Origin of the sequence: Streptomyces sp. NPDC008317 (genome assembly GCF_042955955.1) — a bacterium.
In the GTDB taxonomy this organism is placed as follows: Bacteria; Actinomycetota; Actinomycetes; order Streptomycetales; family Streptomycetaceae; genus Actinacidiphila.
In genome coordinates this window covers 345,431-403,101 of sequence record NZ_JBIBFQ010000007.1, presented here as the reverse complement: position 1 = coordinate 403,101, position 57,671 = coordinate 345,431, and the positions used below count along the sequence as shown (strand labels likewise).

Here is a 57,671-nt window from a genome sequence, read left to right as displayed (position 1 = left end):
ACGCCTCGAAGATCAGCCGCATGGAGACGGCGCACGTCTCCCTCAAGTTAAGGGACGTCGACGATCTCCTCGCGCTCTACGGCGTCGCGGAGCAGGAACGGGCGGAGATCGCCTTCCTGGTCCAGCGCTCGGCCAAGCCCGAATGGTGGCAGCCGTACGGCGAGGTCGTTCCCGACTGGCTCCAGGGCCTGATCGGTCTGGAGCGCGACGCCCACGTGATCCGTACCTACGAGACGCAGTTCGTGCCCGGCCTGCTCCAGACGCCCTCGTACGCGCAGGCGGTCGTGCGCAGCGGCCACCGGCTCGCCTCGCCCGAAGAGGTCGAGCGGCGCGTGGAGTTGCGGCTGGAACGCCAGCGCAGGATGGCGGAGCCCGGCGCTCCCGTGCTGTGGGCCCTGATCGACGAGGGCGTGCTGCACCGCCCGGTCGGCGGTCCCGCGGTGATGCGCGAGCAGTTGGAGTATCTGCTGGTGGTGCTGCGCCAGCCCGGTGTGCGGCTCCAGATCGCCTCCTGGTCGGCGAGCGCGGCGGCGACGCCCGGCTCCGCGGTCACGTATCTGCGGTTCGCCCAGGGCTTCCTGCCCGACGTGGTCTATCTGGAGCACATGACGAGCGCGATGTACCTGGACCGGCTGGAAGAGCTGGACAAGTACCGTGCCGCGCTCGATGAGTTGAGCGCGCTGGCGGCGACGCCGGTGGAGAGCCGCGTGCTGCTGGAAGAGGCGCTGAAGCGCTACAAGTAGAGCGGCCCCCGAGAACGACGCCGGCCCGCATCCCCCCTCGCCGGGGGTGCGGGCCGAAGCTCTGCCGTGGGCGTTGCTACACGCGGGCCACGCCGCCGTACTCGATCCATTCCTTGCTGGGCTGCTTGAGGCCGAGGTCGCTGTCGGGGCGCCAGGTGGAGACCTCCACCAGGCCCGGCTCGATGATCTCGTAGCCTTCGAGGAAACCGGCGAGGTCGCTGGGCTTGCGCACCTCACCCCAGTGGCCGCCGGTGGACTGGTCCATGAACTCGGTGACGAACCGGCGGGTCTCGGGGTCGTCGCTGACGAGCTGACAGACCACCAGGAAGCTTCCCTTGGGCAGCTTTTCGGCGACGCGCCGGACGACGCCCGCAGGGTCGTCGGTGTCGCGGATGCAGTGCAGCACCGACACGAAGAGCGCGGCGACCGGCTCGTTGAGGTCTATCAGCCGCGTCAGTTCTTCGTGCTGCCAGATGCTCTCGGTGTCGCGGAAGTCCGCCTGGATCACCGAGGTGTTCTCGTTCTGCTGGAGCAGCGCGCGGCCGTGGGCGAGCACGATCGGGTCGTTGTCGACGTACACCACGCGGGCGTCGGGGTTGATGCGCTGCACGATCTCGTGCACATTGTCCTGCGTCGGCAGACCGGAGCCGTGGTCCACGAACTGCTTGATGCCGTAGTCCTCCGCGAGCCTGCGCACCACCCGGCGCAGGAACTGACGGTTGTTCAGGGCCAGGATCTTCATGCTGGGGACCTGGAGGAGTAATTGCTCCGTGGCCTCGCGGTCGGCCGGGTAGTTGTCCTTCCCGTCCAGCAAGTAGTCGTACATGCGTGCCACAGCGGGCACCGTCACATCTATCTTGTCGGAAAGCGGTGCGTCCCGGTGCTCCATCGGGCCCCTCACGGTGGTTCGTTGATCGAAAGCTGCGGTGACGACTTCCATCCTAGGGAGACGTGATCGTCCGGTCGAGAGCGCAGACCAGGAGGTTGTGCCGGACGCGCGGCCCGGCTCCGGTCCGGCCGTCTTCGGGCCCGGCCCGGTTCCGTGGCCGGCCGGTCCTAGCCCGCGGTCTCGGTGTCCTCGGCGTCCACGGTGTTCCCGGTGGGCAGCGGCGGCTCGGCCTCCATCCGCTCGACCTCCTCGTCCGTCATCAGCCGGGAGCGCAGGAGGAAGCGGACGCCCTCGGGGGCCTCAAGTGAGAAGCCGCTGCCGCGGCCGGGCACGACGTCCACGGTGAGGTGGGTGTGGCTCCAGTACGCGTACTGGCTCGCGCTCATCCAGAACGGGGTGTCCCCGGCGACCCGGCCGAGCAGGACGTCCGCGCCGCCCACCCGGAACTCACCGCGCGGGTAGCACATCGGTGAGCTGCCGTCGCAGCAGCCGCCGGACTGATGGAACATCAGGGGGCCGTGCCGCCGGGCCAGTTGGTCGACCATCGCTTCGGCGGCCGGGGTCATTTCGACGCGCCCCACGGGACGTCCGGGCGAGGCGGGGCCGGGCAAGGCCGTGTCAGACCGTGCGGTATCGGACCTGGTGGCGTCCATCACGGGGCTCCCATCCGCCGATCGCCGGATGCGTCGGCGTTCTCGTACCAGCCTCCCGCCCGCGACGGCTTTCGTCCAGGGACGGGACCGCGCCCGGCGCCGGGCGTCAGACGGGCTGGTGGTGGGCGAGGAGCGCGTGCGGGTCCCCGGCGCCGTGGACGTGGGCACCGGCCGGGGCGTGGTCGATGTGGACGGTCGCGGCCCGCAGCCGCGGCACGGCGTGCAGCAGCGCGTGCTCGGCCCGCACGGCGACGGCGTGCGCCGCGACGACGCTGATGCCGGGGTCGACCACGACCGCGGCCTCGGCCCGCAGCGCGTGCCCGATCCACCGCATCCTGACCGGCCCGACCCCCTCCACCCCCGGCACCGCGCCGAGCGCCCGCTCGGCCCGGTCGACCAGCTCGGGGTCGACGGCGTCCATCAGCCGCCGGAACACCCCGCGCGCCGCGTCCCGCAGCACCGCCAGGATCGCCACGGTGATCAGCAGCCCCGCGACCGGGTCCGCGAGGCGCCACCCCAGGGCCGTACCGGCGGCGCCCAGCAGGACCGCGAGGGAGGCGAAGCCGTCGGTACGGGCGTGCAGGCCGTCGGCGACCAGGGCCGCGGAGCCGATGTCGCGCCCGACGCGGATCCGGTATCCGGCCACCCACTCGTTGCCCACGCATCCGGCCAGCGCCGCACCGGACACCGCCCACAGGTGGGTGACCGTACGCGGATCGAGCAGCCGGTCCACCGCCGTCCAGGCCGCGAAGGCGCTCGACGCGGCGATGGCCAGCAGGACGGCGACCCCGGCCAGATCCTCGGCCCGCCCGTAGCCGTACGTATAGCGGCGGTTGGCGGCCCGGCGCCCGAGGACGAAGGCGATGCCCAGCGGCGCCGCCGTCAGCGCGTCCGCCGCATTGTGCACGGTGTCGCCCAGCAGCGCCACCGACCCGGACACCGCGACGATCAGCGCCTGGACGAGCGCGGTCGCGCCCAGCACCGCGAGCGACACCCACAGCGCCCGCATCCCGCGCGCCGACGACTCCAGTGCCGCGTCCACGCTGTCCGCCGCCGCGTGCGAATGGGGCCGCAGGAGATGTCCGAGCCGGTGCCGCAGCCGCGATCCGGGGTGCGTACGACCGCCCGTCACGTGTGCGTGGCCGTGCGCCCGGTCAGGGCCGTGGCCGTGGTCGTCGGCATGGTCGTGGTCGTGTGGGTGACCGGCGCCGTGCGCCTCGCCGTGGGTGTGCTCAGTCCCCGCCATGTCGGACACCGTGGCACACGGAACCCCTTGCGGCCACTCCCGAAATACCACCTGTGACCAGCTGCGACGCCCTCGCAACAGCCCCGGCTGGGCGACAGGGGCCGCTCACAGGCTCAGCCGGTACGGAATCGTGCACACCACGACGTCGGTACGGGCTCTGAGCGCGGAGGCCAGCAGCAGGCCCCGCTGATTCTGGAGGATCTGGTAGCGCCGGTGGCGCGGCACCACCTCGGGGATGAGGACGGAGACGTGCTGCCCCTTGGCCACCTCGCGCTCGACGTAGGAGACGATCGGCTGCACCAGCGAACGGTGCGGGCTCTCCACGATGTCCAGCCGTACGCCCGGATTCCAGCGGTCCCAACTCTCCCGCAGGGCGCGGGCCTTGTCGGGGTCGCCCTGCACGGCGACGGCGACGACGGCGGTGCCGAGGTTGAGGGCCGCCGTCAGCGCCTGCTGGGTGAGCCTGCTGACCTCGCCGACCGGCACGATCACCAGGGACACGGTGCGCCGGACCGGCGGCGGGACCTCACCGAGCCCCAACTCCTTCCCGACCTCGGTGTAGTAGCGCTGGATACGGGCGAACAGCAGCATCAGCAGCGGCACGGTGACCACCACCACCCAGGCCCCGGCGAGGAATTTGTCGGCGAGCAGGACGGCGGCGGCGATCGCCGTCAGCACCGCGCCGAAGCCGTTGAGCGTCGCGCGCTGGCGCCAGCCGCGGGGACGCTCCCCGCGCCAGTGCCGTACGAGGCCGATCTGGCTGATGGTGAAGCCGATGAACACGCCGATCGCGAACAGCGGCAGCATGCGGTGGGTGTCGGCGTCCACGGCGATCAGCAGCAGCGCGGCGAGCAGCGCGAGGGCGCCCACGCCCCAGCGGTACACCGGGCGCTCCGTGCGCAGACCGAACAGGTGGGGCAGCCGGTGGTCGCGGGCCAGCAGGCTCATCAGGACCGGCAGCCCGCCGAAGCTGGTGTTGGCGGCCAGCGCCAGTGCCAGGGTGACGACGAGATTCGTCGCGTCGTACGGCCAGCCGGTCCCGAAGGAGCCCGCGGTGAGCTGCGCCAGGACGGTCACGTCGCCGCGCGGCGCCACATGGTCGCGGCGGATCAGCACCGCGAGCCCGACCAGCATCAGCGCGAGCAGGCCGCCCAGCATCAGCTCGGTGCGCTGCGCCCGCCTGACCCGCGGGTCGCGGAAGGCGGGCACCCCGTTGGCGATGGCCTCCACGCCGGTCAGCGAGGAGCAGCCGGCCGAGAACGCCTTCAGGAGCAGCAGCAGCCCCAACGACTCGGTGATGTGCACGGGTTGGGGAGTGCCGACGACGGCCACGGGGTGCGAGCGCACCAGGCCGAAGACGATGATCCCGAGGACGCTCGCGATGAACAGCGCCGTCGGCAGCATCAGCACCCGGGCGCTCTCGGCCACGCCCCGCAGATTCACGGCCGTGAGCACGGCGAGCCCGAGCAGACACACCGGCAGCAGATGCGGCGCGAGGGAGGGGTAGGAGGAGGCGAGGCTCGCGGCGCCCGCGGCGAGGCTGACGGCGACGGTGAGCACGTAGTCGACGACGAGGCTCGCGGCGGCGAGCAGACTGATGCCCTGCCCCAGGTCCTTCTTCGCCACCGCGTACGCGCCACCGCCGTCCGGGTGCACGGCGATGACCTGCCCGTACGAGACCACCAGCACCGCGAGCAGCCCGGCGATCACCAGCGTCACCGGCAGTGTCGCGCTGAGCGCCCCGGAACCGGCGGCGATCAGGACCAGCACGATCGCCTCGGGGCCGTACGCGACCGAGCTGAGCGCGTCCAGCGACAGTGCCGCCAGCCCTTCGATGCTGGTCAGGTGCTGCTTGTCCCCCTCGCCCGGCCGCAGGGGGACTCTCGGCCGCAGTTCGCGGCGGGCCAGACCGAAGGTCATCGGTACCTCGGGGTGCAGGGGACGACACGCGGGGACGCGTCATGCCCAGTCTGACGGACCGTCACCGGAGGACGGCTGAGGCGCGGCCGTGGACCCCCGAGCGGCCGTGGACCCCCGAGCGGCCGTCGCACCACGGCCGGGCGTCGCCTCCCCGGCGGGGTGTCGCTCGCTCCCGTGCGGCCCGTCAGTCGTGCGGCGGCGGGGGTCAGCGCTCCATCATGCGCATCTGGGCCTCGTTGTGGGTGTCTCCCGCGGCCGGGGGGAGGCTGCTGAGCCTGTCGAGCTGTTCCGCGCTGAGCCGGACGGCGTCGGCGGCGGAATTCTCCTCGACGCGGGTGACACGCCGGGTGCCGGGGATGGGCGCGATGTCGTCGCCCTGGGCCAGCAGCCAGGCAAGCGCGACCTGCGCCGGGGTGGCGTCGATCTCGGCGCCGACGGCGGCGACCTCGTCGGCCAGCCGCAGATTGTGCTGGAAGTTCTCCTTCGTGAACCGGGGGTTGTCAGCCCGGAAGTCGTCGGCGTCGAACTGGTCGGTGGAGCGGATCGCGCCGGTCAGGAAGCCGCGCCCGAGGGGTGAGAAGGGCACGAAGCCGATGTTCAGCTCGCGCAGCACCGGCAGCACGCGCGCCTCGGGGTCGCGGGTGAACAGGGAGTACTCCGACTGGACGGCCGTGACCGGGTGGACGGCGTGGGCGCGGCGGATGGTCTCCGGGCCGGCCTCGGACAGGCCGATGTGCCGGATCTTGCCCTCGGCGACCAGTTCGGCGAGCGCCCCGACGGTGTCCTCGATCGGGGTGCCGGGGTCGACCCGGTGCTGGTAGTACAGGTCGATGCGGTCGGTGCCCAGCCGGGTCAGCGAGCCCTCGACGGCGGCGCGGATGTTCGCGGGAGTGCTGTCCGCGCCCTGGCGGCCGGTGTGCGAGATCAGCCCGAACTTCGTGGCCAGCACGACCTCGTCGCGGCGGCCCCTCAGCGCGCGGCCGACAAGCGTTTCGTTGGTGTAGGGGCCGTAGACCTCGGCGGTGTCGATGAACGTGACGCCCAGTTCCAGGGCGCGGTGCAGCGTACGGACCGACTCCGTGTCGTCGGTTCCCGCGCCGGTGTAGGCGTGGGACATGCCCATCGCGCCCAGGCCGATCCGGGCAACGTCCAGGTCACGCAGGGTGATGTGCTTCATCGCTTCTTCTCTCCTGGCGGACGGCGGCGATCTTGTCCTGTCCGGCCAAGCCTGCCTCTTCCCGCCCGCCGACGACAGGCCGGGACAGGCGGAGGGCCGACAGCGGGGGTGTGACAGGGCCCCTGTCCGCCGCCCGGCCATCGCGGCGGCCGGGCGGCGGAGAGGGGCCGAGGTTCGGGTCAGGGCCGTTTGAAGGCTTCGGGGCCGCCCGCGCCGCAGGGGGCCAGACGGACGCCGGTGCCGTTGTCGACCTCGCTCAGGCACAGGGCCGCGTGAGCGGAGTAGACGGTGCTGCCGCGCAGCGAGAACTTCTGCGCGACGTTGCCGCTGCAATTCGCGACCTGGACGACCGTGCCGGGGGCGGTCCCGCCCCAGGCGGCGTCCATGCACAGGTCGTTGGCGCGGATGGTCCCGTCGGGGCTGATGTGCCACCGCTGGACGAGGCTGTCGTCGCACGCCGCGAGCGCCAGCGGGGTGCCGTCCGTACCCGCGCCCGCGGTGAGGCACTTGCCGGTCGCCGCGTTCTTCAGCGGAGCCCCCGGCGGCTTCGGCGCGTTGGCCGCCGACGCCGGTCCCGAGGCCGGCGCGGACCCGGGCGGTACGGACGCGGGCGGCGCCGAGCCCGGCGCGGCACCGGACGGCGAGGCCGCCGACGGCGACGGACCGGCCGTGGTCGGCGCGGGCGCCGTCGTGGTGTCGGAGGCGTGCGCGACGGTGGTCGAGGGCGAGGAGGAGCCGTGCAGCGCGAGCCCGAGCCCGACCCCCGCGAGGCAGAGCACGGCGACCGACGCGACGACGACCCGGCCCCGGGTGACGACGGGTTTGGTCCGCGGGCCGGGCTCGGCGGGCCTCCCGGCCGTGCGGCCGACGGGAATGTCGTCGCCTTCCTGGGGCGGGGGCAACTCCGCGTCCGGGTCGAGCCGGTGCGCGACCCGCTCGTCCAGCAGGCCGGTGTCCACGACGCCGGCCGAGTCGATGGTGAAGCGCCAGCGGGGCTGATCGGTGCGGCCGACGACGACGACCGTCCACCGGCCGTCCGGGTCGTCGGCCAGCCGCTGGAAGCGTTCGCGGTCCCGGCCGCCGGGCGAGCCGCCCAGCAGCAGCACCCCGCCCGCCTCGTCCTCCAGCGCCGCGTCGGTGTCGGCCGGGTCCTGCGGCTCGGCCGGCGCCCCCGCGCCGGGGACCGGTTTGAAGCCGACGCGGACCACGCGCACCTCGCGGGACCAGGGGCTGGCGGCCAGTTCGCGGGCCCAGTCGTGGGCCAGGGCCCGCGCCTGCCGGGCGTCGCCCTCCAGACCGATGAGCCCGCCGACCTCGCCGAGGTTGAGCAGCACGAAGCCCTTGCCGGTGTTGCCGAGCGGGACCAGCCGCGGATACGGCTCCGACAGCGACTCCGCCACGCTCGCGCTCTGGAGCCAGCGCAACTGGGCGTGCCAGGTCCGCCCGTCCTGGTCCGCGGTCCACCCGGCCGGTGGCCGCTGATCGGGCGTCCTGAGGTGGAACCAGACGGTCTCGGGCCCGACGACCACCACATGGGCCACCGGAACGGCACGGTTCTCGCGGTCGCAAGCGGTGGCCAGGACGCGGATGACCCGGTCCACGGTCCACAGACCGTGATCGGCACGCGGCGCCGAACCCGGTCGCTGCCCGGACCTTCGCGACCGGCGCAGCCGGGCGCTCCAGTCGGTGCGGCGAGGAAGGCGATCGGCGGATCGGGACGGGGGTGTCACCTGTGTCTCCTTCACTCACGTCTTCACTCGCGTCCGCCCACGCCGTCAGCACGTTCACTCACGTCGTCACAGAAACGGTCGCGCCGCGCCCGCGGTGTGCCGCGCACGCTGTGTCCTGTGAACGGTGGTAGCCCGCCACGGGGGTGTCAACGCCGGGCGCGGGGCGGCGGCGCCCCCTTGGGCCCAGGGGCCCAAGGTCGCCCGCGAGCCCTGGACCAGGCGTCGGAGCCGTTCCTAGCATCGACCGCGTCCGGGCCCGGCGTGCCGCCGCGTACCGGCAAGCCCGGCAACGTCAGAAGGGACGCACGATGACGAATCTGAACATCACGTATCAGGAGATGTCGGACAGCGCGAGCAAGATGCGCAACAACAAGGCCGACATCGACCAGAAGCTCACCGAGTGCAAGAACATCGTCGACAACCTCACCGGCTCGGGGTTCGTCACCGACCAGGCGTCCGGCAGGTTCGACGAGGTGCACACCGAATTCGTCACGTCGGCCAACCAGGCCATGGAGACGCTGGACCAGTTGTCGCAGTGGCTCGACAAGGCCGTGGACGCGATGCAGGACATGGACACCCAGCTCGCCAGCTCGCTCAACCAGAAGTAGCGGGCCGCGGCCGGTCCACCGGCGCCGCCCGCACCCCGCGCCGGGCGTGCGGGCGTCCGATCCACGAGGGGGGAACCATGCCCATGATGATCACCATCGCCCGATCCCCCGACTGGTCGGCCGACGTCGCGGTGGACGCCGATCCCACCACCCCGCTCCGCGATGTCGTCAAGAATCTGCTGGACAGTCTCGACGGGTCGCGGCCTCCGGCGCTCGGTGGCCCGGCGGAGGCGGCGGTCTACCTCGCCGACCAGCCGCTCGACCTCTCGCTGCCCCTGGCCGGCAGCGGCATCCACGACGGCACCGTGCTCTGGCTCGACCGGCCCGGACCCGCGGAGACCCCGCCCGTCGGCCTGGTGACCGTCCGGGCCGTCGCGGGCGCGGGCGCGGGACGGATCTGGTTCCTCGGCGCGGGCGAGTACCGCGTCGGATCGGGCGCCGACTGCCAGGTCGACGTGGGCGGCGGGCCGCCGGTGGCCGCCGTCGTCCGGATCTCCCTCGACGCCTCGGTACGGGTGCGCGCCGTCGGGCACTCCGCGCTGCTCGACCGCGTCGCCCTGCCCGACCACGACGTGGCCTGGCCGGAGACGGTCCAACTCCTGGTCGGGGAGACCTTCCTGGAGGCGCACCCCCTGCTGCGCCCCGACGCCGTCGTCGAGCCCTCGCCCGACGGCGAGTACCTCGACTACAACCGCCCTCCCCGGCTGCTTCCCCCCGTGCAGCACACCGTGTTCCGGCTGCCGTCCCAGCCCAGGCCGCCCTCCCTGAACGCGCTTCCGTGGCTGACCGCGGCCCTGCCCGCCGTCCTCGGCAGCCTCATCGCGGTGATGTTCCACAACCCCATGTTCCTGATGATGGCGGCGATGTCGCCGGTCATGATGCTCGGGAGCTGGTTCACCGGACGGCGGCAGGGCCGGATCAGCCACCGCCGCCAAGTGGCCGAGTACGGAGCCCAGTTGGAGGCGACCGAGGCCGAGATCGCGACGGCGCTCGAACAGGAGCGCCGCGACCGCCGCGCCGCGAGCCCCGACCCCGCCGAACTGCTCGTCATCGCCACCGGCCCGCGGTCCCGGCTCTGGGAACGCCGCCGCACCGACCCCGACCACCTGCTGGTCAGGGTCGGCATCGCCGACCTGCCCACGGCCATCGCCGTCGAACAGGGCGACGGCACGCGGCGCGGCCGGGACCTGCGCGCGGCCCCCGACGTACCGGCCGCCTTCTCCATCGCGGAGGCCGGAGTCGTCGGCGTCGTGGGACCCGAGGGCTGGCCGCGGCACATGGCGCGCTGGCTGACCGGACAGCTCGCCGTCCTCCAGAGCCCCCGCGACGTGCAGTTGTACATCCTGACCGACCCGGCGGGCGAGTCCCTGTGGGAGTGGGCCGCCTGGCTGCCGCACTCCCGGCCGCTGCTGGGCCAGCAGGCCCTGTCCCTGATGGGCGCCGACGCCGAGACCCTCGGCCGCCGGGTCGCGGAACTGAGCGAACTCATCCACGTACGCCAGCAGGCCCGGCTCAACGCCGGGGTCGGCGCCGCGTTCGCGGATCCCGACGTCGTCGTGCTGATGGACGGCGCCCGGCGGCTGCGGGCGCTGCCCGGAGTGGTGGCGATCCTCCAGGAAGGCCCCGCGGTCGGCGTCTACAGCATCTGCGTGGACGCCGACGAGCGGACACTGCCCGAGGAGTGCGCGACCGTCGTCATCGGCGGCGGCTCGCGGCCGGCCACCCTGCGCAGACAGCGCGCCGCGCAGGTCGACGGCATCGTCTCCGACGAGGTCCCGGAGAGCTGGTACGCCTCGGCCGGACGCAGACTGGCGCCGCTGCGCGACGTCAGCGAGAACCAGGGCGACGCCGCCCTGCCCGCCTCCGCGCGGCTGCTGGAGATCCTGGGCCTCGAAGAGCCGACCCCCGCGGCGATCGCCGCCCGCTGGCGTTCCTCCGGCCGTGGCACCAAGGCCGTCGTCGGCTACTCGCTCAACGGGCCGTTCGCCCTGGACCTGGTCAACCACGGCCCGCACGGACTCGTGGCGGGCACCACGGGCTCGGGCAAGTCCGAGTTCCTGCAGAGCCTGGTGGCCTCGCTGGCCGTCGCCAACCGCCCGGACGCCATGACCTTCGTCCTGGTCGACTACAAGGGCGGCGCCGCGTTCAAGGACTGCGTCGACCTGCCCCACACCGTCGGCCTGGTGACCGACCTCGACCCGCACCTCGTCGAGCGGGCCCTGACCTCGCTGAGCGCCGAACTCACCCACCGCGAGCACCAGTTGGCGGCGGCGGGCGCCAAGGACCTGGAGGACTACCTCGATTACGCGGGCCGCAGGCCGGAACTGCCCCCCATTCCCCGACTGGTCATCGTCATCGACGAGTTCGCCTCGATGGCGCGTGAACTGCCCGACTTCGTCACCGGCCTGGTCAACATCGCCCAGCGCGGGCGCTCTCTCGGCATCCACCTGATCCTGGCGACGCAGCGCCCGTCCGGCGTGGTGTCGGCGGAGATCCGCGCCAACACCAACCTGCGGGTCGCCCTGCGGGTGACCGACGCGGGGGAGAGCACCGACGTCATCGACGCCCGGGAGGCCGCGGCCATCACGACGGCCACGCCCGGACGGGCGTACGCGCGGCTCGGGCACAGCTCGCTGATCCCGTTCCAGACCGGCCGGGTCGGGGGCCGCCGTCCCATGGCCGACAGGACCGCCGCGACGGCCGCGCCCTTCCTGCGCCCGGTCTCCTGGCTCGACCTCGGCCTGCCCGCGCCCCAGCGTCCGCGCACCGTCGCCGAGACCGACGAGGTGACCGACCTGTCGGTCCTGGTGTCGGCCATCGGCCAGGCCAACGCCATGCTGGGCATCGCCGCGCAGCGCCGCCCGTGGCTGCCGCCGCTGCCGCTGTCCGCGGTGGTCGACCTGACGGCCGACCCGGTCCGCGGCTCCCGGCAGGACCCGTCCTTCTCATGGGCCATCCAGGACCTGCCGATGCGGCAGCGCCAGGAGACGGTGACGGTGGACCTGGCCACCTTCGGCCACCTGCACATCGTCGGCGCGCCCCGCTCGGGCCGCTCCATGGCGCTGCGCACCTTCGCCGCCGCGGCGGCCAGCCAGTCCACCGTCGCCGACCTGCACCTGTACGGGCTCGACTGCGGCAACGGCGCCCTGCTGCCGCTCACCCGGCTGCCGCACTGCGGCGCGGTGGTGCAGCGCTCGGAGACCGACCGCGCCGCCCGGCTGCTCAGGCGGCTGCACGCCGAGGTGCAGAACCGTCAACGACTGCTCGGCGAGGGCGGGTTCGCCGATGTGACCGAGCAGCGGGCGGCCCGGCCCGAGGTCGAACGGCTGCCGCACATCGTGCTGCTGCTCGACCGCTGGGAGGGGTTCATGGGCACCCTCAGCGAGTACGACAGCGGGTCGCTGACCAATCTGATCCAGACCCTGCACCGGGAAGGCGCGAGCGCCGGGGTGCACCTGGTCATCGCGGGCGACCACATGCTGCTGAGCGGCCGGATGAGTTCGCTGTGCGACGACAAGCTGGTGCTGCGGCTCTCCGACCGCAGCGACATGGGCCTGGCGGGGCTGAACTCGCGGAAGATCCCGGAGAATCTGCCGCCGGGCCGCGGCTACCGCGCGCCCAGCGCGATCGAGACCCAGGTCGGGCTGGTGGCGGACGACCCGGCGGGCCCCGCGCAGGCCGCCGCCGTGCACGCGCTGGCGGCCCGGCTCACCGAGCGCGAGGCGGGAGTCCCCAAATCGGCCCGCCCCAACCGGATCGCGGTGCTGCCCACCCAGCTCTCCTTCGACCAGGCGTGGGAGATGGTGGAGGAGACGCCGAAGCCCATGTGGGCCCTGGTGGGCGTCGCGGGCGACGACCTCGAACCCGTCGGCGCCGACCTGATGGGCGATCAGCCGACCTTCCTGGTCGCGGGACCGTCCAGGTCGGGGCGGAGCACCGCGCTGACCGTCATGACCGAGTCGCTGCTGCGCGGCGGCGTCGAGATCGTCATCGGCGCACCCATGAACTCACCGCTGCGGGCCTTCGAGGGCAGGACCGGGGTGCGCGGTGTCATCACCGCGGACGCCCCCACCGAGCAGCAGTTCTCCGATCTGCTGAACCCCGGTGACGGGCCCGTCGTCCTCGTGGTCGACGACGCCGAGACCTGGCGCGACCTGCCGTGCCGCGACTGGCTGAAGGCGTTCGTGAAGAAGGCGTCGGGAAGCAGGCGGGGCGTGGTCCTCGGCGGGGACGTCGCCTCGGTGGCGATGGGCTTCTCCGGCTGGCAGTCCGAGGTCAAGCGCAACCGGCGCGGCGTCCTGCTGTCGCCGCCCACCTTGAACGACGGCGACCTGGTGGGGGTGCGGCTGTCCCGCTCCCAGCTCGCCGCCAGGGTCGTACCGGGCTCCGCCCTGGTGCACCTGGGCAGCGGCAGCCTGCTGCCCGCCCAGATCCCGCTGCCGCCGACCGTCGGCGAGCCCGCACGCGACAACTCCGCACACGACAACAGGGAGCAGTGATGGCGGACCTTGTGGTGAAGGACCTCCAGAGCCTCGCGAGCGACCTCAGCGAGCTGATCGGTCAGTTCGAGGGAGCGCTGGACTTCCAGAACGACGACAAGGGCCTGTGGGGTCAGCTCAACGCCAACCTGTCGATGGGCGACTTCGCCGACAACTGGACCGTGCACCGTGACGCGATGGTCAAGTCCATGAAGAGCCTGCGCGACAAGGTCAACAAGGTCGACGAGGCGTGGGCGCAGGCGGACCAGCAGTTGCTGGACTCGTTCGAGGACGGCTGAGCCGATGACTGGGTCCAGGGCTGGGTTTACGGCTGAGCGCCAGGACGGCTGACGAGCGTCACAAGGAGAACCGCATGTCCATCAGAAACCTCGACTGGTCGCCACTGGACCGGCACTCGGACCCGATCCACACCGACCTCGACGTGGTGAGCGGCGCGCAGACGCGCTACCAGCACATCGCCGACACCATCGACGACGCGATCACCAAGCTCCAGCGGATCGTCGACACCGACAGCGACAGCCTGGCGGGCCAGTACGTGGAGGGCCTGAGGTCCGAGGCGACCAGCGTCAAGGACAGTCTCACCAAGGCCGCGGTGCGCTACCACGACGTCGCCGCGGAGATCAAGAAGTACGAGCCCGACCTCGAACAGGGGCTGAACGAGACGGCCGCCGCGCGCACCGACGCCGAAGAGGCCAAGAACGACCAGACCAAGGCGCACGCCATGCCCGACCCGCAGAAGCAGTCGGACGGCACTACCACCCCCGAGGAGCAGCAGAAGGGCTCCGACAAGGACAAGGCGAACGCCGACGCGGACGGGAAGCTGGCGGCGGCCAAGACGCGGCTGACCAACGCGATGGACGCGCTGAACGTCGCGGGCAAGCGCTTCGGCGACGCGGTCAACTGCAAGAAGTACGACGACGGCCTGACCGACTCCTGGAAGGACAAGCTCGACGCCGTCATGGCCAAGATCAGCCAGATCTTCGCCATCATCGGCATGATCCTCGGAGTCCTCGCGATCCTCATCCCCGGTGTGAACGCGCTGATCATCGCGGGAGTGGTGGCAGGCGCGATCACCCTGGTCGCCAACATCGTGCTGTACGCCCACGGCAAGGGCAGCCTGGTCGACGTGATCCTCGGGGCGGTCGGTCTCGGCCTCGCGGGCATCGGCGCCATCGCCTCGCTGGCCGCCAAGGGCCTGGCCAACGCGGCCAAGACGCTCGGCCAGCTGGCCGGTCGGCCCCGCCCGGTGACGACCAACCCCCCGCAACTGCACTGGGGTCCGGGCGCGCCGATCGAGCTGACCCCGATGGGGCCCGCGGCGGGCGCGGGCACCCGCACCGGGCCGAGCGTGATCGGCGGGGTGAACACCGTGCCCGGCGACTTCGTCATGCCGATCAACCCGGCCACCGGCTGGACGAACATGTCGGACTGGTTCAACAACCCCGCCACCAACTGGCTGTTGGGCAAATTCGGGGCCATCACCCCCGAACTGGGCTTCTGGGAGTCGGCGGGACTGCAGTTCAAGGGCGCCGGCGCGATGTGGGGAAAGCTGTTCACCGATCCGCTGAACTTCGCCAAGGACTGGGCGGGCGTCATCGGCGGTCTGAGCGGCTTCCGCGACCTGTCGGCCGTCATGGCGGCCATCGGCGGCAAGATCTCCCCGCTCTGGTACGTCTGGGGCGGCCTCAACGGCGCCTTCGGCATGGGCGGTCTGATCTACACCGGCGGACGCCTGGTCGGCTGGATTCCCGCGGTCAACCCGCCCGGTGTGGCCGCCTCATGACCAGGGGAGACGACATGAGCGACGACCTGGCCGCGCCGGACGGACTGCCCTGGCACTGGGAATGGGTGCCCGACATCCGGCCGGACGACGAGGAGTACGCGGCCTGGACCGCGCACATCGTGGCGCTCTTCGCCGACTGGACGTCCGAGGGCCTGGACGCGGCGCGGCTGGCCTGGCCCGCCGAGGCGGGCGTCGAATTCCCCTTCACGTCCGACATGGTGGGGCAGGGCGCCGCCGCATGGCTGCTGCACCGGGCGGGCCAACTGCCCGCCTGGTCCCGGCTCGCCTGGGGCGCGGCGTTCGTTCAGGGCAGCGCGCGCTGGGCGCCGGTCCCGGTGGTGGTGGAATTCCGCCGCCCCCGGGAGGAGGACCCCAACTACCTGATGGAGGTCGTCGGCGCCTCCGGCCGCGACGGCGACGCCCGGCAGCCGACGATCGACTACGTGACGACCCCGATCGGCGACGGAGTGCAGGTCTTCGCCCTCGGACGGACCCCGGAGGGCGCGGCGTTCGGACGCGCCGAAGCCGCGATGCGCCTGGACGTGCCGCCGGTCGGCGGCGCCGCGAGCGTCAGCTCCGACGTCGTCCTGACCACGGTCGTCTTCGAGATGGGGCTGATGGCGCTGATCAGCGCGGGCGTGGAGCAGTTGATGCAGCAGATCGCCCACGACTGCGCGCCCCCGGCCGACGGGGGCCCGGCCAGGCTCGGGTTCGCCACCACCACCGAGGGGAGCCAGCGGTGATCGACTTCGAACTCGTCCTGCCCGACGGCTGGGTGCAGATTCCCACCACGCCCGACACGACCGCGCTGCGCCGCAGGACCGTCGACGCGGTGATCCGCCACCATGTGCCGGACTCGCTGCCGCGCGACTCGGCGGGCCCGTGGCGGCGGATGCTGCGCAAGGAGCTGACGGAGGCGACGGAGGAGGCCGCGCGGCAGAACGCCCGCTCGGTGCTGCTCCCGCTCCAGGAGTTCAGCGGCGTCCGGCTGCCCGGATCGATGCTGGTCACGGTCCTGGAGAGCCAGGACGAGACCGAGGACCCGGAGAAGCTGCTGGCCTCCCTCCTCGCCGACGCCGGGGCCGACGGCACCTATCTGGAGATCGGCGGAGCCCCGGCGGTACGGGTCGCCTCGGTGGTGGACAGCAGCCGGGTAGGCCGCAAGGCGCCGTCCTGGCGGGTCTCGTACTACGTCTCGAACCCCGACGCGCCCGGCACCTGGGGGCTGCTGACCTTCACCGTGCTGACCGACGGCGACATCGACGCGGAACCCGTGCAGGCCGTCGTGCTGCTCTTCGACATGATCGTCACGACTCTGCGCTGGGCGAACCGCGTCGACGTCCCCACCCAGGACGAGGTGCTGGCCCAACTGGCCGAGATGGACCGGCCCGCGCCGGATCGGCAGCCGAACGGCTCGTCGGCCTCCGCGCGGAGCGAGCCGTCGGCCGACGCCTCCGGCGCGTGAACCGAACGCGAAGAAAGTATGAAGCGGCCCCGGCCACGCTGGTCGTATGACAGTCGTCGCCACTTCCGCGCCGATCAGCCCGACCCGGGTGCGGATCGCCATCGTGAGCCCGGACATCCTCGCCCAGATCCGCCAGGTCTTCGCCCGTAAGAACCTCGACGTGGAATTCCTGCGGATGCCCTACGTCGAGGTCGCCGTCGCCCCCGCCGCCGCGCCCGCCGTCCCGCAGGTTGGGCAGGACCCGCGCCGGCTGTGCGCGGAGTACCGGCTGAGCGCGGTCGCGGTGGAGAGCCTGCCGCCTGCGGGGCAACCGGCCCTGGAGGTAGGGCCGCACGCGCCCGCGGCCCCCGAGGACACCGCCCCCGAGGACACGGCCCCGGCCCTGTCCCGCCGTCAGCACGAAGTGATGGCCCTGGTCTCCCGAGGCGCGCGCAACGCCGAGATCGCCGCGCGCCTGCACGTGAGCGAGAAGACTGTGAAGAACCACATCAACCGGATCTTCAGGTCGCTGGGTGCCGAGAGCCGGGTCGAGGCGGTGCTGATCTGGCAGCGGGGACAGCGCGGACCGTGGGACGGTACCGATCGGCGCGCGGTCCTGGCTGCTCGGCCGGAGCTTCCTGCGGTCCCGCGTCCAGAGCGCGCAGGAACTCCGTGACGTCGCCGACCTCCTCCGCGCCCAGCTCCCTCAGGCGCGACAGCGCCCGGTCCGCGAGGGCGCGGGCGGAGTCCGGTTCCGCCCGGGCCCGCTTCACCTTGGCGAGACCGAACAGCGTCAGCGCCTCGTGGTAGTGGTCGCCGCTCGACTCGCACAGCGTCAACGCCTCCTGGAAGTACCGCAGCGCCTTCTCGTCGTGGGCGAGCCCGTACTCGGCGCCGCCCAGATTGATCAGGATGTTGGCCTCCAGCAGGACGTTCCCGCAGCGCCGTGACACCGCGAGGCCGAAGGTGCCGTACCAGAGCGAGTCCTCGAACTCGCCCAGCTCGGCGTGGAGTTCGCACAGCACGTCCAGGCAGCCCGCCTCGTAGTACTCGTGGCCGCTGTGGCGCGCCAGGTCCAGGGCCTGGCTGGCGTAGGACAGCGCGGCCCGGTACTCCTTGGCCTCACGGAGCGTGGACGCCAGATTCCCCAGCAGGCTGGTGCGCAGGACGTCGTCGCCCAGGTCCTCCAACAGCCGCAGACCGCGCCGCTGTTCGTGCACCGCGGCCTCGTTGTCCCCCAACCGGGAGTAGGCCACGCCCAGATGGTTGAGCAGCACCGCCTGGGCCCGCCGGTCCCCGACCATCTCGGTGCTGCGCACCCCGAGCCGCAGCACCTCGACCCAGTCCTTGGTCTGCCCGGCCGCGTAGAAGTAGTCGAAGAGCAGATAGGCCAACTGCCACGCCTCGTCGTGGCAGCCGATGCGCTGCGCGGTGCGCAGGAGCGGGGAGATGTTGTCCCACTCCTGCACGCACCAGGTCACCAACTCCTTCTGGTCGGCGAAGCGCAGCGGCGCGTGCGGGGCCACCGGGTCGAGGGTGAAGGGGAGTTTGACCGCGTTGGACTTGTAGTCCTGCGTGAGGGTCCGCACATACCAGTGCAGCACCCTGCGCAGCGCCCCCTTGCGGGACTCGGCGCTCTCGCCGTCGCCGGAGACCTCCTCGGCGTAGATACGGGTCAGGTCGTGCATCCAGTAGCCGTTGCCGGTGGTCTCCATCAGGTGCTGCGCGGCGAGATTGCGCAGCGCGGCGGCGGCCACCGGCGCCGGGACGTCCAGCAGCGCGGTGGCCGCCTCCGCGCGGATGCTCACGCCGGGGAACAGCCCCAGCGTGCGGAAGGCGTGCGCCGCCCGCGCGTCCAGCCGGGCGTAGGACCAGGAGAGCACGCCGCGCACCGAGTACAGCTCGTCGTCCGGGATCTGGAGCGCGTCGAGCCGGTACCGCACGTCCTCCAACTCGGCCGCCAGGTCGGCGATCCGCACCTGGGACGACCCGGAGGTCACCTGCTCCGAGGCGATCCGCAGGGCCAGCGGCAGGCGGTCGCACAGCTCGGCCAGCCGCCGGGCCGCGGGCAGTTCGGCGCCGACCCGCGCGTCCCCGATCGAGGTGCGCAGCATGCTCAGCGACTCGTCGGCGGTGAGCGGGGAGAGCGTCTCGCGGTGCGCCGAGTACCGCACCGCGAGGCCGCTGAGCCGGTTGCGGCTGGTCACGATGACGAAGGAGGGGCCGTCGCCCGGCAGCAGGTCCTCGACCTGGTCGGCCGACTCGGCGTTGTCCAGCACGATGAGCATGCGCTTGTCCCGGACGATGCTGCGCCACAGCGCGACCCGCTCCTCCTGGTCGGTCGGGACCGTCCCCGCGTGCGAGGAGGCGAGCAGGTGGTGCAGGGCGTCGGCGGGGGAGCGGGCCGGGCGCTTGGGGTCGAAGCCGCGCAGGTTCACATACAACTGGCCGTCCGGGTACGCGTCGGCCAGCAGGTGGGCGCACCGCACCGCCAGCGCGGTCTTGCCCACGCCCCCGACCCCGACGACCATCACGATCCGCGGCGGCGCGGCCGCGCCCCCGCCGTCGGGCGCGGCGTCCCGCGCCGCGTCCAGCACCCGGCGCACCGCGTCCTCCCGGCCGATGAAGTCGGCGACCTCGCGCGGCAGTTGCGCGGGGCGCACCGGGGCCGCGGCGGGAGCGGGGGCGGCGGGCGCGGTGTCCGCACCGGCGCTGTCGGCCAGCAACGACGCGTACAGCGCCCGCAGTTCGGCCGACGGGTCGATGCCCAGATCCTCGGCGAGGAGCTTGCGCAGATCGTGATAGCGGGCGAGCGCGTCGGCGGTCCTGCCGCTGCGGCTCAGGGCCGTGATCAGCAGGGCGCGCAGCCGCTCGTCGTAGGGATGGTCGGCCACGTGGAGCGCCAACCGGTCGGCCGCGGCGGCGGGTTGGGCCAGTTCCAGGAGCAGTTCGGCGTGCTCCACCACCAGCCGTAACCGAAGGTCGGCCGCCCAGGCGCGGTGCTCCGCGCCGAACGGTCCCGGCAGACCGCCGAGCGCCGTGCCCGAGCGCCACAGGGCCAGCGCCTCCTCGAAGACGGTGACCGCGGCGGCCGGTTCCCGCCCGGCGGCCAGGGACCTGGCCCGCGCCGCCAGCCGCCCGGCCACCGTGACGTCGAGGCCGTCGGGGTCGAGCAGCAGCGAGTAGCCCGCCGCCGAACTCGTCAGCGGCTCACCGAGACCGTCCAGCGCCCGGCGCAGACCGGACACGTAGGTGTGCAGGCTGCCGACGGCCGTGGTCGGGGGCGACTCGCCCCACACCCCGTCGATCAGACGGTCGCGCGAGACGACCGCGTTGCCGCTCAGCGCGAGGACGGCGAAGACCGCGCGCTGCTTCGGTGGGCCGAGAGCGAGTTCCCGTCCCGCCGCGTACGCGCGCAGCGGCCCGAGCGTCTCAACCCTCAGACGACCGTTGTCCATCACGGAACTCCCAGGAGGCGGTGCCCCGGCCCCGCACGGCACGCGCGCGGTTCCACGACTGCGATTCACGTCGTGGTTTCCTCCGCGTCGCATCGTCGCAACCGCACTATAGGCCGCGCCAACACCGTCCGACAGCCCGCACTCCGGCAGCACTGACGCCCCAGGCGTCCCACCGGGCGCGCCGGTGCGCGGGCCGCGGCGGACGCGCGCCCGGCGGTGGCCGAAACGTCATGGAAACCGGGGGTTGACGTGGTCGTGAGCCCGCTCTAACGTTCAGGCAGTTTATTTATCCAGTAAAGAAAGAGTGCGAATGAACGGGTCGTCGGGCGAGGATCTCACCAGCACCGCCGTGCTGGCACTGCTGGGCAGGGCAGGGCCGATGTCGCGGGCCGCGCTCGCGCGGGACCTCGGGATGAGTCCGGCGACGCTGACCCAGGTGACGCGGCGGCTGCTGACGCAAGGAGTGATCGAAGAGCTCGACCGGCAGGAGCCCTCCCGGGGCGGCCGTCGCGGTCGGCTGATCGGTCTGGTCGGCAGCGCCGGCCGGGCGCTGGGCGTCAAGGTGGCCGTCGACCACGTCGCGCTGGTCGACATGCGGCTGGACGGACGGGTCACGGAGACCATGACGGTCCCCTTCGATGCCACGGCGCTGGAGGCGGTGCCCGCGATCGCCGAACTCCTGCGTCCGTTCACCGAGTCCGCGCAGGGGGTGCCCCCGCTGCTGGGGATAGGAGTGGGCGTGCCCGGCACCGTCGACCGCCCGGACAGCGGGGTCGTGGACGCGGCGATGCTGAACTGGGAGAACGTGCCGCTCGGCACCATGCTCGGCGCCTCCTTGGGGCTCGCCGTCCTGGTGGAGAACGACGTCAACGCCCTGGGCAGCGGTGAGCGCCTGTACGGGCGGGGACGCAGCCTCAACGACTTCCTGGTGGTCACCATCGGCCGCGGCATCGGCCTGGCCGTCGTCGCGGGCGGCCATGTCTACCGGGGCGCCCACGGGGGCGCCGGAGACTTCGGCCACGTCCCGGTCGATCCGGACGGGCCGCCGTGCACCTGCGGGAATCGCGGCTGCCTGGAAGCCCTGATCAGCGACGACGCCCTGCTCCGTACGGCGCGCTCGGCCGGCATCCTCGGCGAGGGCGCCACGCCCGCCGACCTCGCGGACCTCGCGAACGGCTCGGACGGCGCCAACGGTGCGGACGGCGCCAACGGTGCGGACGGCTCGGACGGTGCGGACGGCGCCAACGACTCGGGCGGCGCCGATGACCGTACGGCGACGGCACGTCGCATCCTGCGCGAGGCCGGACAGCTCCTGGGCCGCCAACTGGCGGGACTCGCCACGCTCCTGGACCCGCAGGAGATCGTGGTCATGGGGGAGGGGACCCGCTCTTGGCCCTGGTGGGAACCGGGTGTCCGGGAGGCGTTCGAACGCCACGCCCCCCGCCGCGCCCGGGAACTGGCGATCACCGTCGAGCCGTACACGGACACCATCTGGGCGCAGGGCGCCGCCGCCCTGGTGCTCGCCGCGTCCCTGGACGGCGGCGTCGGCAGCGTCGATCCGCGCCGACGGATCCACGGGCTCGGCGGCGCGGCGGTCGAACGGAGCGCCAGATGACCATCGGCCCCCTTTCCGTACGCCCTGGCCGGGGACCGGTGTCCGCCCCGGCGTCCGTCCCGGCAGCCGCCGCCGCCCGACGGCGGAAGTGGCGCAACCGCGGCGCGGTGCTGTTCTTCCTGGCACCGAGCGCCGTCCCGCTGCTGCTGTTCACCTTCGCGCCGATGGTCTCCTCGCTGTGGATCAGCCTCCACTCCTGGGACCTGATCTCCCCGATGCGCTGGGTCGGATTCGCCAACTACCGCCACCTGCTGGGCGACGGCGACACCCGGGTCGCGTTCCTGCACACCGTGTACTTCATCGCCGGCTACCTCCCGCTGGTGTACGTGGGCGGCCTGGTCCTGGCGCTCGCCCTCAACCGCCGCATGCGGGGCCGCGGCGTCCTGCGGTCGGTCTACTTCCTGCCGGTCATCACCAGTTGGGTGATGGTCTCGCTGACCTGGAAGTGGATCCTCAGCCCCGACGGGGGACTGCTCAACCGGGTCCTGGGCGGCGTGGGCCTGCCCACCCCCGACTGGTGGGCCTCACCGACCTGGGCGCTGCCTTCGGTGATCCTCGCCTCGGCGTGGAAGGACCTCGGCTTCGTCATGGTCATCCTGCTGGCAGGGCTCCAGGCGATCCCGCGGGAGCTGTACGAAGCGGCCACCATCGACGGAGCGAACGCCTGGCAGCGGTTCCGGCGCATCACGCTTCCGCTGCTCTCGCCCTCCACCTACTTCGTCGTCCTCATCTCCCTGATCAACGGCTTCCAGGTGTTCGACCAGGTCTTCGTGATGACCGGCGGCGGCCCCGCCGGGTCCTCGCGCACCGTCGTCGAGGAGGTCTACGACCTGTCCTTCCGGTACGGGCAGGTCGGCGGCGGCTCGGCGCTGTCCTGGCTGCTCTTCGCCGTGATGATGGCCGTCACCGCGGTCATGACCCGAGTCCAGCGGCGGTGGGTGACCCATGCCTGAACTGACCACGACCCCCGCCCGACAGCCCGCGCCCGCGGCGGACCTCCCTCGCGTCCCGCCGTCCCGTACCGCGGACCGCGGCCCGCGCACGAGCACCCGCCGACGGCTGCGGGCCGCCGGCGTCACCGCCCTGGTCGTCCTCGGGGCGGCCGGAATGCTCTTCCCGTTCCTGTGGGTGCTGATCACCTCGCTGCAACCGCACGGCAGCGGGATCTCCGCCCCCTCCCTGATACCCGACACCGTCAGCGCGGACGGCTACCGCAGCCTCTTCCGCGCGATGCCCTTCACCCGGGTCGCCGTCAACAGCCTCTGCCTGGCCCTGGTCTCGACGGTCGTGCAGCTGATCACCAGCTCCATGGCCGCGTACGCCTTCTCCCGGCTGCGCTTCCGCGGCAGGGGCCTGGTCTTCGCCCTCTACCTCGCCACCATGATGATCCCGCTCCAGGTCCTGATCGTCCCGCTCTTCGCGGAGATGAAGGCCCTGAATCTGGTCGACACCTACTTCGCCCTGCTCGCCCCGACCCTCGCCTCGGGCTTCGGAGTCTTCCTGCTGCGCCAGGCCATGGACGCCGTACCCCGCGAACTGGACGAGGCGGCCCGGCTGGACGGCGCGGGACACCTGCGGATCTTCGGCTCTGTGGTGCTGCCGCTGGTACGCCCGTCGCTCGCGACCTTCTCCGTCTTCGCCTTCATGGCCAGCTGGAACAGCCTCCTGTGGCCGCTGGTCATCATCCGCTCGCCGGAGTTCAAGACCCTCCCGCTGGCACTGGCCGACCTCCAGGGCCAGTTCGGCACCCAGTGGAACGTGGTGATGGCCGGATCGGTCCTCAGCACCCTCCCGATCATGGCCATCTACCTCTTCGCCCAGAAGCACGTGGTCCAGAGCGTCGCCCAGTCGGGCCTGAAGTAGCCGGCCGCCCGAGCGGCCCCGCCCCCCGGCGCACCTCCCGAACACCCTCCCACTCGCCACAACCCCGAGGAATCCGCCATGCGCACCCGCCACATCACCCTCGCCACCGGTCTCGCGGCACTGGCCCTGACCAGCGCCTGCTCCCAGGGCTCCGCCACCAGAACGACCTCGGACAACGGTGTGACCACCGTCCGCTACATGACGTTCTCCTCCGCCCCCGACCACACCAAGGACCTCGACACGATCGTCGCCGCGTTCGAGAAGCAGAACCCCACCGTCAAGATCCAGGTCCAGGCCGTCCCCTACGCCAACTACGCCACGACGCTCCAGACCTCGATCGCCGGCGGCACCGCGCCCGACACCTTCGAACTCGACCAGCAGAGCCTGGTCACCTACGCCTCCTCCGGCGCCCTGCTCGACCTGACGGACCCCGCCGCCGAGGAACCGGCCTACAAGGCATCGGCGTACGCCCCGGCCAACCTCGAAGCGGCACAGTACAAGGGCAAGCAGTACGCGCTGCCGGAGTCCTTCTCCACCGTGGTCCTCATCTACAACAAGGACCTCTTCGCCAAGGCCGGCGTCCCCGTCCCCACCGCTGACTGGACCTGGAAGGACGAGCAGGCCGCCGCGCTCAAGCTCACCGACCGCGCCAAGGGCGTATGGGGCGACTACCAGCCCATCAGCTTCAACGAGTTCACCAAGGCCCTCGACCAGGCGGGCGGCTCCTTCTTCTCCGCCGACGGCGCGAGAGCGACCTTCGACAGCCCACAGGGCGTCGCCGCCGCGAGATGGCTGATCGGCAAGAACAACCGGACGATGCCCGACGCCGCGAAGAGCGCGAGCACCCCCGACTTCGACACCAACCTCTTCAAGGCCGGCAAGCTCGCCATGTGGCACAACGGCAACTGGCAGTTCAGCGCCCTGAAGGACGTCCCCTTCGGCTGGGACGTGGCCGTCGAACCCGGTGACACCCACAAGGCCAGCGCGGTCTTCCAGAACTCCGTCGCCGTCTCCAAGGCCACCGCGCACTCCGGCGCGGCCTTCAAGTGGCTGAACTACCTGACCACGTCCGACATCACCGCGAAGACCCGCGTCGACTCCTCCTGGGAGCTCCCGCCGCTGTCCGACACCGGCAAGGTCGCCGGATACCTCACCGCGGGCAAGCCGGCCAACCGCCAGGCCGTCTTCGACTCCCTGAAGAACCAGGCCGCCTCGCCCGTCATCGCCAAGCAGCAGCAGATGCAGGACATCATCAACAACGCCCTCACCAACGCCGCCGCCGGCCGGACCGACGTCGCCAAGGCGCTGTCGCAGGCGACTGCGCAGGTCACCGCCCTGCTGAAGTGAGACTTCGGGCGCCCACGGGAGACCTGACACTCGCGCGGGCGCCCGAACCCCCCGCTCCCCGCACCCCTCCGCCACACCCGGCGACACCCGTATCGCCCGCTTAGGAGACACCAGCCTTGTCCACCTCCACGACGCAGTCACCCGGCCACGCGCGCCTCGCCCGCCGCAGCCTGGAGGTGATCACCGCCCACCAGGCCGCCTCCGGGGCGTACCCGGCCTGCCCCGGCTACGAGGTCTACCGCTACTCCTGGTTCCGCGACGGCTCGTTCGTCGCGGAGGCCGCCTCACGGTACGGCGCGACCGGTTCCGCCGACGCCTTCCACCGGTGGTGCGCCAAGGTGATCACGGACCGCGCCTCCCGTATCGAGCGGATCATCGCCGTACGGGCGGCGGGAGGACAGCCCGCCGAGGCCGATCTGCTGCCCACCCGGTACACCCTGGACGGCGCGGACACCGGGGACGTCGGCTGGTGGGACTTCCAGACCGACGGCTACGGCACCTGGCTGTGGGCGCTCACCGAGCACCTGCGCCGGCACGGCGGCGACCCCGCCCCCTACCGCGAGGCGATCCGCCTCACCGTCGGCTACCTCGCCGCGACCTGGGACCTGCCCTGCTACGACTGGTGGGAGGAGTCCAAGGAGCACCGGCACGGGGCCACGCTCGGCGCCATCCGCGGCGGCCTCGCGGCAGTCGGCGCGGCAGGGCTCGACACGGCGGGGCGCTGCGGACCCACGGTCACCCGGATCGACACCCTCGTCCGCGAACAGGGCCTGTACGGCGGCGGCCTGGCGAAGTGGCTGGGCGGGGCGGCGGTGGACGCGAGCCTGCTGGCCTGCCTGACCCCGTTCGGCTCCGTGGACCCGGCGGGACCAGTCGCGCGCGCGACGCTCGCCGCGATCGAGCGCGACCTGGTGGAGCCCGAAGGCGGCGTGCACCGCTACCTCCAGGACGTCTTCTACGGCGGCGGCCAGTGGCCCGTGCTCGCCGGGCTGCTCGGGTGGCACTACGCACGCGTCGGCCGTACCGGCGACGCCCTGCGCGAGCTGGAGTGGATCGCCTCGCGGTCCACCGCCGACGGACTGCTGCCGGAACAGGCCCCGGGCGTACGCCTGCTGGCGCCGGAACACCTCGCGGAGTGGGAGGAGCGGTGGGGGCCGAACGCCACCCCGCTGCTCTGGTCCCACGCCATGTACCTCATCCTCGCCCATGAACTCGGAGTCTCCGTATGATCCGCCACCGTCCGCACGGCTCGGGCCACCCCTACGAGCCGACCGACGACCAGCGCGTGCCCGTGATCCCGTCGGCGGGTGAGCCGTTCGAGGTACGCGCCTCCACCGGAGCCGATGTCGAGGCCGTGGTGTGCGAGTGGGACGCCGGTGACGGCGTCACCGCGCTGACCGCCGCCGTCGAAGGCGGCACCGACCCGGCCGGTGACAACGGCGGAGACTCGGACAGTCACCTCGCGGCGGCCGCGAGCGGGCGCGGCGACCGTACCCGCTGGGTCGTCCGCCCCGCCCCGCTCGCCGAGGGCACGGCCGCCCGCTACCGCTTCGTGGCCAGGCACCGCGACGGCCGCACCCGTGCCACGTCCTGGCACACCGTCGCCCCCGCGGTGTGGCGCGAGGGGGCCGCGCTGCTGCGGGTCACCGCGGACACCGGCCGACTGGTCGAGGGGTCCGCCTCCCGCCTGGTGGCCGCCGACGGCACGGTGCTGCGGGTCCGCTTCGCGCTGCGGCTGGCGCCCGACGCGCATGTGGTCGGCTTCGGCGAGCGCTACAACGCCGTCGACCAACGCGGACACACCCTGGACGCCCAGGTCTTCGAGCAGTACAAGGGGCAGGGCTTCACCACCCGTACGTACCTGCCCATGCCGTTCGCGATGGTGCTCGGCGGGGACGGCGCGGACAACTGGGCCTTCCACGTCCGCACTTCGCGGCGCACCTGGTACGACATCGCGGCGAGCGACCCGGACCTGCTGTGGATCGAGGCGCAGACCCCGCCGGACGGCGCGGTCGAGACGGTCTGCTTCGGCGGCGCGCCCCACGAGTTGCTGTCCGCCTTCCTCGACGAGGCCGGACGCCCCGAGGAACTGCCCGACTGGGTCTTCCGCCTGTGGGCCAGCGGCAACGAATGGAACACCCAGCAAAGGGTGATGGCCGAGATGGACCGCCACCGCGACGAGGACATCCCGGTCGGAGCGCTGGTCATCGAGGCGTGGAGCGACGAGGCGACCTTCACCGCCTTCCGGGACGCGCGGTACCCGGTCACGGAGGACGGCGCTCCGCACCGCCTGGCCGACTTCACCTTCCCGCCGGACGGCGCCTGGCCCGACCCCAAGGGCATGGTCGACGAGCTGCACAGCCGCGACATCAAGGTGCTGCTCTGGCAGATCCCGCTGATGAAGACGCGCCCGGCGCCGCGCGGCCAGGCCGCCGCCGACGCCCGCGCGATGATCGAGCACGGGTACACCGTCATGGAGGAGGGCGGCACGCGGCCCTACCGCAACAGGGGCTGGTGGTTCCCCCAGGCGCTGATGCCGGACCTGACCCACCCCAAGGCACGCCAGTGGTGGCTCGCCAAGCGACGTTATCTGGTGGAGGAGGTCGGCGTCGACGGCTTCAAGACCGACGGCGGCGAACACGCCTGGGGCGACGACCTGCGGTACGACGACGGCACGACGGGCGCGCTGACCAACAATCTGTTCACCGTCGAATACCCGCGCGCGTACGGCGAGTTGCTGCGGGAGTGCGGCAAGGCGCCGGTCACCTTCAGCCGTGCCGGGTTCACCGGCTCGCAGAACGCGAGCGTCTTCTGGGCGGGCGACGAGGACTCCACCTGGGACGCCTACCGGCACTCCCTCACCGCCGGCATCACCGCCTCGGCCTGCGGCATCGTCTACTGGGGCTGGGACATCGCCGGGTTCTCCGGGGACGTCCCGGACGCCGAGCTGTACGTCAGGGCCCTCGCGGCGTCCTGCTTTATGCCGATCATGCAGTACCACTCGGAGTACAACCACCACCGGCTGCCGCTGCGCGACCGTACGCCGTGGAACATCGCGGACCGCTCTGGCGACCCGCGCGTGCTGGAGATCTCCCGGACCTACACCCACCTGCGCGAGCGGCTGGTGCCGTACCTGGCGCAGGAGACCCGCACCGGTCTGGCACAGGGGAAGCCGCTGATGCGCGGGATGTTCTTCGACGATCCCCGGGACCGGCGCATCTGGGACTTCCCCGACCAGTTCCGGCTCGGCTCCGCGCTCCTGGTCGCTCCGGTCACCGAGCCGGGCGCCACCGGCCGTGAGGTCTATCTGCCGCACGGCGACTGGGTCGACGTCTGGACCGGGCGGACCCACGCCGGCGGCCGGGTCGTCGAACGGGCCGCGCCGCTGGACCTCATCCCCGTGTACGCGACCGCCGACCGATGGGCCGATCTGGAACCGGTCTTCACGACTGGCGGCTGACCGACGCCGCAGAACGGTGGCGCACCCGACGCCTGCCCCGACGCCTGCCCCGACGCCTCCCCGGCTCCGGCTGAGCGGCGTCGGGGCGGCGCCCTCCGTCTCATCCGAGCGTCCGCGGCCGTCCCACGATCGCGCGCACCGTCTCCGTCGGCACCTTCGGCTCGCGCTCCGCCGTGAGCAGGCCGTTGGTCTCCTGGAGGGTGTCGGTCAACTGGGTGTAGCAGAAGCCGGCCAGGCCGGAGTCGACGGCGGCGGTCACCAGGGCGTCGAGGCGCGCGGTGAAGTCCTCCTCGGTGGCCACCGTGTCGTACCCGAACCAGTTCTCGCCGTCGGCCGGTTCGAAGGTGGCGCCGCCGAATTCGCTCAGCACCACCGGCTGGCCCTGGTGGCGTACGCCCTCCAGGGTGAGCCGCTTGCCCGCGGGCCACCGCTCGGTGAACGCGCCCTGGCGCAGGGCCGCGTGGCCGTAGCGGTCGGCCAGGACCGAGGCGTGCTGGCTGTAGTCGTGGACGCCCCAGATGTCGGCCGCCGACAGCTCCCAGCCGTCGTTGGAGACGGCGGGCCGGGTCGGGTCGAGCGCCTTCGTCAGGTGGTACAGCGCGTCCATGAAGTGCCGCTGCTCCGGCACCAGCGCCGGATTCGGCACCGACCAGGACTCGTTGACCGGGACCCAGGCGACGATCGCGGGATGGCTGAGGTCCCGGCGGATCGCCTCGGTCCACTCGTGCGCCACCCGCTCCACGGTCGGCGCGCCGAACACGTAGGCCGACGGCATCTCCTCCCAGAGCAGCAGGCCGAGCCGGTCGGCCCAGTACAGGAACCGCGGGTCCTCGATCTTCTGGTGGATCCGCAGCCCGTTGAGCCCCAGTTCCTTGGCGAGTTCCACGTCCCGGCGCAGCGCCTCCCCGGGCGCGGCGAGGTGGGACTCGGGCCAGTAGCCCTGCTGGAGCGCCATGCGCAGGAAGTACGGCCGGTGGTTGAGCAAAAAGACGCCGTCGTCCCAGCCGAGGTCGCGCAGGCCCAGGTAGGAGGAGACCTGGTCGAGGCGGGCCCCGTCGGCGGGGTCGGTGACCGTCACGGTGGCGTCCACCAGGTGCGGCTTCTCCGGGCGCCACAGCAGGTCGTCGAGGTCCTGGCCGTGCCGCAGCGCGGGGACGGAGATGTCGAAGGCGGTCTCCTGGCCCTCGGTACGGATCCGCTGCTCGGCCAGCACCCGCTCGCCGACGGTGAGGCGGACCGTGAGGTCGCGCGGGCCGCGCGGCCAGCGGCTGAGGCGGACCCGGCAGCCGACCCGGGCGTGGGCGACGTCGGGCAGCCAGTGCAGGACGGTGACGTGCTCCTCGGGGACCTCTTCGAGCCACACCGGCTGCCAGATCCCGGTGGTGCGCTCGTACCAGATGACGTGCGGGTCGCGCCGCCAGTCCTGCTTGCCCCGTGGCTGCGCCGCGTCCAGCGGCTGGTCCTCCGCGCGGACCACGAGCACATGCTCGCCGTCGCCGTCGAGAACGTCCGTCAGGTCGCAGGTGAACCCGGTGTGCCCGCCCTCGTGCCGCCCTGCCGGCCGCCCGTCCAGCCACACCTCGGCGCGGTAGTCCACCGCGCCGAAGTGCAGCAGTAGGCGGCCGGAGGCGGGCCGGCGCAGATCGAGGGAGCGGCGGTACCAGACCACCGGGTGGTGGCCGGTGTCGTGGACGCCGGACGCCTTGGACTCGGGCGGGTACGGGACGGTGATCGTCGTGGTGAAGGGCTCGGTGACCGCCGGGTCCATCCAGCGCTCGGCGCGCCCGGTGTCGGCGTCGTCGTGGGCGAAGAGCCAGGGGCCGCACAGGTCGTGCCAGTCGGGGTCGCGGACCAGTTGCGGCCGGGGGTGACCGGCCGCGTCGAGGTGTGTGAGGGGCATGGGGGAGTGCTCCGGGGGTGAGTCTTGACGGATGGCGGGACGCGGGCGGCGGCCGGGAGCGCCGGTCAGCGGTCGTACGGGTCGGCGGGGCGCCGCAGGTCCACGGCGGTCGCGGCGAACGCCAACGGGCCGGGCAGCAGCGGCAGGAGGACGGGCATGGCCCACAGCAGCAGCGCCGCCAGGACGACGGCTCCGGCCAGCAGGGCGGTGCCGCGCGGGTCGGCCAGGGAACGCGCCAGGGCCTCGCGGCCCGAGAGCCGGTGCGGTCCGTCCAGGGCGACCGCGCGCAGGCCGACGGCCGCCGCGCCGAGGGCGAGCAGCATCAGGACCGGCGCCATGAGGGCCGCGCCGGGCAGCCCGGAGCGCAGCAGTTCCTCGTCGAGCAGGAACAGCACGGCGAACGCGGGCGGCACCAGGCCCTTGAGCAGCGCGGGCAGGGTCAGCCGGGCTCGTACCTCGGCCAGCAGGTCGCCGAGCCGGACCTGCACGCCGTTCGCCGCGGTCCGGCGGAACACGGCGCAGGCGGCGGAGAGCGCCGCCGGTGCGGTGACCACCGGCAGGCAGGCCACGGCGGTGACCACGCCCACCAGCAGCATGTCGGCGAAGAGGGTGAAGCCGGAGCCGAACACCTCGCCCGGCTCGCGGTGGGCCCGGCGGGAAACGACGGGTGGGTGACTCATCGGTCCTCCTCAGCTCTTCAGTCCCGAGGTGGCCATGCCCTGCACCAAATAGCGCTGGAACACGAGGAAGAACAGCACGATGGGCAGCACGGAGATCACCGACATGGCGAACATGGGCCCGTAGGCGGAGGTGCTCGACTGGTCGACGAAGCTCCGCAGCGCCAGCGTGATGGTGGCCTTCTCCGGCGAGAGCAGGTAGATCATCTGGGCGAAGAAGTCGTTCCAGGACCAGATGAACGAGAAGATCGCGGTGGTGATCAGCGCGGGCCGGCTCAGCGGCAGGACGATGTGGAAGAACGAGCGGAACGGGCCGCAGCCGTCGATCCTGGCCGCTTCCTCCAGGTCCCTGGGCAGATTGCGCATGAACTGCACGATGAGGAAGACGAAGAACGCGTCCACCGCGAGGAATTTGGGCAGGATGAGCGGCCAGTAGGTGTTCATCATGCCGAGCTTGTTGAAGATGATGTACTGCGGGATCAGCACCACGTGCTGCGGCAGCATCAGCGTGGCCACGGTGAAGGCGAACATCGGGCCGCGCATCCGGAACCGCAGCCGCGCGAAGGCGTACGCGGCCAGCGAGCAGGACGTCACCGTGCCGATCACCGAACCGAGGCCGATCAGCATGCTGTTGCCGAGCAGCCGGGTCACCGACACGCCCGAGACACCGTCGAGCGCGGTGCTGTAGTTGCTCCACTCGAAGTGCCGGGGCCACAGGTCGACGCTGGTCACCACCTCGTCGGCGGGCTTGACGGACGTCACCAGCAGCCAGAGCAGCGGGTAGAGCAGGGCGAGCAGCGCGATCAGGGCGACCGTGTGGGGCAGCCGGCGGCGCAGGGTCAGATTCATCGTTCCGCCTCGTCCGCGTAGAACACCCAGGACCGGGAGGTCTTGAACAGCACCGCGGTGACGGCCGCGATGGCGAGCAGCATCAGCCAGGCCATGGCCGAGGCGTAGCCCATGTGCGAGGCGGTGAAGCCGCGCTCGTACAGATAGAGCGTGTAGAAGAGCGTCGAGTCGGCCGGTCCGCCGTTGCCGCCGCTGACGACGAAGGCGGGCGTGAAGACCTGGAAGGACTGGATCACTTCGAGCACCAGGTTGAAGAAGACCACCGGCGAGAGCATCGGCACCGTGACGGACACGAACTGCCGCCAGGCGCCCGCCCCGTCGAGCGCCGCCGCCTCGTACAGCTCCGGCGAGATCTGCTGGAGACCGGCCAGGAAGATGACCATGGGGGCGCCGAACTGCCAGACGGTCAGCAGCACCACGACGTAGGTCGCCAGATGCGGATTGCCGACCCAGCCGCCGATGTGGATGCCGAAGGTGCCGAGGACGTTGTCGATCGTGCCGCCGTCGTTGAACAGCGCCCGGAACACCAGCGCGATCGACATGCTCGCGCCGAGCAGGGACGGGGCGTAGAACGCCGACCGGTAGAAACCCCGGCCCCGGCTGCTGAGCCGCTTGAGCAGCATCGCGGCGCCCAGCGCGAGGGCCAGCTTGAGCGGGACGGCGATCACCACGTACTTCAGGGTGGTCAGGACCGACCGCCAGAACCGCGGGTCGGCGGTCAGCATCTCCGAGTAGTTGCGCAGGCCCACCCAGTGCGGGGTGGAGAGCATGTCGTAACTGGTGAAGGAGAGATAGAGGGAGACCGCCATCGGCACCAGGGTCACCGCGACCGCGCCGATCATCCACGGGGTGAGGAACACATACGCGGGCCAGCGCGCCTCCCGGCCGCGGCGGGTGCGCCGGTCCGGTCCCGGCGTGTCCTCGGCCCGCCCGGCGGCCTCGGCCGCCTCGATCCGTGCGACGCTCATGACTCCAACTCCTGCTTCGCCTGGACGACCAGCTCATGGGCCGCCTTCGCGGGCGACGCCAGGCCGAACTCCACCCGCTGGTACTCGCGGACGAAGGCGCTCTGGATCGCGACGTCACCTTTGGGAGGCGCGGACGGCGGCGGCCGTACGCCGTACTTCTGCATCACCTCGTCGAACTGCCAGACCTTCAACTCCGGTCCTGTCAGCTTGCTGTTCACCTCGGCGGCGATCTTCTGATTGGGCGGCTGGGAGCGGGTGACGCCCAGAATGTCGCCCGCCTGCGGGTCGTTGAGGAGGAAGTTCATCAACTGGGCCGCTTCCTGCGGGTGTTTCGAGTGGGCGCCGATGCCGATCAGCATCGTCGGCTTGAAGTACGACCCCGCCTTGCCGTCGATGGTGGGCACCGGCGCGAAGCGCATCGCGTGCCCGGTCGGGCTGGTGAAGCCGGTGAAGGTCGCGTCCCAGGAGTAGTCCATGGCGTCCAGACCGCGGCTGAAGGCGCTGATGCCCGTCGCGTCGGCCTGCGCGCTGTCCTTGGCCGAGACCACCGCCCCCGCCTTCTGGAGTTCGTGGAAGAAGGTCCAGAAGTCGGCGAGGTCCTCCTCGGTGTAGCCGAGCTCGGTGGGGCTCGCGTAGAGCTGCTTGCCGTGGCTGCGCAACCAGTCCTCGAAGACGTCCTCGTTGCTCCCGCCGTCGTTGCCGCCCGCCACGGTCCGCCCGTCGGGGGACTTCAGCTTCAGCCCGGCGATCCTCGCACTGGCCTCGGCCCAGTCCTGCCAGGTCCACGAGGGCTGCGGCGCCGAGACACCGGCGGTGTCGAAGACGTCGGCGTCGTAGACGTAACCGGTGATCCCGCGGCCCATCGGCAGCGCGTACTGCTTTCCCGCCAGGTAGCCGGTGCGCACCAAGGACGTGTCCATCTCGGCGGTGTCGAGGGTGCCGTCCTTGACGTACCGGTCCAGGGGGAGCAGCGCGCCGCCGGTGGAGAACTGGGAGATCTGGCGGTAGTCGAGCTGCGCCAGGTCCGGTATCCCGCCGCCCGCGGCCTGGGTGGACAGCCGCTGCTTGTAGGAGCCGAAGTCGGCGTTGGACATCTGGACGCTGATGTCCGGGTGCGCCTTCTCGAACAGGCGCACCGCCTTCTCGGTACGGGCCTGGCGTTCGTCGTTGCCCCACCAGGAGAAGGTGAGGGTGAGGTGACCGCCCGAGGCGCCGGAGGCGCCGCAGGAGGTGAGCGCGGCCAGCAGAACGGTGCTGCAACCGGCGGCGACCGCCGTGGCGACCGCTCGGCGGCGGAGGAACCGACGCCGGCCGCTTCGGGGCTCGGGCATGGTGGCCTTTCCGGGGTGGGTGGGTGGGTGGAGCGGTGGCACGAGGCGCCCGCCGCCGCACGGGGGCTGGGAACGGCGACGGGCCGTTCGGCTCACCCGTCGTGGTAGACGTCGAGACGGCCGCACATCCCGAACCGTCCGGTCGCGGCGGGTCCGCTCGCGTGGGTACGGGCGTCGGCCAGATGGCGCGCGTCGCCGTCACCGAGAGCGGCCAACTGGTCGTGCGTGGCGGTCACCGCCGCGCGGGCGCCCTCGCGCCAGCGCCGCTCCCAGTCGGCCAGGCGTGGCCGCACCAGCTCGGCCGCCGCGCGGTGGAAGGCGGCCAGCGGCTCCGGATCACCCGCGGCGAGCGCGTCGCGCAGCTCGAGGAACCGGCGGGTGGCGAGGTCACGGCGGGCCCGCGCCGCGCCGACCAGCTCCCGCTCGCTCCCGCTCGTCGGCAGCCGGACCGCCGCCGCGTACACCTCGGGGTCGGTCAGCCGGTCGGGGGGCAGGGTGAGGACGGCGTCGCCCGCCTCGGGGAGTCCGCCGTTCTGCATCACGACGGTGATCCGCAGCCCGCCGCCGTTGACCAGCCGGTGGATGGTGCCGGGGGTGAACCAGGCCACGGTGCCCGCGCGCAGCGGGGTCTCCTCGAAACCGGAGGCGGTCAGGGTCTGCACGGCGCCCTCGCCGTCGGTCACCACGTACCCCTCGCTGCACGTCAGATGGAGGTGCGGGGTGCCGCCGCCCGGCCTGCCGTCCACGGTCGGCCAGTCGTAGACGCTCAGCCGGGAGACCGCGACCGCCCCGGGGAACCCGTCGTAGCCCGCCGTCACCACGGGTGCCGCTCCAGATGGGCGGTGACCGCCGCACAGTCCCAGGCGCCGTCGGCGACATGGACGCGGTACGTACGGTCCAGGACCTCGCCGGGCGCCAGGACCAGCTCCTCGTGGAAGGCGAAGGACGGGGCGACCGCGGCGAACGGGTCGGTGCGCACGAACCAGTGCGCGGGGTGGGTGCCCTTCTCGCCCGCGTGGTCGTTGCCCGGCGCGTGCTCGAAGACGACGGTGGCGTGTCCGTCGCGTCCGTCGTGCTCGCCGCTGTAGGCGAGCCACGGCGCCTGCTCACCCATGAGGTCGCGCTCGGCGCTGTCGCCGTCTGCGGTGAAGGCGTGCCCGTCGCGGAAGGCGCGCGGCCCGCGCCAGAACAGCCCGGTGTAACCGGCGTCGGGCCGCCCGGCGGTGGTGGGGCTGCCGAACCGCAACGGCTCGGCGCGCCGGTTGGTGACGGCCGAGGACCAGGTCAGGGTCCAACCGCCCTCCTCGGCGGTGACCTCGATCCTGCGGTCCTCCTCGGCCCAGAGAGAGCCGTCGTACGGGTGCCAGGTCAGGCGCTCGGCGATCACCACGCCGTCGGGACCCGCCGACACCTCGTCGAAGCCGACGTGCGCCATCGAGCCGATCCGCTCGGGCAGCGCCACGTACCCCTCGCCGTGCACATACGTGTTGCCGCCCCACAGATTCTGACCCGACAGGTGCGAGGCGGTGAGCTGGAGGCCCTTGTGCCAACGGTGGTCGTTCGGGCGGTAGTCGGTGACCAGACCACCGCCGAGGGTGCGGATCGGGTGGAGGTACGGCTTCGGCGCCTCCCAGGCGGCCTCCGGGCGGTACACGTAGGCGAACAGCTCGGTACCGGTGGCCCGGTGGGTCACGGTGATCCGGTCGTCGTGGACGTGGGTCAGCGACAGCGTCATGCGGCCTGCTCCTCCTCGCGGGCGCCGACCGGCAGCCGGTCGGGTTCACCGCCGTGCATGGCGGCGTAGAACGGGTCGTCGGGGCCGATCTCGCCCGCCCGGACGGTGGCGTCGGTGAAGGCGGACTTGTAGAGCGCGGCGGTGAACTCCACGATCCCGCGGCCGCCTTCGCCGCCGGTCGGGTGCGGGGTTCCGGCCCGGATGTCGGCGACGAGGGCGCGTAGTTGGGCCAGGTGGGAGCTGGGTTCGTCGGGGCCGAAGTCGTTCCAGGCCCGTGCCGTCCGCGCCGGGACGCCGGGGGCCGGGGTGATCCGCCAGTCGGCGTTGCGGTAGCCGTAGAGATGGGTGAGCTCGACGGTCGCCAGCTCGCAGTCGATCCGTATCCGGCTGACCTCGTCGGGGCTGAGCACGCTGTTGACGACAGTGGCGACCGCGCCGCTCGCGAACCGGACCTGGGCGGTGGAGACGTCCTCGGTCTGCACGTCGTGCACCAGCCGGGCGGCCATCGCGCGGATCTCCCGCCACGGGCCCAGCAGGTCGAGCAGCAGGTCGTTCTGGTGGATGCCGTGCCCCATGGCGGGACCGCCGCCCTCGGTGTCCCAACGGCCGCGCCACGGCACGGCGTAGTAGTCCGCGCCCCGGTACCAGGTGGTCTGGCAGTGCGCGACCAGCGGCCGTCCGAAGGCCCCCTCGCGCAGCAGTTCGCGGACGTGGCGGGCGCCGGAGCCGAACCGGTGCTGGAAGACGAAGGCCGCGGTCGGGGCGCCGGGGCCCCGCTCGGCGGCGGCCGTCACCGCGTCGTAGTCGGCGAGCGAGGGGCACGGCGGCTTCTCGCACCACACATGGGCGCCGGTCCGCAGCGCGGCGACGGCCTGCTCCCGGTGGAGCGAGGGCGGTGTGCAGAGGACGACCAGGTCGGGGCGTACCTCGCCGAGCATGGTGTCGAGGTCGGTGAAGGCGCCCGGCACGGAGAACTCCTCGGCGGCGGCGCGGGCCGCCTCCTCGGCGACGTCGACCATGGCGACGATCTCCACCGAGCCCTCCGCCGCCACAGCGGCGAGCGCGGGCAGGTGACTTCCTCGGGCGATGGATCCGGTGCCCACCACGGCGGTGCGCAGCGGGAGATTCGGGCGGTGCGGGGACATGCGGGCCCTCTCGTGAGGCTGGCGTACGTCACGGGCGGTGGCGCGGGAACGGGCTGTCCGGCCGCCGCTCGACCGCCGGGGGCGCGACGGCGGTCCGCCACGCGCCCACGGCGTCCGGGCGCACGGAGACCCCCGGCAGGGTCGGCCAGTGGTTCCTTCGCCCGGCTGTTCCAACGTTGTAACCAGTGTGTGTCCTGGCGGTCAACCCTTTGGGCGCGGACGACTGCCGCCTGCACGCGTCTGCGGGACGCTCTGCGTTGAACTGCCCTACAATGAGGCGTCTCCGAGAAGGGCGGGTACGTGACAGCAGTGCGGCTCAAGGACGTCGCCGATCGTGCGGGCGTCTCAGTCAAGACTGTTTCCAACGTTGTACGCGGAATGTCGAGAGTGGCCCCCGCCACCCGAGAGCGCGTCATGGTCGCGGTGAGCGAACTGGGGTACCGTCCGAACCCGTCGGCGGTACGGCTGCGCACCGGCCGCAGCGGGCTGATCGCCTTGGCGGTGCCGTTCCTGGCCACGCCCTACTTCGCCGAACTCGCCCACCACGTCAGGACCGAGGCGTCCCGGATCGGTCTCACCGTCCTGATCGAGGAGACGCTGGGCGACCCCCGCGAGGAGCTGCGGCTGGCCACCGGGCTCGGCGCGGCCCTGCTCGACGGCGTGATCCTCTCCCCGCTCCGGGTGCCCTTCGATCAACTCGCCGCCACCACGGCCGGTTTCCCGCTGGTGCTGCTGGGCGAGCGCGAGGACGGCCGGGAGCAACTCCACGCCGACCACGTCCTGATCGACAATGTGGCCGCCGCCCGTGAGGCCGCCGCCCACCTGGTCTCGCTCGGCCGGACCCGGCTCGCCGTCGTCGGCGTGGACCGGCAGGGCTCGGCGACCAGCAGGCAGCGCCTGGAGGGCTTCCAACTCGCCCTGCACGCGGCGGGTCTGTCCTTCGACCCCCGACTCGCGCCGCGGGTCGAGGAGTTCGACCGGCGCAGCGGGCTGCGGGCGGGCCGCGCGCTGGCCGCCCTGCCCGCCGGGAGCCGCCCGGACGCGGTGTTCTGCTTCAACGACATGCTGGCCGTCGGCGCGATCCGGGCCTTCCACGAGGCCGGTCTCGCCGTGCCCGGGGACATGGCCGTCGCCGGCGTCGACGGCAGCGAGGAGGGCCGTTACGCCACTCCCTCGCTGACGACGGTGGTGCCCGACAAAGCGGCCATCGCCTCGCTGGCCGTCACGTCGCTGGCCGGCCGGATCGGCGCGGCGACCCCGCCGGGGCACGCGGTGCACGTGGCCCCGTACCGGCTGGAGGTGGGGGAGTCCACGACGGGGGTGCGGCGTCCGGTGGCCGACTGACCGGCGGTGGCGCGCGGGCCGGTCGTGTCCGGGGGCGCCGTGCGGTTTTCTCCGGGGCGCGGGCCGGTCTGCTCCGGGGCACGGGCCGGTTTTCTCCGGGGCGCGGCTCCTCAGACCGCGGACGCGAGCGCGACGACGGTGCCGGTCGTCCTGGCCTCCTCCGCGGCCCACACCACGCGGTGGCTGGCCAGACTCGCCGCCGCGTCGGACTTCAGGACGCCGCCGTCTCCGGTGGCGACCGCCTCCAGGAAGGCGTCCATCAGCGCCTCGTCACCCCCGCCGTGACCGTCCGCGGCCGAGGCGCCCGCGGTGGTGCTGGTGTCCACGACGCCCTCCTCGCCGGTACGGAAGTCGACCGTCCTGATGGTGACGCCGTCGCCGTCGAGATAGCCGTGGGTGCCCAGCAGCCGGGTCCTGCGGTGCTCCTGCGGGGTGAAGGCGCTCATCGTGAACGAGCAGGTGGCGCCGTCGTCGAACTCCATCGAGACCACCTGGTGGTCGACGACGTCGTTGTCGCACGCGTAGACGCAGCGCCCGTAGGGACCGGTGCGCAGCGCCTGAAGGACACCGGCCTCGGTGTGGTCCTCGGTGACCGCGGACAGCGGCCAGTAGCGCCGCTCGGGGTCCTCCAGACAGTCCAGGTACAGGCGCTTGGCCGAGTACGGGCAGGTGCTCTCGATCGGGCAGTCGGTGCAGCGCGCGGCGGCGCCCGCGGGGGCGGCCTCGGCCCGGAAGTGGGTGAGACTGCCGAAGGAGCTGACCCGGCGCGGCGAGCGGCCGAAGAGGTACACCAGCCAGTCGATGTCGTGGCACGACTTGGTGAGCAGCATCGGCGCCGAGGTGTCCGAGCGGCGCCAGTTGCCCCGGACGAACGAGTGCGCCTGGTGCCACCAGCCGACCGGCTCCAGGTGCTGGACGCTGACCAGTCGGCCGATCGCGCCCTCGTCCAGCATCCGCTTGAGCGTCTGCGTGTACGGGGTGTACCGCAGGACATGGCAGACGGCGAGCATGATCTTGTTCCGCTCGGCCGCCTCGGCGATCTCCGCGGACTCGGCCTCGGTGGTGGCCATCGGCTTCTCCAGGAGCACGTGATAGCCGAGGTCCGCCAGCGCGACGGCCGGTTCGGTGTGCTGTCTGTCCTGGGTGGCCACGATCGCGGCGTCGGCGAGCCGTCCCGCCGCCGCCAGTTCCGACCAGTCGGCGTACACCCGGTCCTGCGGGACGGCGAACTCCTCGGCCGCGGCGGCGCGCCGCACCGGATCGGGTTCTGCCAGTGCCACCACCCGCCCTGTGCCGGTGACCTGCGCGTGGCGTGCGTAGGTCTGTCCGCGCAGCCCGGCGCCGACGAGAGCTAGAGTCACCCGAGACATAGGATCCTTTCCTATTTATCATGGACTCTCTGATTATTAAGCGCGCAGCAACCAAACTCAAGGGGACGTCGTGACCGAGACTCCGAGCGGCGGCGACCTCTCCCGGCTCCGGCAGCTCAACTCCCTCGCCGTGCTGGGGGAGCTGAGGTCCGCACCGGCGATGACCCTGACCGAGCTGTCCCGGCGGACCGGGCTGTCGCGCGCCTCCACGGAGGACGTGGTGCGCGAGTTGCTGGACAACGGCTGGCTGGCCGAGGTGCCCGCCGCGGCCGGGATGGTGGGCCGGCCCGCCCGGCGGTTCCGGTTCCGCGCCGACGCGGGCCGGGTGCTCGGGGTGGACATCGGCGGCCACAAGATCCTGGCGCTGGTGGCGGACCTGGACGGAACGGTGCTGCACAGCGCCCGGGTGGCGGTGGCGCCGGCCATGGGCCGCAAGGAGCGCCTGGCCGCGCTGGACGGCGCGGTGGCAGGAGCGCTCGCGGGCGGCGGCCTGACCACCGGCGACCTGTGGGCGACGGGCGTGGCCACCACCGGGCTGGTGGACGGCGCGGGCAGGGTGATGCTCTCCGAGGCGCTGCCGGAGTGGACCGGCGTGGACGTGGGGGCGCATCTGCGCCGCCTGGTCGGCGGCCCGGCGCTGGTCGAGAACGACAGCAAGCTGGCCGCGCTGGCCGAGTCGTGGTGCGGGGCGGCGCGTTACGCCAAGGACGTGGTGGTGATCCTCGCCGGTCTGCGGACCGGCGCCGGGCTGATCATCGACGGCAAGCTGCACCGCGGCTTCGGCAACGCGGCCGGAGAGATCGGAGCACTGCCCGCCTCGGGCTGGATCAGGGCGCAGGAGCACCTGCGCGCGTGGCCGCCGCAGGCCGGTCCCGCGCGGGAGCGCACCGGGTCGTCGGGGCAGGGGCAGGGGCGGGGGCGGGGCGCAGGAGTGCACGCGGACACAGCGGTTGACCAGGAGGCCGCGGCCGAGGCGGTGTTCGAGGCGGCGCGCGCGGGCGACCGCAAGGCGGCGGCGGTGGTGCGGCGCTATGTGCGGGACGTGGCCGTCGGGACGGCGGCGCTGGTGCTGACCCTGGACCCCGAACTGGTCGTGATCGGCGGCGGTTTCTCCCGGTCGGCCGACCTGATCGCGGAGCCGCTGCGGCGCGAGCTGGACCGCTGGTGCATCCGCACGCCCGAGGTGCGCATCTCCGAGTTCGGCGACGAGGGGGTGGCGCTGGGCGCGCTGCGGCTGGCCCTCGACCACGTGGACCGGCAACTGCGCGAACGGCACGAACTGGGCGGCGTGGAGCACTTCTCCCGCCGCGTCTGACCGGGCGCGGAGACCGCTGAGAGGAATTCTTCATCTCACGGGTCTTGACTTAATTTCCATGGACTCCATGATTAATGCCACTCGACGACTCCGGCTGACGGTCTACCGCCGGGGCGTGTGGATCCTGGGAGGGCCCGGTATGCGGAAGTCGGTGCGATGGTGTGCGGTGGCGCTCGGGGTGGTGCTGGCCGCCTCGGCCTGTTCGTCGGGCGGGAGCGGCTCGGACGCGGGCGGTTCGGGCGCGGGCGGTTCGGGCGGCAAGGTCACCTTGTCGTACGGGGTGTGGGACGCGACGCAGAAGACGGCCATGGAGCAGCTCGGCCGCGAGTTCACCCGCACCCACCCCGGCATCACGGTCAAGGTCCAGCTCACCCCGTGGGCCGACTACTGGACCAAGCTCAAGGCGGCTGCCACCGGCGGCGCCGCCCCTGACGTCTTCTGGATGAACGGCCCCAACTTCCAGCTCTACGCCTCCAACGGCGTGATCCGCCCGCTGGACGACGGCATCGCCAAGGACAGGACCGACCTGTCCGCCTACCCCAAGCAGTTGGTCGACCAGTACACGTACCAGGGCAAGCACTACGGACTGCCGAAGGACCTGGACACGGTCGGCGTCTGGTACAACAAGACGCTCTTCGACGCCGCCAAGGTCCCCTACCCGAAGGCCGGTTGGACCTGGGGCGACTTCCGGAAGGCGGCCGCGGAGCTGACGGACGCGAGCAAGGGCCAGTACGCCACCGGCGCGGAGCTGACCAGCTTCCAGGAGTACCAGTACAACACCATCGCCCAGGCCGGCGGCTATGTGATCTCACCGGACGGCAAGAAGTCCGGTTACGCCGATCCGAAGACGATCGAGGGCCTGCGCTTTTGGACCGACCTGATCCAGAAGAAGCAGTCGCCCGACCTGAAGACCATGACGGACACCGCGCCGCTCCAGCTCTTCGAGGCGGGCAAGCTCGCGATGTACTGGGGCGGCTCCTGGGACTCCCTGGAATTCGGCGGCAACGCCTACACCAAGGACCGGGTCGACGTCGCCCCGCTGCCCACAGGCGAGAAGCGGGCCACGATCATCCACGGCCTCGCCAACGTGGTCTCGGCGCGGACCAAACACGCCGACCAGGCATGGCAGTTCGTGAACTTCCTCGGCTCCGAGCCGGCCGCCGAGATCCTGGCCAAGTCCGGCGCGATGCCGGCGTACAACGGCACGCAGGGCGCCTGGATCGCCGCCTACCCGCAGTTCCACCTCCAGACCTTCCTCGACGAGGTGCCGTACGGCGTCCCGTACCCGGTCTCGAAGAACACCGCCGCCTGGAACGAGGCCGAGCTGACGTATCTCACCAAGGCGTGGAACGGCCAGGAGCCGGTGGACAGGGCGGCGCGCGGGCTGGCCGCGGCGATGGACGACCTGCTCGCCAAGGAGTGACATGACCCTCACGTCCACCCCCGGCGCCGCCGGGGACCTGCAGGCGGCCACCGGCGCCCGGCCGCGGACCGGGCGGCTGTCACGGCTGCCCGGCCGCTTCCGGCGACCGCGCCGCGACCGCGTCACCGAGGCGCTGTGGGGCTACGCCTTCATCGCGCCGACCGGCCTGGGCCTCGCGGTCTTCTACCTGTGGCCGGTCGTGCAGACCGCGTACTTCTCGTTCACCCGCTGGGGCGCCTTCGGCGGCCACACCTGGAGCGGGCTGGACAACTACCACCGGATGCTGCACGACGGCGAGTTCGGCCGGGCGCTGGTCAACACCCTCGCCTACACCGGGCTCGGACTGCTGTCGATCCCGCTGGCGATCGTCTTCGCGGCGCTGCTCAACCGTCGGGGGCTGCGCGGCGTCGGCGTCTACCGCACCGTGTTCTTCCTGCCGGTGGTCACCATGCCGGTGGCGATCGGCATGGTGTGGCGCTGGCTCTACAACGGCGACTACGGGCTGATCAACTACCTGCTGTCGCTGGTCGGCATCGACGGCCCGAACTGGGTGGCCGACCCTCGGGTGGCGCTGTACGCCCTGGTCGTGGTGGGCGTGTGGAGCAGCATCGGCTACAACCTGGTGATCTTCCTGGCCGGGATGCAGGCGATCCCGCGCGAGTACTACGAGGCCGCGGAGATCGACGGCGCGGGCCCGCTGCGGCAGTTCCGCTCGGTCACCCTGCCGCTGCTGTCGCCCACCGCGTTCTTCGTCTCGGTGATCTCGGTCATCGGCTCGCTCCAACTGTTCGACCTGGTCTACGTGATGGCCGGATCGGGCGCCGCGGCCCGCTCCAACCCGGCGTTCCCGCGCCTGGAGACGGTTGTGCAGCTCTTCTACGACCGCGCGTTCGTCACCAACGACCGCGGCTACGCGGCGGCGATCGTGATGGTCCTGCTGCTGATCATCGTCGCGCTGACGGCCTTTCAGTTCCGCATGCAGAAGAGGTGGGTGCACTATGGCTGAGGTCCACACGGCCGGCCGGGCCGCGGACCGGCCCGCCCGCCGCTCCCGGCGCGGACGTCACCCGCTGGTGCACACCGTGCTGATCGCGGCGTCGCTGGCGATGGTCGCGCCGTTCCTCTGGCAGATCGTCACCTCCCTGAAGTCGCTGAGCGACGCGACCCATGTGCCGCCGTCGCCGCTGCCCGGCGGGCACTGGGACAACTACGGCAAGGTCTTCGACCTGCTGCCGTTCGGCCGGCAGTTCCTCAACACGCTGCTGATGTCGCTCGGGCGCACGCTCGGCCAGGTCGTGCTGTGCCCGATGGCCGCCTACGCCTTCGCGCGGCTGCGCTTCCCCGGCCGCGGGATGCTCTTCGGGCTGTTCCTGTCGGTGCTGATGGTGCCGCCGCAACTGTTCATCATCCCCCAGTACCAGATCATGTCCGACCTCGGCTGGCTCAACAGCCTCCAGGCGCTGATCCTGCCCGGCATGTTCAGCGCGTTCGGCGTCTTCCTGCTCCGGCAGTCGTTCCTGGCCCTGCCGAAGGAGCTGGAGGAGGCGGCGCGCATCGACGGCGCGGGGCCCTGGCGGATCTACTGGTCGGTGATGCTGCCGCTGGTCCGCCCCGGACTCGTCGCGCTGGCGGTCCTCGCGCTGCTGTGGTCCTGGAACGACCTGTTCTGGCCGCTGGTGGTCAACACCGACCCGGACAAGATGACCCTGTCCGCCGGACTGGCCTCGCTCCAGGGACAGTTCCAGACCGACTACCCCGTGCTGATGGCCGGATCGCTGCTCGCCTCGCTCCCGGTCATCGCCGTCTTCGTCCTCCTGCAACGGCAGTTCGTGCAGGGAATCGCGCACACCGGGGTCAAGGGCTGACGCTTCCTGTCCCCCTGGTCCCACCCCCTGTTCACGCAACCCCCCACCGTCGAAAGGGGATCACATGTCCCTCATCCGATCACTCGCACACACCCGGTCGCGGCATCGCCTCACCGCCGCGCACCGGACCAGGGCCGCCGTGAGCGCGGCGGTCGCCGCCGCGCTCGCGCTGACCATGTCCGGCACGCTGTCCGGCCGGGCGAGCGCGGCAGCCGGGGCGCAGCATCTGGCCGTACCCGCGTACTTCAACCCCTCGGACGCCGCCGGCCGCGCCTTCTGGACCCAGATCGACCAGGCGGGGTCCCGCGTCGGCATCGCCGTCGCGAACCCCTCCAACGGGCCCGGCACCGCGGTCGACAGCGGCTACGCCTCGGCCGTGAGCGCGGCGGCCGGGGCCGGGGCGAATGTGCTCGGCTACGTCGACACCGGCTACTTCGGCACCACAGGGCGTACCACCCGCGGCGGGCAGACCAGCGTCGCCGCGTGGACCGCGCAGATCAACGCCGACGTGGCCAACTGGTACTCCTGGTACGGCTCTTCGGGCCTCGCGGGCATCTTCTTCGACGACGCCCTGGGCGACTGCGGCTCGGGCAACGCGCACGTGAACCTCTACACCGGCATCAACTCCACCACCAAGCAGGCCCACCCGGGCGCCCTCACCGTCGACAACCCCGGTTCGCCCGCCGAGTCCTGCTACGCGTCGGCGGCCGACGTCCTGGTGATGTTCGAGAACACCTACAGCGTCTACGCCTCCTGGACCGCGCCCGACTGGGAGCTGCACTACGCCAACCCCGACAAGTTCTGGCACCTGGTCTACGACACGCCGGCGCAGGCCGACATGGAGAACGCGGTCGCACTGAGCAAGCAACGCAACGCCGGTTATCTGTACGTCACCCCGGACAACCTGCCCAATCCGTGGGACACCCTGCCCACCGGCGCGTACTGGTCCGACGAACTGGCGAAGGCCGCTGCCGCCGGATCGGGCGGGTCCGGGGGCACCGGCGGCTCCGGCGGGGGCACCGGGTGCACCACCACCGCGGGCTCCGGCGCCATCACCTCGTACTCGGCGTGCGCCTCGGCGGGCACGGCCGTCTTCAAGGCGACCTTCAACAGCTCCGAGAGCTTCCACCACGTCTTCATCAACACTGACGGCAACACCGCGACCGGCTACCAGGCGCCCGCGCCGTCGTCCTCACCGCTCGGCGCGGACTACATGATCGAGAACGGCTCCCTCTACCGCAGCACCTCGACCGGCTGGGCGTGGGCCGCGGCCACACCGGCCCCGACCACCACGATCAGCGGCTCGACGTACACCTGGACGCTGCCGCTGACCGCCCTCGGCTCACCCCGGGGCACCCAGCAGGTGGAGTTCAACGCCGGTACCGCCTACACGCCGGTGGTCTCCTTCAGCGCGGGCTAGAACCGCCCGCGCCAATGTCCGTGCCCGGCCCGCGACGAACCGCGGGCCGGGCACGGACGACCGGTCACCGGACGAGGCTGCCCGGCACGGAGGCCAGCAGTTCCCGTGTGTACGGGTGGGAGGGCGCGGCGAAGACCTCCTTCACCGTGCCGCTCTCGACGAGCCGTCCCGCCCGCATCACGCCGACCCGTGAGGCGATCTGGCGGACGACGGCCAGATCGTGCGAGATGAAGAGATAGCTGAGACCGAGCTGGTCCTGGAGACCGGCGAGCAGATCCAGGATCTGCGCCTGCGACGACACGTCGAGCGCGGAGACGGGCTCGTCGCAGACCACCAGATCCGGGTCCAGCGCCAGCGCGCGGGCGATCGCGACCCGCTGGCGCTGGCCGCCGGACAGCTCGGAGGCGCGGCGGCCCAGGAACGCGGCGGGCAGCCGGACCAGGTCCAGCAGATCCGCCGCCCGCCGGGCGCGCTCGGCGCGGGAGCCGATCCGGAAGGCCCGCAGCGGCTCGCAGACGATCTCCGCGACGGACATCCGCGGGGACAGCGAGGCGTACGGACTCTGCTGGACGATCTGCATACGGCGGCGCAGTCGGCGCAGCTCACCGCCGTCGAGGCCGGTGATGTCCCGCCCGTCGAAGGTGATCCGCCCGGAGGTCGGCTCGGTGAGCCGTACGAGCATCCGCGCCGTCGTCGACTTGCCCGAACCCGACTCGCCGACGAGGGCGACGGTCTCGCCCCGGCCGACCCGCAGGCTGACGCCGTCGACGGCCCGTACGCCGAGGCGCCGGTCCCCTCGGCGGCCGGGGTACTCCTTGACCAGGTCCTCGGCCACGACCAGGTCGTCCGCCGCGCCCGGCTCCCCGGCCACGAGCGGCGCTTTCCCGGCGACCGGGCCGGCTCCGTACGCCCGCTCCCGAACGGACCGGAACGCGGCTCGTGACCGGGCCGGAGCCGGTACCGGCGACCGGGCCAGACTCGGGGCCGCCGCGAGCAGGCCGCGGGTGTAGGGGTGCTCCGGTTCTTCGAGCACCTGCCGTACCGGTCCGGTCTCGACGACCTCGCCGCGCGACATGACACTCACCCGGTGCGCCCGGTCCGCCGCGACCCCGAGGTCGTGGGTGATCAGCAAAACCGCGATGCCCCGGTCCCGGGTCAGCGTGTCGATGTGGTCGAGGATCGTCCGCTGGACGGTGACGTCCAGCGCGCTCGTCGGCTCGTCGGCGATGACCAGCCGGGGCCGCGCGGCCAGCGCGATGGCGATCAGCACCCGCTGGCGCATGCCGCCGGACAGCTCGTGCGGGTACTGGCGCGCGACCCGGACCGGGTCGGGCAGCCCCGCCTCGCCGAGCAGGTCGAGGGCCTGCCGGGCCGCCCCCGCCCGGTCGGCGAGCCGGTGGATGAGCAGCGCCTCGGCCACCTGGGACCCGACCCGCCGCACGGGATTGAGCGACAGCATCGGGTCCTGCGGGATCAGGCCGATCTCCCGGCCCCTGAGCCCGCGCAGTCCCGTCTCCCCGGCGCGCGCCACGTCGGCGCCGTCGAAGAGGACGGACCCCGCGTCGAGCGAGCCGCCGCGCGGCAGCAGCCCCGTCACCGCGAGCGCCGCCGTGCTCTTGCCCGAGCCCGACTCGCCGACCAGGGCGACCACTTCGCCCGGCTGGACGGTCAGGTCGACGCCGCGGACGGCGGGCACGGTTCCGGTGCGGGTGCGGTAGGAGATCCGCAGCCCCCGGATGTCGAGCAACGGACCTGCGGACGGCGGGGATGCGCCGTCCGTCGGTGTCGTGTGCGTCATCGGTCCTCCGTGTCTTCGCCGTCGAGGGAGCGGGCGATGCGATTGGCGGCGAGCACGGTGGCCGCGATCACGAGCCCCGGCAAGGTGGTGAGCCACCAGGCCGTGGCGAGGTAATTGCGGCCGTCCGAGACCAGCGAACCCCACTCCGGCGCCGGGGGCTGCGCGCCGTAGCCGAGGAACGACAGCGAGGACACCTGGAGGATGACCGCGCCGAAGTCGATGGCCGCGTAGACCAGTACGGGACCGGCCGCGTTCGGCAGCACGTGCCGCCACAGCACCGCGGGCCATCGGGTGCCCGAGGCCCGCGCCGCCTCCACATAGCCGGACCCCGCGACCTTGAGCACCTCGGCGCGCATGATCCTGGTGAAGGTCGACACGCTGGTCACGCCCACGGCGAGGGCCACCTTGACGGTGCCGAATCCCAGCGCCGTCACCAGCGCGAGCGAGAGCAGCAGGCCGGGAATGGACAGCAGGACGTCGGTGAGCCGCATCAGCGTGTCGTCCACGACCCCGCCGAGGTAGCCGGCGAGCAGCCCCGCCAGCGACCCGACGACGAGTCCGACCAGCACGGCGAGCCCGCTCGCCTGGAGGGTGAGCAGGGCGCCGTGCACGACGCGGGCGAAGACGTCGCGGCCCAACTGGTCGGTGCCGAAGAGGTGTTCCGCGCTCGGCGCCGCGAGCTTGTCCCGCGGCGCCGCGGCCAGCGGATCGCGGGAGGTGAGCAGCCGGGGGAAGAACGCGGTCGGCAGCAGCACCGCGATCAGCAGCGCCGACAGCAGCAGCCCCGGCCGCGTCAGCCAGAACCGCGCGTACCGGCGGAGCCGGGACCGCGGGTGCGGCGACTGCGCGGGCTCGGCGCGGGTCAGGTCCGCGCCCGGCCCCGCGGTGTCCGCGTCCGGGAGGCTCAGTTCGGTCATGTCCGCACCGTCGGCTTCGTCGTCGCGGTGATCCGCGGGTCCAGCAGGGGCAGGAGCAGGTCGACGGCGAGAGTCGTCAGGACGAACGTGACGGCGCCGAGGACGACGACGCCCTGGACGACCGGGATGTCCTGGGCCGTCACCGCCGCGGCCGTCTCACGCCCTATCCCGGCACGGGCGAAGACGGTCTCCACGACCACCGCCCCGGCCAGGAGATTGCCGATCATGATGCCGACCAGGGTCAGCGGGGCGATCGACGCGTTGCGCAGGGCATGTCCGAACAGCACCCGCCGCCGGTTCGCCCCCTTGGCCAGGGCCGTCTGGACGTACGGCTCCGCCAGTGCCGTGCGCAGACTCTTGGCGAGAACCTGCGCGATGAGCGCGGCACCGGGCAGCGCGAGCGTGACCGACGGGAGGACCAGGGAGTCGAAGCCCTCGTCGCCGAAGGCCGGGAAGACATGCCAGCGGAACGAGAACAACTGGACCAGCACCAGCCCCACCCAGAAGGTCGGCGCCGACACCCCCAACGCGGGTAAGGAGAGCAGGAGCTGGCGCAGCGGCCCGCTCCTCGTCCAACTGGCCAGCAGCGCCACGGCGCTGCCCAGCACCAGGGCCAGCAGCAGTGCGCTGGCGGCCAGTTGGACGGTGGTCGGGAGGTCGTGGGAGAGCAGCCGGGTCACCGGGACACCGTTCTGCACCGACCGGCCCAGATCACCGTGCAGGGCATGGAGCAGCCTGGTGCCGTACTGCTCGGCCAACGGCTGGTCCAGGCCGTACTGGTGGCGCAGTGCCTCGGTCTGCGCCGGGGTGACCGTACTGGCGTCACCGCCGCCCGCCGCCATGATCGTCGCCGGGTCGCTGGGCAGCAGGTACAGCACACCGAAGGACACCGTGTAGGCGGCCCACAGTACGAACACGGCCTGGAGCAGCCGCCGTAGGAGATAGGTCCTCATCGTCGCCTTCGTTCAGGAGAGCCAGGCGTCGTGGAACTGCGCCTGGGACGACGAGCCGAGGGTGATGTCGTGCACCTTGCCGCTGAGCGCGTACACGCTGGTCATCTCGAACACCGGTATCTGGTAAGCCTGTTCGAGCACGCGGCGCTGCGCCGAGGCGACGATGGCGGCGCGCTTGGCGGGGTCGGCCGCGGCGGCCTGGGTGTCGAGCAGGGTCTGCAACTCGGGGTCGTCGATGTGCGAGAGGTTGAGCAGCTTGCTGGAGAAGGCGGTGCGCAGGATGTCCGGGTCGGCCCTGGTGCCGTTGCCCCAGGACAGGTCGTAGTCGCCGCTCTTCTGGGCGACCTGGTAGTCGGCGATGCTCAGCACCTTGAGGGTGAGGCCGATGCCGGCCTTCTTGACCTGCTGCTGCACGAGTTCCAGGACGGACTGGTTGGGGCCGAAGTTGGGCGCGAGAATGACCTTGAGGTCGAGCTTCGCGCCGTTCTTCACGCGGATGCCGCCGGGCCCCGGCTTCCAGCCCGCCGCGTCCAGGATCCGCCCCGCGGCGGCCGGGTCGTGGGCGAGGAGCTTGGAGTTGTCCTGGTAGCCGTCGGTGGTGCTGGACAGCGAGCTGGTGGCCGGGTGGTAACTGCCGCTGAGGACGGTGTCGACGACCTCCTTGCGGTCGATGGCGACCTCCAGCGCCCGGCGTACCGCGATGTCGCCCGCCTGGGGCCGCGAGGTGTTGACGCTCAGCGCGACCGGAACGCCGGGGTTGGAACGGGACAGCAGCTTCGCGCCCTGGCCGGTGACGCCCGCCTCGTCCTGCGGCGCGACCCCGGCGATGGCGTCGACCTGCCCGGATTCCAGGCTGCCGGTGCGCACGCCCGACTCCGGTACGACCTTGAAGGTGATCTTGTCCAGGTAGGCGGGGCCGCTGTGCTTCCACAGGGCCGAGCCCCCGGTGTAGTCGGCGCGCCGGTTGAGTTCCACCGAGCGTCCCGGGGTGTAGCTCGCCAGGGTGAAGGGGCCCGAGCCGATCAGCGGCCCCGCGCACAGCTTCTCGGCGCTGCCCTTCAGGCTCGCGGGGGCCAGCAGGCCGAGCGTGGTGGTGGAAGTGGCCTGGAGGAACTGGGCGTTGGGGTGGTCGAAGGTGACCTTCGCGGTGTGCGCGTCGATGACCTCGGTACTCCGGTAGCCGCTGAGGTAGCCGGAGCCGAAGATCGACTTCGCCCCGAGCTTCACCACGGCGTCGAAGTTGGCCTTCACGGCGTTCGCGTCCACCGGGCTGCCGTCACTGAAGGTCGCGCCGTCGCGCAGATGGAAGGTGAACGCCGAGGCGTCCGGGCTCACGTCCCAGGAGGTGGCGAGCCAGGGGGCGATCTTCCCGGTCGCTGCGTCCTGGTCGGTGAGCGAGTCCACCAGCCCGCGCGCGGCGTAGACCGCGTCGTTGGTGGCCGCCTGGTGCGGGTCGACGCAGATCGGGTCCGAGCCCAGCGCGAAGGTCAGATGACCGCCCGCGTGGGGCTTGGCCGTCTTCCCGTCGGTCGACGGGGACGTGGAGTCCGACGACGAGCAGGCCGCCAGCGTCAGGGACAGGACGACGGCCGTGGCGAGCAGGTGGGCTTGGTGGCGTGAGCCGGGCATGAGGCAGGGCCTTCCGGGCGAGATGTACCGGACACAAGTTCCGGGGTGCGAGATACCGGAACGGGTGTTCCGGCGGTGAAGTGAGGTGGGGGCGGCGGGAGTCGTTCAGCCGTGTCCCATCCGGAACCCGATCCCGCGGAGCGTGACGACCCAGCTCGGGTCGCCCAACTTCTTCCGCAGCGCGCTGACATGGGTGTCGATGGTGCGGCTCGCCCGCGCGCTCAGCGGGCGGCCGTCGTGCTGATAGCCCCACACGTCGGCCATCAACTGCGTACGGGTGAAGACCGTCTGCGGCTGTGACGCGAGTTGGAGGAGAAGGCAGAACTCGATCCGGGTGAGCCTGATGAGCCGGCCGTTCACCCGGACCTCCCGGGTGTCCGGGTCGACGCACAGCGAGCCGATCATGATCGGCTGCGACCGGACGGCGGCCGAGAGTTGCGGTCCTGAACGCCGCAGGACGGCCTCGATACGCGCGTGGAGTTCGCGGTATCCGAAAGGCTTGGCCATGCAGTCGTCGCAACCGGCCTGTAAGCACAGGATCCGGTCGAGTTCGGTGTCGGGGTCGGTGAAGGCGATGATCGGTATGTCGCTCGCCGACCGGAGCAATCGGCACACTTCGAGACCGTCCATGTCGGGCAGCGCCAGGTCGATGAGGAAGAAATCGAACTTGGAGTACTTCTCCAGCGCCTCCGCACCGGTGCCGCACTGCTCGATGTCGAATCCGTGCCGCTGCAACTCGGTACTCAGGCTGCCGACCCCAATCGTGTCGGAATCCGCTACCAGCACCCGCATGACTTTCCAACCTCGATGGGGATCGCTCAAATTTCTTTGGCAGATTAGCGGCCGCCGGGCCCGCTTTGAAGATCCGGCGGGACATTTCATACTCCTGCAAGGTTCCCGCAACTATCCGGCGCATACGCGCAGTTGGGGCGGAGCGGCCGGTCGTGCTCGGTCAAGAAACCTGTACATCCCTTGACGGTTTCTTATGAATCGCCGTCGAGCGGCGTGGTGCCTGACGTCGGCTTCATGGTCGGAGTGTCAGGAACCTGAAGACACGGTTTGACGTTCCTCTGACGGTCATTTTCAGATACCCTTTAGATTTTTGCTTGAATTCTGGGCAGGGCGTGACGGACGATATTTGCGTCCAACGGAAACCCGGCGGACGCGATTGCCCTTTCAGATGGGAGAGGTGTATGAGCGCTTCGGTCATCATTGCGGGAGCCGGACCGGCCGGGCTCGTACTCGCCGGGGAACTGCGGCTGGCCGGTATTGACGTCATTGTTTTGGAGCGCCTTTCCGGACCCACCGCGGAATCACGCGGAATAGGATTGGCGATTCGAACAGTCGAGACTTTCGCCCAGCGCGGACTGCTCCGCCGCTTCGGTGAGCTCACGACCAGCGAGCAGGGCCACTTCGGCGGGGTCCCGCTGGACCTCGGCGTGCTCGACGGCCCGTACCGCAGCGCCAAGACCGTGCCCCAGTCCGTCACCGAGACCGTTCTGCAGAACTGGGCGCTCGAACTCGGCGCCGAGATCCGCCGCGGTCACGAGGTCCGCTCCTACCAGGAGGAGGACGCGTCCGTCGCCGTACGCGTCGGAACCCCGGACGGGGAGCGGACACTGCGGGCGGACTACCTGATCGGCGCCGACGGCGGGCGCAGCACCGTCCGCAAGGCCGGCGGATTCGACTTCCCCGGCACCGCGGGCGCCACCGAACTGCTGCTCGCGGACATCCGCGGCATCGACGTGGCGCCCCGTATGACCGGCGAACTGTCGGCCGGCGGCATGGTGATGTCCGCCCCGCTGGCGGGCGGCGTGCACCGCGTCATCGTCGGCGAGCGCGGCACACCGCCGCGTAGGCGGAGCGGCCCGCCGCTCTTCCACGAGGTCGCCGACACCTGGAAGCGGCTCACCGGGGACGACATCTCCGGCGCGGAGCCGGTGTGGATCAGCGCCTTCACCGACGCCGCACGCCAGGTCTCCGACTACCGCAGGGGCCGGGTCCTGCTGACCGGCGACGCCGCCCACATCCACTTCCCCGCGGGCGGCCAGGGCATGAACACCAGCATCCAGGACTCGGTGAACCTCGGCTGGAAACTCGCGGCGGTCCTGCGCGGCACCGCGCCGCAATCCCTGCTCGACACGTACCACACCGAACGGCACGAGGTCGGCAGGCAGTTGCTCGCCAACACCGGCGCGCAGAGCCAGTTGATCCTCGGCGGCAAGGAGGCGCAGCCGCTGCGCGACGTGCTCGCCGAGCTGACCGCGTACCAGGACGTGACCCGCCATCTCGCGGCGCAGGTCAGCGGGTTGGCGATCCGGTACGACGTGGGACCCGGCCCCAATCCGCTCCTCGGGGCGCGGATGCCGCATGTGGAACTGAGCGTGCGGGGCCGGCCGACCAGCAGCACCGCGCTGCTGCACGCCGGCCGCGGCGTCCTGCTCGACCTGGCCGACAACCCGCACGTGCGCCGCCGCGCCGCCGACTGGCGCGAGCGGATCGACATCGTCACCGCCGTCCCGCGCGGCGACGGACCCGACCCGCTCGACGGTACCACCGCGGTGCTGATCCGCCCCGACGGCTATGTGGCGTGGGCCGGACCCGGCAGCCACTACGACCTTCCGGCGGCACTGGACCGCTGGTTCGGTCCCGCCCGACTCGATTCGCGAGAGAGGTAGAGATGCACAGCACACTGATCGTCGCCCGAATGAACCTGGGCTCGGCCGAGGAGGTCGCCCGGATATTCGGCGCCTTCGACGGGACCGACATGCCGCATCTGATGGGCACGCGCCGCCGTGAGCTGTTCTCGTACCGCGGTCTGTACTTCCACCTCCAGGATTTCGACGCCGAGAACGGTGGCGAGCGCATCGAGACCGCCAAGAACGACCCCCGGTTCATCCGGATCAGCGACGACCTCAAGCCGCACATCGAGGCGTACGACCCCGCCACCTGGCGCTCGCCGGCCGACGCGATGGCCCAGCGCTTCTACCACTGGAGCGCTTCGTGAGCAGGTCGACCGGCCGCCGCGTCGTGATCACCGGAGTCGGTGTCACGGCCCCCGGCGGCATCGGGGTCAAGGACTTCTGGCAACTGCTGGCCGACGGACGCACCGCGACCCGCAGGATCTCGTTCTTCGACCCGGCGCCGTTCCGCTCCCAGATCGCCGCCGAGGCGGACTTCGACGCCGAACTGTCCGGGCTCACCCCGCAGGAGATCCGCCGGATGGACCGCGCCGCGCAGTTCGCGGTGGTCACCGCCCGCGAGGCGGTCGCCGACAGCGGACTGGACTTCGACTCCGTCGACCCGCACCGCGTGGGCGTGACCATCGGCAGCGCCGTCGGCGCCACCACCGGCCTCGACCAGGAGTACCGCGCGGTCAGCGACGGCGGACGGCTGGACCTCGTCGACCACGAGTACGCGGTCCCGCACCTCTACAACTTCCTGGTGCCCAGTTCCTTCGCGACCGAGGTCGCCTGGGCCGTGGGCGCGGAGGGGCCCGGCACGGTGGTCTCCACCGGCTGCACCTCCGGCCTCGACGCCGTCGGCTACGCGACCGACCTGATCCGCGACGGGGCGGCCGACGTGGTCGTGGCCGGGGCGAGCGACGCCCCGATCTCGCCCATCACCGTCGCCTGCTTCGACGCGATCAAGGCCACCACGGCGCGCAACGACGACCCGGAGCACGCCTCCCGGCCGTTCGACGCCAGCCGCACCGGCTTCGTACTCGGCGAAGGGGCGGCCGTGTTCGTCCTGGAGGAGTTGGAGAGCGCCCGCCGCAGGGGCGCCCACATCTACGCCGAGGTCGCCGGTTACGCGACCCGGTCCAACGCCTTCCACATGACCGGACTGCGCCCGGACGGCGCGGAGATGGCCGAGGCGATCCGGGTGGCGCTCGACGAGGCCAGGATCGATCCGCAGGACATCGACTACATCAACGCGCACGGCTCCGGCACCAAGCAGAACGACCGCCACGAGACCGCCGCCTTCAAGCGCAGCCTCGGGGACCACGCCTACCGGACGCCGGTCAGCTCCATCAAGTCGATGGTGGGCCACTCGCTCGGCGCCATCGGCTCGATCGAGATCGCGGCCTCCGTGCTGGCGATGGAGCACAGCGTCGTACCGCCCACCGCCAATCTGCACCACCCGGACCCGGAGTGCGACCTCGACTACGTGCCGCTGACCGCGCGCGACTGGCGTACGGACACGGTGCTGTCGGTCGGCAGCGGCTTCGGCGGCTTCCAGAGCGCGGTAGTGCTCGCCCGACCGGATCGGAGCGCTCGATGAACGCCCACCCCGTGGTGACCGGACTCGGTGTCGTCGCGCCCAACGGCCTCGGCGTCGAGGAGTACTGGGCCGCCACCCTCGAAGGACGCAGCGGCATCGGACGGATCACCCGCTTCGACCCCTCGGACTACCCGTCGCGGCTCGCCGGTGAGATCGGCGGCTTCGACGCCCGCGAGCACCTGCCCAGCAGGCTGCTGCCGCAGACCGACCGGATGACCCAGTTGGCGCTGGTGGGCGCGGACTGGTCGCTGAAGGACGCCGGGATCGACGCCGACGACCTGCCCGCCTACGCGGCCGGGGTGATCACCGCCAGCCACTCCGGCGGCTTCGAGTTCGGCCAGAACGAACTCAAGGCCCTGTGGAGCAAGGGCGGCCGGTACGTCTCCGCCTACCAGTCCTTCGCCTGGTTCTACGCCGTCAACAGCGGGCAGATCTCCATCCGGCACGGACTGCGCGGCCCCAGCAGCGTGGTCGTCAGCGACCAGGCGGGCGGCCTGGACGCGCTCGCCCAGGCCAGGCGCCAGATCCGCAAGGGGACGTCGGTCGTGGTGGCCGGCGCCGTCGACGCGTCGATCTGCTCCTGGGGGTGGGTGGCCCAACTGGCCGGCGGACGGCTGGCCACCGGGGACGACGCCGAGCGCGCCTACCTGCCCTTCGACGCGTCCGCCCGCGGCCATGTGCCCGGCGAGGGCGGCGCGTTGCTGGTCGTCGAGGACGCCGAGCACGCGCGGGCCCGAGGCGCCGGGAACATCTACGGCGAACTCGTCGGCCACGCCGCCACCATGGATCCCCGGCCGGGCAGCGGCCGGGCGCCCGGCATCGAACGGGCCATCGAGGAAGCGCTGTTGGACGCGGGCACCGGCCCCGACGAGGTGGACGTGGTCTTCGCGGACGCCGCCGCGATCCCCGAACTCGACCGTATCGAGGCCGAGGCCATCACCAAGACCTTCGGCCCGCACGGGGTCCCGGTGACCGCGCCCAAGACCATGACCGGCCGCCTCTACTCCGGCGCCGCGCCGCTGGACGTCGCCGCCGCGCTGCTGAGCATCCGCGACGGCGTGATCCCGCCGACCATCGGCACGGCCCTGGCCGACCGGTACGACATCGACCTGGTGGTCGGCGCCCCCCGCCCCGCGCCCGTACGCACCGCCCTGGTGCTCGCCCGCGGCCAGGGCGGATTCAACTCGGCCCTCGTCGTACGCGCCGCCGACCGCTGAACCCACCCGGCGCCGACGGTTGTTGTCGCCCGCCCACGACGGCTGAAGCCACCTGCCGCCGACCGCTGTAGTCACCCGCCGCCGACCGCTGAGGCCGCCCGCCGCCGGGACCACCGGCCACCGCGGGCTCCGGCCTTCGCGCCCCGGCCACCATCCCCACCACGAAAGGCACCGGACATGTCCACCACCAGCCCGTTCACCCTCGACGACCTCCGCCGCATCCTGCTGGAGGCCGCGGGCGAAGAGGAGGGCGTCGACCTGAGCGGCGACATCATCGACACCGAGTTCCAGGCGCTCGGCTACGAGTCGCTCGCCCTGCTGGAGACCGGCAGCCGGATCGAGCGCGAGTACGACATCTCGCTCGACGACTCCGCCCTGACCGACGCGGTCACACCGCGCGGCCTCATCGACGCCGTCAACTCGCAGCTCTCCGCTGCCCCGAGCGTCTGAGGAGACGGCACATGTCGCAGAACACGGAGCGGGTCGCCCTGGTGACGGGCGCGACCAGCGGTATCGGCCTGGCGGTCGCCCGCCTGCTGGCCGGCCAGCGGCACCGGGTCTTCATCGGCGCCCGCAACGCCGACAACGTCGCGGCCACCGTCAAGGAACTGCGCGCCGAGGGGCTGGAGGTCGACGGCGCGGTCGTCGACATCCGCAGCGACGAGGAGGTCAGGTCGTTCGTCCAGGCGGCCGTCGACCGCTTCGGCACCATCGACGTGCTCGTCAACAACGCGGGCCGCAGCGGCGGCGGAGTGACCGCCGACATCACCGACGAGCTGTGGTACGACGTGATCGAGACCAACCTGAACAGCGTCTTCCGGGTCACCCGTGAGGTGCTGAACACGGGCGGTCTGCGCGACAAGAGCCGCGGCCGGATCATCAACATCGCCTCCACCGCCGGGAAGCAGGGCGTGGTGCTCGGCGCCCCGTACTCCGCCTCCAAGCACGGCGTCGTCGGTTTCACCAAGGCCCTGGGCAACGAGCTGGCGCCGACCGGGATCACGGTCAACGCGGTCTGCCCCGGCTACGTCGAGACGCCGATGGCCGCGCGGGTCCGGCAGGGCTACGCGGCGGCCTACGACACGAGCGAGGACGC

Annotated in this window: 46 protein-coding genes and 1 pseudogene (2 of these 47 running past the window's edge); 26 read left to right on the top strand and 21 right to left on the bottom strand. The window is 72.0% G+C overall.

What is annotated here, in order from left to right; genetic code table 11:
• A protein-coding gene (locus ACFY9V_RS24410; protein WP_355335562.1) for a helix-turn-helix transcriptional regulator crosses the window boundary here: on the top strand, positions 1–743 show its 3' portion. It extends 160 nt beyond the left edge of the window; the window shows 743 of its 903 coding nt (coding positions 161–903); the start codon falls outside the window, past its left edge; it ends in the stop codon at positions 741–743.
• Between the two features lie 76 nt (positions 744–819).
• On the opposite strand, the gene ACFY9V_RS24405 is transcribed toward ACFY9V_RS24410, so the two are convergent.
• The 6 genes from ACFY9V_RS24405 to ACFY9V_RS24380 all read right to left on the bottom strand — a co-directional run bounded on the left by ACFY9V_RS24405 (position 820) and on the right by ACFY9V_RS24380 (position 8,229).
• Entirely contained in the window at positions 820–1,632 is an 813-nt protein-coding gene (locus ACFY9V_RS24405) for an SAM-dependent methyltransferase (protein ID WP_355335559.1), read from the bottom strand.
• A gap of 167 nt (positions 1,633–1,799) precedes the next feature.
• Complete coding sequence (locus tag ACFY9V_RS24400; RefSeq protein WP_355335786.1) at positions 1,800–2,198, bottom strand: DUF779 domain-containing protein; 399 nt, start codon at positions 2,196–2,198, stop codon at positions 1,800–1,802.
• A gap of 193 nt (positions 2,199–2,391) precedes the next feature.
• Entirely contained in the window at positions 2,392–3,531 is a 1,140-nt protein-coding gene (locus ACFY9V_RS24395; RefSeq protein WP_391162889.1) for a cation diffusion facilitator family transporter, read from the bottom strand.
• Between the two features lie 105 nt (positions 3,532–3,636).
• Complete coding sequence (locus tag ACFY9V_RS24390) at positions 3,637–5,451, bottom strand: amino acid permease (RefSeq protein WP_391162888.1); 1,815 nt, start codon at positions 5,449–5,451, stop codon at positions 3,637–3,639.
• Between the two features lie 205 nt (positions 5,452–5,656).
• A complete protein-coding gene (locus ACFY9V_RS24385; protein WP_391162887.1) occupies positions 5,657–6,628 on the bottom strand; it encodes an aldo/keto reductase in 972 nt (323 codons plus the stop codon).
• Positions 6,629–6,807: 179 nt separating this feature from the next.
• The gene (locus tag ACFY9V_RS24380) at positions 6,808–8,229 is read right to left on the bottom strand and encodes a ricin-type beta-trefoil lectin domain protein (RefSeq protein WP_391162886.1); all 1,422 of its coding nucleotides are present in this window, start codon (positions 8,227–8,229) and stop codon (positions 6,808–6,810) included.
• A 437-nt stretch (positions 8,230–8,666) separates the two neighbouring features.
• Between ACFY9V_RS24380 and ACFY9V_RS24375 the strand changes: the two genes are divergently transcribed.
• From ACFY9V_RS24375 to ACFY9V_RS24345, 7 genes and pseudogenes are all read left to right on the top strand, one after another.
• On the top strand, positions 8,667–8,966 hold the full coding sequence (locus ACFY9V_RS24375; protein ID WP_188285763.1) for a WXG100 family type VII secretion target: 300 nt from the start codon (positions 8,667–8,669) through the stop codon (positions 8,964–8,966).
• 77 nt (positions 8,967–9,043) lie between these two features.
• Positions 9,044–13,465, top strand: coding sequence for an FtsK/SpoIIIE domain-containing protein (locus ACFY9V_RS24370; RefSeq protein WP_391162885.1), 4,422 nt, complete (start codon positions 9,044–9,046; stop codon positions 13,463–13,465).
• Entirely contained in the window at positions 13,465–13,743 is a 279-nt protein-coding gene (locus ACFY9V_RS24365) for a hypothetical protein (RefSeq protein WP_355335544.1), read from the top strand. The genes ACFY9V_RS24370 and ACFY9V_RS24365 overlap by 1 nt, the downstream gene beginning before the upstream one ends.
• Positions 13,744–13,817: 74 nt before the next feature.
• Positions 13,818–15,248 carry a hypothetical protein gene (locus ACFY9V_RS24360; protein WP_391125461.1) on the top strand — a complete coding sequence of 477 codons (1,431 nt, stop codon included), beginning with the start codon at positions 13,818–13,820 and terminating at the stop codon, positions 15,246–15,248.
• A gap of 14 nt (positions 15,249–15,262) precedes the next feature.
• Complete coding sequence (locus tag ACFY9V_RS24355) at positions 15,263–15,991, top strand: hypothetical protein (RefSeq protein ID WP_391051226.1); 729 nt, start codon at positions 15,263–15,265, stop codon at positions 15,989–15,991.
• The gene (locus ACFY9V_RS24350; protein ID WP_391162884.1) at positions 15,988–16,713 is read left to right on the top strand and encodes a hypothetical protein; all 726 of its coding nucleotides are present in this window, start codon (positions 15,988–15,990) and stop codon (positions 16,711–16,713) included. The genes ACFY9V_RS24355 and ACFY9V_RS24350 overlap by 4 nt, the downstream gene beginning before the upstream one ends.
• A gap of 46 nt (positions 16,714–16,759) precedes the next feature.
• Positions 16,760–17,194, top strand: a pseudogene (locus ACFY9V_RS24345) (LuxR C-terminal-related transcriptional regulator); the annotation flags it as partial.
• A gap of 19 nt (positions 17,195–17,213) precedes the next feature.
• On the opposite strand, the gene ACFY9V_RS24340 reads toward ACFY9V_RS24345, so the two are convergent.
• Positions 17,214–20,150 (bottom strand): BTAD domain-containing putative transcriptional regulator, encoded by a 2,937-nt coding sequence (locus ACFY9V_RS24340; RefSeq protein ID WP_391162883.1) that lies wholly within the window; start codon positions 20,148–20,150, stop codon positions 17,214–17,216.
• 310 nt (positions 20,151–20,460) lie between these two features.
• On the opposite strand from ACFY9V_RS24340, the gene ACFY9V_RS24335 reads away from it, so the two are divergent.
• From ACFY9V_RS24335 to ACFY9V_RS24310, 6 genes are all read left to right on the top strand, one after another.
• On the top strand, positions 20,461–21,765 hold the full coding sequence (locus ACFY9V_RS24335) for an ROK family protein (protein WP_391162882.1): 1,305 nt from the start codon (positions 20,461–20,463) through the stop codon (positions 21,763–21,765).
• Entirely contained in the window at positions 21,762–22,718 is a 957-nt protein-coding gene (locus ACFY9V_RS24330) for a sugar ABC transporter permease (protein WP_355335531.1), read from the top strand. The genes ACFY9V_RS24335 and ACFY9V_RS24330 overlap by 4 nt, the downstream gene beginning before the upstream one ends.
• Positions 22,711–23,628 (top strand): ABC transporter permease subunit, encoded by a 918-nt coding sequence (locus ACFY9V_RS24325; protein WP_391162881.1) that lies wholly within the window; start codon positions 22,711–22,713, stop codon positions 23,626–23,628. Before ACFY9V_RS24330 ends, ACFY9V_RS24325 begins: the two co-directional genes overlap by 8 nt.
• Positions 23,629–23,706: 78 nt before the next feature.
• The gene (locus tag ACFY9V_RS24320; RefSeq protein WP_391162880.1) at positions 23,707–24,975 is read left to right on the top strand and encodes an extracellular solute-binding protein; all 1,269 of its coding nucleotides are present in this window, start codon (positions 23,707–23,709) and stop codon (positions 24,973–24,975) included.
• A 116-nt stretch (positions 24,976–25,091) separates the two neighbouring features.
• The gene (locus ACFY9V_RS24315; RefSeq protein ID WP_355335524.1) at positions 25,092–26,204 is read left to right on the top strand and encodes a glycoside hydrolase family 15 protein; all 1,113 of its coding nucleotides are present in this window, start codon (positions 25,092–25,094) and stop codon (positions 26,202–26,204) included.
• Positions 26,201–28,435 (top strand): TIM-barrel domain-containing protein, encoded by a 2,235-nt coding sequence (locus ACFY9V_RS24310; RefSeq protein ID WP_391162879.1) that lies wholly within the window; start codon positions 26,201–26,203, stop codon positions 28,433–28,435. The genes ACFY9V_RS24315 and ACFY9V_RS24310 overlap by 4 nt, the downstream gene beginning before the upstream one ends.
• Positions 28,436–28,535: 100 nt before the next feature.
• Here ACFY9V_RS24310 and ACFY9V_RS24305 read toward each other — a convergent pair whose 3' ends face one another.
• From ACFY9V_RS24305 to ACFY9V_RS24270, 8 genes are all read right to left on the bottom strand, one after another.
• Positions 28,536–30,335 carry a glycoside hydrolase family 2 TIM barrel-domain containing protein gene (locus ACFY9V_RS24305; protein WP_391162878.1) on the bottom strand — a complete coding sequence of 600 codons (1,800 nt, stop codon included), beginning with the start codon at positions 30,333–30,335 and terminating at the stop codon, positions 28,536–28,538.
• A 65-nt stretch (positions 30,336–30,400) separates the two neighbouring features.
• Entirely contained in the window at positions 30,401–31,015 is a 615-nt protein-coding gene (locus ACFY9V_RS24300; protein WP_355335517.1) for a hypothetical protein, read from the bottom strand.
• A gap of 9 nt (positions 31,016–31,024) precedes the next feature.
• A complete protein-coding gene (locus tag ACFY9V_RS24295) occupies positions 31,025–31,861 on the bottom strand; it encodes an ABC transporter permease subunit (RefSeq protein ID WP_391162877.1) in 837 nt (278 codons plus the stop codon).
• A complete protein-coding gene (locus ACFY9V_RS24290; protein WP_391162876.1) occupies positions 31,858–32,829 on the bottom strand; it encodes an ABC transporter permease subunit in 972 nt (323 codons plus the stop codon). Before ACFY9V_RS24290 ends, ACFY9V_RS24295 begins: the two co-directional genes overlap by 4 nt.
• The gene (locus ACFY9V_RS24285; RefSeq protein ID WP_391162875.1) at positions 32,826–34,160 is read right to left on the bottom strand and encodes an extracellular solute-binding protein; all 1,335 of its coding nucleotides are present in this window, start codon (positions 34,158–34,160) and stop codon (positions 32,826–32,828) included. Before ACFY9V_RS24285 ends, ACFY9V_RS24290 begins: the two co-directional genes overlap by 4 nt.
• A gap of 92 nt (positions 34,161–34,252) precedes the next feature.
• Positions 34,253–34,978: a cupin domain-containing protein gene (locus tag ACFY9V_RS24280; protein ID WP_391162941.1), complete on the bottom strand. Its 726-nt coding sequence runs from the start codon at positions 34,976–34,978 to the stop codon at positions 34,253–34,255.
• Positions 34,975–35,895, bottom strand: coding sequence for a DUF6807 family protein (locus tag ACFY9V_RS24275; RefSeq protein WP_391162874.1), 921 nt, complete (start codon positions 35,893–35,895; stop codon positions 34,975–34,977). Before ACFY9V_RS24275 ends, ACFY9V_RS24280 begins: the two co-directional genes overlap by 4 nt.
• Entirely contained in the window at positions 35,892–37,040 is a 1,149-nt protein-coding gene (locus ACFY9V_RS24270) for a Gfo/Idh/MocA family oxidoreductase (protein ID WP_391162873.1), read from the bottom strand. Before ACFY9V_RS24270 ends, ACFY9V_RS24275 begins: the two co-directional genes overlap by 4 nt.
• A 300-nt stretch (positions 37,041–37,340) precedes the next feature.
• Between ACFY9V_RS24270 and ACFY9V_RS24265 the strand changes: the two genes are divergently transcribed.
• Complete coding sequence (locus ACFY9V_RS24265; protein WP_391162872.1) at positions 37,341–38,384, top strand: substrate-binding domain-containing protein; 1,044 nt, start codon at positions 37,341–37,343, stop codon at positions 38,382–38,384.
• A gap of 110 nt (positions 38,385–38,494) precedes the next feature.
• Here ACFY9V_RS24265 and ACFY9V_RS24260 read toward each other — a convergent pair whose 3' ends face one another.
• Positions 38,495–39,754, bottom strand: coding sequence for a Gfo/Idh/MocA family oxidoreductase (locus tag ACFY9V_RS24260; RefSeq protein ID WP_355335498.1), 1,260 nt, complete (start codon positions 39,752–39,754; stop codon positions 38,495–38,497).
• A gap of 70 nt (positions 39,755–39,824) precedes the next feature.
• Here ACFY9V_RS24260 and ACFY9V_RS24255 point away from each other — a divergent pair, with 70 nt between their 5' ends.
• The 5 genes from ACFY9V_RS24255 (at position 39,825) to ACFY9V_RS24235 (ending at position 45,777) form a co-directional block, all read left to right on the top strand.
• Positions 39,825–41,069 carry an ROK family protein gene (locus tag ACFY9V_RS24255; protein ID WP_391162871.1) on the top strand — a complete coding sequence of 415 codons (1,245 nt, stop codon included), beginning with the start codon at positions 39,825–39,827 and terminating at the stop codon, positions 41,067–41,069.
• 139 nt (positions 41,070–41,208) lie between these two features.
• On the top strand, positions 41,209–42,492 hold the full coding sequence (locus ACFY9V_RS24250; protein ID WP_391051257.1) for an extracellular solute-binding protein: 1,284 nt from the start codon (positions 41,209–41,211) through the stop codon (positions 42,490–42,492).
• Position 42,493: 1 nt separating this feature from the next.
• Positions 42,494–43,498, top strand: a complete 1,005-nt coding sequence (locus ACFY9V_RS24245; protein WP_391051259.1) for an ABC transporter permease subunit — start codon at positions 42,494–42,496, stop codon at positions 43,496–43,498.
• Positions 43,491–44,357, top strand: a complete 867-nt coding sequence (locus ACFY9V_RS24240) for a carbohydrate ABC transporter permease (RefSeq protein ID WP_355335489.1) — start codon at positions 43,491–43,493, stop codon at positions 44,355–44,357. Before ACFY9V_RS24245 ends, ACFY9V_RS24240 begins: the two co-directional genes overlap by 8 nt.
• A 64-nt stretch (positions 44,358–44,421) precedes the next feature.
• Positions 44,422–45,777 (top strand): spherulation-specific family 4 protein, encoded by a 1,356-nt coding sequence (locus tag ACFY9V_RS24235; protein WP_391162870.1) that lies wholly within the window; start codon positions 44,422–44,424, stop codon positions 45,775–45,777.
• 64 nt (positions 45,778–45,841) lie between these two features.
• On the opposite strand, the gene ACFY9V_RS24230 is transcribed toward ACFY9V_RS24235, so the two are convergent.
• The 5 genes from ACFY9V_RS24230 to ACFY9V_RS24210 all read right to left on the bottom strand — a co-directional run bounded on the left by ACFY9V_RS24230 (position 45,842) and on the right by ACFY9V_RS24210 (position 51,866).
• Positions 45,842–47,575, bottom strand: coding sequence for a dipeptide ABC transporter ATP-binding protein (locus tag ACFY9V_RS24230; RefSeq protein WP_391051263.1), 1,734 nt, complete (start codon positions 47,573–47,575; stop codon positions 45,842–45,844).
• A complete protein-coding gene (locus tag ACFY9V_RS24225; RefSeq protein ID WP_391162869.1) occupies positions 47,572–48,492 on the bottom strand; it encodes an ABC transporter permease subunit in 921 nt (306 codons plus the stop codon). Before ACFY9V_RS24225 ends, ACFY9V_RS24230 begins: the two co-directional genes overlap by 4 nt.
• On the bottom strand, positions 48,489–49,445 hold the full coding sequence (locus ACFY9V_RS24220) for an ABC transporter permease (RefSeq protein ID WP_355335481.1): 957 nt from the start codon (positions 49,443–49,445) through the stop codon (positions 48,489–48,491). The genes ACFY9V_RS24225 and ACFY9V_RS24220 overlap by 4 nt, the downstream gene beginning before the upstream one ends.
• Positions 49,446–49,457: 12 nt before the next feature.
• Positions 49,458–51,074 (bottom strand): ABC transporter substrate-binding protein, encoded by a 1,617-nt coding sequence (locus ACFY9V_RS24215; protein WP_391051266.1) that lies wholly within the window; start codon positions 51,072–51,074, stop codon positions 49,458–49,460.
• A gap of 105 nt (positions 51,075–51,179) precedes the next feature.
• Positions 51,180–51,866, bottom strand: a complete 687-nt coding sequence (locus ACFY9V_RS24210; protein ID WP_355335477.1) for a response regulator transcription factor — start codon at positions 51,864–51,866, stop codon at positions 51,180–51,182.
• Positions 51,867–52,267: 401 nt separating this feature from the next.
• Between ACFY9V_RS24210 and ACFY9V_RS24205 the strand changes: the two genes are divergently transcribed.
• The 6 genes from ACFY9V_RS24205 to fabG all read left to right on the top strand — a co-directional run.
• On the top strand, positions 52,268–53,752 hold the full coding sequence (locus ACFY9V_RS24205) for an FAD-dependent monooxygenase (protein ID WP_355335475.1): 1,485 nt from the start codon (positions 52,268–52,270) through the stop codon (positions 53,750–53,752).
• 2 nt (positions 53,753–53,754) lie between these two features.
• Positions 53,755–54,081: a TcmI family type II polyketide cyclase gene (locus ACFY9V_RS24200; protein WP_355335472.1), complete on the top strand. Its 327-nt coding sequence runs from the start codon at positions 53,755–53,757 to the stop codon at positions 54,079–54,081.
• Entirely contained in the window at positions 54,078–55,358 is a 1,281-nt protein-coding gene (locus tag ACFY9V_RS24195) for a beta-ketoacyl-[acyl-carrier-protein] synthase family protein (RefSeq protein ID WP_355335471.1), read from the top strand. The genes ACFY9V_RS24200 and ACFY9V_RS24195 overlap by 4 nt, the downstream gene beginning before the upstream one ends.
• Positions 55,355–56,575, top strand: coding sequence for a ketosynthase chain-length factor (locus ACFY9V_RS24190; protein ID WP_355335468.1), 1,221 nt, complete (start codon positions 55,355–55,357; stop codon positions 56,573–56,575). The genes ACFY9V_RS24195 and ACFY9V_RS24190 overlap by 4 nt, the downstream gene beginning before the upstream one ends.
• A gap of 177 nt (positions 56,576–56,752) precedes the next feature.
• Positions 56,753–57,025: an acyl carrier protein gene (locus tag ACFY9V_RS24185; RefSeq protein ID WP_355335466.1), complete on the top strand. Its 273-nt coding sequence runs from the start codon at positions 56,753–56,755 to the stop codon at positions 57,023–57,025.
• 11 nt (positions 57,026–57,036) lie between these two features.
• Positions 57,037–57,671, top strand: the 5' portion of a protein-coding gene (gene fabG, locus ACFY9V_RS24180; protein ID WP_355335464.1) for a 3-oxoacyl-ACP reductase FabG. The gene runs 151 nt beyond the window's last position; the window shows 635 of its 786 coding nt (coding positions 1–635); its start codon is at positions 57,037–57,039; the stop codon falls past the right edge of the window.

Bases quoted from the DNA above. Each gene is read 5' to 3' on its own strand.
- ACFY9V_RS24405 (WP_355335559.1), bottom strand. From the start codon at position 1,632: ATGGAGCACCGGGACGCACCGCTTTCCGACAAGATAGATGTGACGGTG.
- ACFY9V_RS24400 (WP_355335786.1), bottom strand. From the start codon at position 2,198: ATGACCCCGGCCGCCGAAGCGATGGTCGACCAACTGGCCCGGCGGCAC.
- ACFY9V_RS24395 (WP_391162889.1), bottom strand. From the start codon at position 3,531: ATGGCGGGGACTGAGCACACCCACGGCGAGGCGCACGGCGCCGGTCAC.
- ACFY9V_RS24390 (WP_391162888.1), bottom strand. From the start codon at position 5,451: ATGACCTTCGGTCTGGCCCGCCGCGAACTGCGGCCGAGAGTCCCCCTG.
- ACFY9V_RS24385 (WP_391162887.1), bottom strand. From the start codon at position 6,628: ATGAAGCACATCACCCTGCGTGACCTGGACGTTGCCCGGATCGGCCTG.
- ACFY9V_RS24375 (WP_188285763.1), top strand. From the start codon at position 8,667: ATGACGAATCTGAACATCACGTATCAGGAGATGTCGGACAGCGCGAGC.
- ACFY9V_RS24370 (WP_391162885.1), top strand. From the start codon at position 9,044: ATGCCCATGATGATCACCATCGCCCGATCCCCCGACTGGTCGGCCGAC.
- ACFY9V_RS24365 (WP_355335544.1), top strand. From the start codon at position 13,465: ATGGCGGACCTTGTGGTGAAGGACCTCCAGAGCCTCGCGAGCGACCTC.
- ACFY9V_RS24360 (WP_391125461.1), top strand. From the start codon at position 13,818: ATGTCCATCAGAAACCTCGACTGGTCGCCACTGGACCGGCACTCGGAC.
- ACFY9V_RS24355 (WP_391051226.1), top strand. From the start codon at position 15,263: ATGAGCGACGACCTGGCCGCGCCGGACGGACTGCCCTGGCACTGGGAA.
- ACFY9V_RS24340 (WP_391162883.1), bottom strand. From the start codon at position 20,150: ATGGACAACGGTCGTCTGAGGGTTGAGACGCTCGGGCCGCTGCGCGCG.
- ACFY9V_RS24335 (WP_391162882.1), top strand. From the start codon at position 20,461: ATGAACGGGTCGTCGGGCGAGGATCTCACCAGCACCGCCGTGCTGGCA.
- ACFY9V_RS24330 (WP_355335531.1), top strand. From the start codon at position 21,762: ATGACCATCGGCCCCCTTTCCGTACGCCCTGGCCGGGGACCGGTGTCC.
- ACFY9V_RS24325 (WP_391162881.1), top strand. From the start codon at position 22,711: ATGCCTGAACTGACCACGACCCCCGCCCGACAGCCCGCGCCCGCGGCG.
- ACFY9V_RS24320 (WP_391162880.1), top strand. From the start codon at position 23,707: ATGCGCACCCGCCACATCACCCTCGCCACCGGTCTCGCGGCACTGGCC.
- ACFY9V_RS24310 (WP_391162879.1), top strand. From the start codon at position 26,201: ATGATCCGCCACCGTCCGCACGGCTCGGGCCACCCCTACGAGCCGACC.
- ACFY9V_RS24305 (WP_391162878.1), bottom strand. From the start codon at position 30,335: ATGCCCCTCACACACCTCGACGCGGCCGGTCACCCCCGGCCGCAACTG.
- ACFY9V_RS24300 (WP_355335517.1), bottom strand. From the start codon at position 31,015: ATGAGTCACCCACCCGTCGTTTCCCGCCGGGCCCACCGCGAGCCGGGC.
- ACFY9V_RS24295 (WP_391162877.1), bottom strand. From the start codon at position 31,861: ATGAATCTGACCCTGCGCCGCCGGCTGCCCCACACGGTCGCCCTGATC.
- ACFY9V_RS24290 (WP_391162876.1), bottom strand. From the start codon at position 32,829: ATGAGCGTCGCACGGATCGAGGCGGCCGAGGCCGCCGGGCGGGCCGAG.
- ACFY9V_RS24285 (WP_391162875.1), bottom strand. From the start codon at position 34,160: ATGCCCGAGCCCCGAAGCGGCCGGCGTCGGTTCCTCCGCCGCCGAGCG.
- ACFY9V_RS24275 (WP_391162874.1), bottom strand. From the start codon at position 35,895: ATGACGCTGTCGCTGACCCACGTCCACGACGACCGGATCACCGTGACC.
- ACFY9V_RS24270 (WP_391162873.1), bottom strand. From the start codon at position 37,040: ATGTCCCCGCACCGCCCGAATCTCCCGCTGCGCACCGCCGTGGTGGGC.
- ACFY9V_RS24260 (WP_355335498.1), bottom strand. From the start codon at position 39,754: ATGTCTCGGGTGACTCTAGCTCTCGTCGGCGCCGGGCTGCGCGGACAG.
- ACFY9V_RS24250 (WP_391051257.1), top strand. From the start codon at position 41,209: ATGCGGAAGTCGGTGCGATGGTGTGCGGTGGCGCTCGGGGTGGTGCTG.
- ACFY9V_RS24245 (WP_391051259.1), top strand. From the start codon at position 42,494: ATGACCCTCACGTCCACCCCCGGCGCCGCCGGGGACCTGCAGGCGGCC.
- ACFY9V_RS24240 (WP_355335489.1), top strand. From the start codon at position 43,491: ATGGCTGAGGTCCACACGGCCGGCCGGGCCGCGGACCGGCCCGCCCGC.
- ACFY9V_RS24235 (WP_391162870.1), top strand. From the start codon at position 44,422: ATGTCCCTCATCCGATCACTCGCACACACCCGGTCGCGGCATCGCCTC.
- ACFY9V_RS24230 (WP_391051263.1), bottom strand. From the start codon at position 47,575: ATGACGCACACGACACCGACGGACGGCGCATCCCCGCCGTCCGCAGGT.
- ACFY9V_RS24225 (WP_391162869.1), bottom strand. From the start codon at position 48,492: ATGACCGAACTGAGCCTCCCGGACGCGGACACCGCGGGGCCGGGCGCG.
- ACFY9V_RS24220 (WP_355335481.1), bottom strand. From the start codon at position 49,445: ATGAGGACCTATCTCCTACGGCGGCTGCTCCAGGCCGTGTTCGTACTG.
- ACFY9V_RS24215 (WP_391051266.1), bottom strand. From the start codon at position 51,074: ATGCCCGGCTCACGCCACCAAGCCCACCTGCTCGCCACGGCCGTCGTC.
- ACFY9V_RS24210 (WP_355335477.1), bottom strand. From the start codon at position 51,866: ATGCGGGTGCTGGTAGCGGATTCCGACACGATTGGGGTCGGCAGCCTG.
- ACFY9V_RS24205 (WP_355335475.1), top strand. From the start codon at position 52,268: ATGAGCGCTTCGGTCATCATTGCGGGAGCCGGACCGGCCGGGCTCGTA.
- ACFY9V_RS24200 (WP_355335472.1), top strand. From the start codon at position 53,755: ATGCACAGCACACTGATCGTCGCCCGAATGAACCTGGGCTCGGCCGAG.
- ACFY9V_RS24190 (WP_355335468.1), top strand. From the start codon at position 55,355: ATGAACGCCCACCCCGTGGTGACCGGACTCGGTGTCGTCGCGCCCAAC.
- ACFY9V_RS24185 (WP_355335466.1), top strand. From the start codon at position 56,753: ATGTCCACCACCAGCCCGTTCACCCTCGACGACCTCCGCCGCATCCTG.